This is a genomic window from Vibrio sp. V04_P4A5T148, from assembly GCF_963875605.1.
GTDB classification, from domain to species: domain Bacteria; phylum Pseudomonadota; class Gammaproteobacteria; order Enterobacterales; family Vibrionaceae; genus Vibrio; species Vibrio anguillarum.
The window spans coordinates 1-45,534 of record NZ_CAWNMS010000038.1 but is presented as its reverse complement, the minus strand read 5'-3'; the positions used below and the strand labels follow the sequence as shown (position 1 = coordinate 45,534).

Annotated in this window: 62 protein-coding genes; 37 read left to right on the top strand and 25 right to left on the bottom strand. The window is 39.4% G+C overall.

Annotation, left to right across the window (positions count from 1 at the left end; genetic code table 11):
* Positions 1 to 45 precede the first annotated feature (45 nt).
* Both AACT18_RS08240 and AACT18_RS08235 read right to left on the bottom strand, forming a co-directional pair.
* Positions 46 to 195: a hypothetical protein gene (locus AACT18_RS08240; RefSeq protein ID WP_161439656.1), complete on the bottom strand. Its 150-nt coding sequence runs from the start codon at positions 193 to 195 to the stop codon at positions 46 to 48.
* 69 nt (positions 196 to 264) lie between these two features.
* Positions 265 to 456, bottom strand: a complete 192-nt coding sequence (locus AACT18_RS08235) for a hypothetical protein (protein ID WP_094125950.1) — start codon at positions 454 to 456, stop codon at positions 265 to 267.
* Positions 457 to 673: 217 nt separating this feature from the next.
* Here AACT18_RS08235 and AACT18_RS08230 point away from each other — a divergent pair, with 217 nt between their 5' ends.
* From AACT18_RS08230 to AACT18_RS08220, 3 genes are all read left to right on the top strand, one after another.
* Positions 674 to 1,816: a GIY-YIG nuclease family protein gene (locus AACT18_RS08230; protein WP_094125951.1), complete on the top strand. Its 1,143-nt coding sequence runs from the start codon at positions 674 to 676 to the stop codon at positions 1,814 to 1,816.
* A gap of 506 nt (positions 1,817 to 2,322) precedes the next feature.
* Entirely contained in the window at positions 2,323 to 2,592 is a 270-nt protein-coding gene (locus tag AACT18_RS08225) for a hypothetical protein (protein ID WP_094125952.1), read from the top strand.
* 79 nt (positions 2,593 to 2,671) lie between these two features.
* Entirely contained in the window at positions 2,672 to 3,151 is a 480-nt protein-coding gene (locus AACT18_RS08220) for an antirestriction protein (protein ID WP_094125953.1), read from the top strand.
* A 403-nt stretch (positions 3,152 to 3,554) separates the two neighbouring features.
* Here the strand turns inward: AACT18_RS08220 and AACT18_RS08215 are convergent, their stop codons facing one another.
* From AACT18_RS08215 to AACT18_RS08165, 11 genes are all read right to left on the bottom strand, one after another.
* The gene (locus tag AACT18_RS08215) at positions 3,555 to 3,830 is read right to left on the bottom strand and encodes a hypothetical protein (RefSeq protein ID WP_094125955.1); all 276 of its coding nucleotides are present in this window, start codon (positions 3,828 to 3,830) and stop codon (positions 3,555 to 3,557) included.
* 9 nt (positions 3,831 to 3,839) lie between these two features.
* Positions 3,840 to 4,424 carry a ParA family protein gene (locus AACT18_RS08210; RefSeq protein WP_094125956.1) on the bottom strand — a complete coding sequence of 195 codons (585 nt, stop codon included), beginning with the start codon at positions 4,422 to 4,424 and terminating at the stop codon, positions 3,840 to 3,842.
* A gap of 124 nt (positions 4,425 to 4,548) precedes the next feature.
* The gene (locus AACT18_RS08205) at positions 4,549 to 5,436 is read right to left on the bottom strand and encodes an ArdC family protein (protein WP_094125957.1); all 888 of its coding nucleotides are present in this window, start codon (positions 5,434 to 5,436) and stop codon (positions 4,549 to 4,551) included.
* Positions 5,437 to 5,529: 93 nt separating this feature from the next.
* On the bottom strand, positions 5,530 to 5,784 hold the full coding sequence (locus AACT18_RS08200) for a hypothetical protein (RefSeq protein WP_094125958.1): 255 nt from the start codon (positions 5,782 to 5,784) through the stop codon (positions 5,530 to 5,532).
* Between the two features lie 385 nt (positions 5,785 to 6,169).
* Positions 6,170 to 6,439: a hypothetical protein gene (locus tag AACT18_RS08195; protein WP_042990195.1), complete on the bottom strand. Its 270-nt coding sequence runs from the start codon at positions 6,437 to 6,439 to the stop codon at positions 6,170 to 6,172.
* Complete coding sequence (locus AACT18_RS08190) at positions 6,439 to 6,774, bottom strand: hypothetical protein (protein ID WP_094125959.1); 336 nt, start codon at positions 6,772 to 6,774, stop codon at positions 6,439 to 6,441. Before AACT18_RS08190 ends, AACT18_RS08195 begins: the two co-directional genes overlap by 1 nt.
* Before the next feature lie 138 nt (positions 6,775 to 6,912).
* The gene (locus tag AACT18_RS08185) at positions 6,913 to 7,350 is read right to left on the bottom strand and encodes a hypothetical protein (RefSeq protein WP_094143522.1); all 438 of its coding nucleotides are present in this window, start codon (positions 7,348 to 7,350) and stop codon (positions 6,913 to 6,915) included.
* Entirely contained in the window at positions 7,341 to 7,535 is a 195-nt protein-coding gene (locus AACT18_RS08180) for a hypothetical protein (protein WP_094143520.1), read from the bottom strand. The genes AACT18_RS08185 and AACT18_RS08180 overlap by 10 nt, the downstream gene beginning before the upstream one ends.
* A gap of 165 nt (positions 7,536 to 7,700) precedes the next feature.
* Positions 7,701 to 8,459 (bottom strand): tyrosine-type recombinase/integrase, encoded by a 759-nt coding sequence (locus AACT18_RS08175; RefSeq protein ID WP_161439655.1) that lies wholly within the window; start codon positions 8,457 to 8,459, stop codon positions 7,701 to 7,703.
* A gap of 262 nt (positions 8,460 to 8,721) precedes the next feature.
* Complete coding sequence (locus AACT18_RS08170) at positions 8,722 to 9,162, bottom strand: hypothetical protein (RefSeq protein ID WP_094150448.1); 441 nt, start codon at positions 9,160 to 9,162, stop codon at positions 8,722 to 8,724.
* Positions 9,163 to 9,702: 540 nt separating this feature from the next.
* Complete coding sequence (locus tag AACT18_RS08165) at positions 9,703 to 10,281, bottom strand: hypothetical protein (protein ID WP_141138083.1); 579 nt, start codon at positions 10,279 to 10,281, stop codon at positions 9,703 to 9,705.
* Positions 10,282 to 10,845: 564 nt separating this feature from the next.
* Here AACT18_RS08165 and AACT18_RS08160 point away from each other — a divergent pair.
* The 34 genes from AACT18_RS08160 (at position 10,846) to topB (ending at position 40,983) form a co-directional block, all read left to right on the top strand.
* Positions 10,846 to 11,121 carry a helix-turn-helix transcriptional regulator gene (locus tag AACT18_RS08160; RefSeq protein WP_042990188.1) on the top strand — a complete coding sequence of 92 codons (276 nt, stop codon included), beginning with the start codon at positions 10,846 to 10,848 and terminating at the stop codon, positions 11,119 to 11,121.
* A gap of 79 nt (positions 11,122 to 11,200) precedes the next feature.
* On the top strand, positions 11,201 to 11,410 hold the full coding sequence (locus tag AACT18_RS08155) for a TraY domain-containing protein (RefSeq protein ID WP_094125908.1): 210 nt from the start codon (positions 11,201 to 11,203) through the stop codon (positions 11,408 to 11,410).
* Positions 11,411 to 11,581: 171 nt separating this feature from the next.
* The gene (locus tag AACT18_RS08150; RefSeq protein ID WP_094125909.1) at positions 11,582 to 12,091 is read left to right on the top strand and encodes a hypothetical protein; all 510 of its coding nucleotides are present in this window, start codon (positions 11,582 to 11,584) and stop codon (positions 12,089 to 12,091) included.
* Positions 12,092 to 12,100: 9 nt separating this feature from the next.
* A complete protein-coding gene (locus AACT18_RS08145) occupies positions 12,101 to 12,451 on the top strand; it encodes a hypothetical protein (RefSeq protein ID WP_141138084.1) in 351 nt (116 codons plus the stop codon).
* On the top strand, positions 12,448 to 12,753 hold the full coding sequence (locus tag AACT18_RS08140) for a hypothetical protein (RefSeq protein WP_094125960.1): 306 nt from the start codon (positions 12,448 to 12,450) through the stop codon (positions 12,751 to 12,753). The genes AACT18_RS08145 and AACT18_RS08140 overlap by 4 nt, the downstream gene beginning before the upstream one ends.
* Before the next feature lies 1 nt (position 12,754).
* Entirely contained in the window at positions 12,755 to 15,253 is a 2,499-nt protein-coding gene (locus AACT18_RS08135; RefSeq protein WP_094125910.1) for a VirB4 family type IV secretion system protein, read from the top strand.
* A gap of 10 nt (positions 15,254 to 15,263) precedes the next feature.
* Complete coding sequence (locus tag AACT18_RS08130) at positions 15,264 to 16,052, top strand: hypothetical protein (RefSeq protein WP_094125911.1); 789 nt, start codon at positions 15,264 to 15,266, stop codon at positions 16,050 to 16,052.
* Positions 16,049 to 16,984, top strand: coding sequence for a type IV secretion system protein (locus AACT18_RS08125; protein WP_094125912.1), 936 nt, complete (start codon positions 16,049 to 16,051; stop codon positions 16,982 to 16,984). Before AACT18_RS08130 ends, AACT18_RS08125 begins: the two co-directional genes overlap by 4 nt.
* Before the next feature lie 9 nt (positions 16,985 to 16,993).
* Positions 16,994 to 17,722 carry a VirB8/TrbF family protein gene (locus AACT18_RS08120; RefSeq protein ID WP_094125913.1) on the top strand — a complete coding sequence of 243 codons (729 nt, stop codon included), beginning with the start codon at positions 16,994 to 16,996 and terminating at the stop codon, positions 17,720 to 17,722.
* Positions 17,719 to 18,561, top strand: a complete 843-nt coding sequence (locus AACT18_RS08115) for a TrbG/VirB9 family P-type conjugative transfer protein (RefSeq protein ID WP_094125914.1) — start codon at positions 17,719 to 17,721, stop codon at positions 18,559 to 18,561. The genes AACT18_RS08120 and AACT18_RS08115 overlap by 4 nt, the downstream gene beginning before the upstream one ends.
* Complete coding sequence (locus tag AACT18_RS08110; RefSeq protein WP_094125915.1) at positions 18,561 to 19,892, top strand: TrbI/VirB10 family protein; 1,332 nt, start codon at positions 18,561 to 18,563, stop codon at positions 19,890 to 19,892. The genes AACT18_RS08115 and AACT18_RS08110 overlap by 1 nt, the downstream gene beginning before the upstream one ends.
* Positions 19,889 to 20,245, top strand: coding sequence for a hypothetical protein (locus tag AACT18_RS08105; protein ID WP_094125916.1), 357 nt, complete (start codon positions 19,889 to 19,891; stop codon positions 20,243 to 20,245). Before AACT18_RS08110 ends, AACT18_RS08105 begins: the two co-directional genes overlap by 4 nt.
* Entirely contained in the window at positions 20,242 to 20,994 is a 753-nt protein-coding gene (locus tag AACT18_RS08100; RefSeq protein WP_237666720.1) for a hypothetical protein, read from the top strand. The genes AACT18_RS08105 and AACT18_RS08100 overlap by 4 nt, the downstream gene beginning before the upstream one ends.
* Entirely contained in the window at positions 20,994 to 22,433 is a 1,440-nt protein-coding gene (locus AACT18_RS08095) for a type II secretion system protein GspD (RefSeq protein WP_094125917.1), read from the top strand. The genes AACT18_RS08100 and AACT18_RS08095 overlap by 1 nt, the downstream gene beginning before the upstream one ends.
* Before the next feature lie 7 nt (positions 22,434 to 22,440).
* The gene (locus tag AACT18_RS08090; RefSeq protein WP_094125918.1) at positions 22,441 to 23,556 is read left to right on the top strand and encodes a hypothetical protein; all 1,116 of its coding nucleotides are present in this window, start codon (positions 22,441 to 22,443) and stop codon (positions 23,554 to 23,556) included.
* Positions 23,546 to 24,292, top strand: coding sequence for a hypothetical protein (locus tag AACT18_RS08085; protein ID WP_094125919.1), 747 nt, complete (start codon positions 23,546 to 23,548; stop codon positions 24,290 to 24,292). Before AACT18_RS08090 ends, AACT18_RS08085 begins: the two co-directional genes overlap by 11 nt.
* On the top strand, positions 24,285 to 24,479 hold the full coding sequence (locus tag AACT18_RS08080) for a hypothetical protein (RefSeq protein WP_094125920.1): 195 nt from the start codon (positions 24,285 to 24,287) through the stop codon (positions 24,477 to 24,479). Before AACT18_RS08085 ends, AACT18_RS08080 begins: the two co-directional genes overlap by 8 nt.
* Positions 24,472 to 26,004, top strand: a complete 1,533-nt coding sequence (locus AACT18_RS08075; RefSeq protein ID WP_094125921.1) for a GspE/PulE family protein — start codon at positions 24,472 to 24,474, stop codon at positions 26,002 to 26,004. Before AACT18_RS08080 ends, AACT18_RS08075 begins: the two co-directional genes overlap by 8 nt.
* A gap of 8 nt (positions 26,005 to 26,012) precedes the next feature.
* Positions 26,013 to 27,035: a hypothetical protein gene (locus AACT18_RS08070; RefSeq protein WP_094125922.1), complete on the top strand. Its 1,023-nt coding sequence runs from the start codon at positions 26,013 to 26,015 to the stop codon at positions 27,033 to 27,035.
* A gap of 1 nt (position 27,036) precedes the next feature.
* Entirely contained in the window at positions 27,037 to 27,519 is a 483-nt protein-coding gene (locus AACT18_RS08065) for a hypothetical protein (protein WP_094125923.1), read from the top strand.
* The gene (locus tag AACT18_RS08060) at positions 27,519 to 28,001 is read left to right on the top strand and encodes a hypothetical protein (RefSeq protein ID WP_094125924.1); all 483 of its coding nucleotides are present in this window, start codon (positions 27,519 to 27,521) and stop codon (positions 27,999 to 28,001) included. The genes AACT18_RS08065 and AACT18_RS08060 overlap by 1 nt, the downstream gene beginning before the upstream one ends.
* Before the next feature lie 10 nt (positions 28,002 to 28,011).
* On the top strand, positions 28,012 to 28,980 hold the full coding sequence (locus tag AACT18_RS08055; RefSeq protein WP_094125925.1) for a hypothetical protein: 969 nt from the start codon (positions 28,012 to 28,014) through the stop codon (positions 28,978 to 28,980).
* A gap of 14 nt (positions 28,981 to 28,994) precedes the next feature.
* Positions 28,995 to 29,387 carry a hypothetical protein gene (locus AACT18_RS08050; protein WP_094125926.1) on the top strand — a complete coding sequence of 131 codons (393 nt, stop codon included), beginning with the start codon at positions 28,995 to 28,997 and terminating at the stop codon, positions 29,385 to 29,387.
* A gap of 72 nt (positions 29,388 to 29,459) precedes the next feature.
* Positions 29,460 to 29,645: a hypothetical protein gene (locus AACT18_RS08045; protein WP_141138085.1), complete on the top strand. Its 186-nt coding sequence runs from the start codon at positions 29,460 to 29,462 to the stop codon at positions 29,643 to 29,645.
* Between the two features lie 80 nt (positions 29,646 to 29,725).
* On the top strand, positions 29,726 to 30,697 hold the full coding sequence (locus AACT18_RS08040) for a trypsin-like peptidase domain-containing protein (protein ID WP_094125927.1): 972 nt from the start codon (positions 29,726 to 29,728) through the stop codon (positions 30,695 to 30,697).
* A gap of 757 nt (positions 30,698 to 31,454) precedes the next feature.
* Entirely contained in the window at positions 31,455 to 31,976 is a 522-nt protein-coding gene (locus AACT18_RS08035; protein WP_094125929.1) for a lytic transglycosylase domain-containing protein, read from the top strand.
* Positions 31,963 to 32,472: a hypothetical protein gene (locus AACT18_RS08030; protein WP_094125930.1), complete on the top strand. Its 510-nt coding sequence runs from the start codon at positions 31,963 to 31,965 to the stop codon at positions 32,470 to 32,472. Before AACT18_RS08035 ends, AACT18_RS08030 begins: the two co-directional genes overlap by 14 nt.
* Positions 32,473 to 32,544: 72 nt before the next feature.
* Positions 32,545 to 33,567: a CpaF family protein gene (locus tag AACT18_RS08025; protein WP_094125931.1), complete on the top strand. Its 1,023-nt coding sequence runs from the start codon at positions 32,545 to 32,547 to the stop codon at positions 33,565 to 33,567.
* A gap of 76 nt (positions 33,568 to 33,643) precedes the next feature.
* Positions 33,644 to 34,363 (top strand): SprT-like domain-containing protein, encoded by a 720-nt coding sequence (locus tag AACT18_RS08020; RefSeq protein WP_094125932.1) that lies wholly within the window; start codon positions 33,644 to 33,646, stop codon positions 34,361 to 34,363.
* 17 nt (positions 34,364 to 34,380) lie between these two features.
* Entirely contained in the window at positions 34,381 to 34,719 is a 339-nt protein-coding gene (locus tag AACT18_RS08015) for an H-NS family histone-like protein (RefSeq protein ID WP_094125933.1), read from the top strand.
* An 837-nt stretch (positions 34,720 to 35,556) separates the two neighbouring features.
* Positions 35,557 to 37,491, top strand: a complete 1,935-nt coding sequence (locus AACT18_RS08010) for a type IV secretory system conjugative DNA transfer family protein (protein ID WP_094125934.1) — start codon at positions 35,557 to 35,559, stop codon at positions 37,489 to 37,491.
* Positions 37,488 to 38,027: a hypothetical protein gene (locus AACT18_RS08005; RefSeq protein WP_094125935.1), complete on the top strand. Its 540-nt coding sequence runs from the start codon at positions 37,488 to 37,490 to the stop codon at positions 38,025 to 38,027. The genes AACT18_RS08010 and AACT18_RS08005 overlap by 4 nt, the downstream gene beginning before the upstream one ends.
* Positions 38,024 to 38,764 (top strand): MobC family replication-relaxation protein, encoded by a 741-nt coding sequence (gene mobC, locus AACT18_RS08000; protein WP_094125936.1) that lies wholly within the window; start codon positions 38,024 to 38,026, stop codon positions 38,762 to 38,764. Before AACT18_RS08005 ends, mobC begins: the two co-directional genes overlap by 4 nt.
* Before the next feature lie 2 nt (positions 38,765 to 38,766).
* Positions 38,767 to 40,983 carry a DNA topoisomerase III gene (topB, locus tag AACT18_RS07995; protein ID WP_094125937.1) on the top strand — a complete coding sequence of 739 codons (2,217 nt, stop codon included), beginning with the start codon at positions 38,767 to 38,769 and terminating at the stop codon, positions 40,981 to 40,983.
* Positions 40,984 to 41,296: 313 nt separating this feature from the next.
* Here topB and AACT18_RS07990 read toward each other — a convergent pair whose 3' ends face one another.
* The 12 genes from AACT18_RS07990 to AACT18_RS07935 form a co-directional block, all read right to left on the bottom strand.
* On the bottom strand, positions 41,297 to 41,527 hold the full coding sequence (locus AACT18_RS07990; protein WP_094125939.1) for a hypothetical protein: 231 nt from the start codon (positions 41,525 to 41,527) through the stop codon (positions 41,297 to 41,299).
* Between the two features lie 135 nt (positions 41,528 to 41,662).
* The gene (locus tag AACT18_RS07985) at positions 41,663 to 41,923 is read right to left on the bottom strand and encodes a hypothetical protein (RefSeq protein WP_094125940.1); all 261 of its coding nucleotides are present in this window, start codon (positions 41,921 to 41,923) and stop codon (positions 41,663 to 41,665) included.
* An 11-nt stretch (positions 41,924 to 41,934) separates the two neighbouring features.
* The gene (locus tag AACT18_RS07980) at positions 41,935 to 42,171 is read right to left on the bottom strand and encodes a hypothetical protein (protein ID WP_094125941.1); all 237 of its coding nucleotides are present in this window, start codon (positions 42,169 to 42,171) and stop codon (positions 41,935 to 41,937) included.
* A 13-nt stretch (positions 42,172 to 42,184) separates the two neighbouring features.
* Positions 42,185 to 42,538: a hypothetical protein gene (locus tag AACT18_RS07975; protein WP_094125942.1), complete on the bottom strand. Its 354-nt coding sequence runs from the start codon at positions 42,536 to 42,538 to the stop codon at positions 42,185 to 42,187.
* 262 nt (positions 42,539 to 42,800) lie between these two features.
* Positions 42,801 to 43,277, bottom strand: a complete 477-nt coding sequence (locus AACT18_RS07970) for a hypothetical protein (protein WP_094150450.1) — start codon at positions 43,275 to 43,277, stop codon at positions 42,801 to 42,803.
* Positions 43,278 to 43,287: 10 nt separating this feature from the next.
* On the bottom strand, positions 43,288 to 43,566 hold the full coding sequence (locus tag AACT18_RS07965; RefSeq protein WP_094125944.1) for a hypothetical protein: 279 nt from the start codon (positions 43,564 to 43,566) through the stop codon (positions 43,288 to 43,290).
* 20 nt (positions 43,567 to 43,586) lie between these two features.
* Positions 43,587 to 44,042 carry a hypothetical protein gene (locus tag AACT18_RS07960; RefSeq protein ID WP_094125945.1) on the bottom strand — a complete coding sequence of 152 codons (456 nt, stop codon included), beginning with the start codon at positions 44,040 to 44,042 and terminating at the stop codon, positions 43,587 to 43,589.
* A gap of 15 nt (positions 44,043 to 44,057) precedes the next feature.
* Positions 44,058 to 44,336: a hypothetical protein gene (locus tag AACT18_RS07955; protein ID WP_094125946.1), complete on the bottom strand. Its 279-nt coding sequence runs from the start codon at positions 44,334 to 44,336 to the stop codon at positions 44,058 to 44,060.
* A gap of 12 nt (positions 44,337 to 44,348) precedes the next feature.
* Positions 44,349 to 44,795, bottom strand: coding sequence for a hypothetical protein (locus tag AACT18_RS07950; protein ID WP_094125947.1), 447 nt, complete (start codon positions 44,793 to 44,795; stop codon positions 44,349 to 44,351).
* Positions 44,796 to 44,804: 9 nt separating this feature from the next.
* Positions 44,805 to 45,089 carry a hypothetical protein gene (locus AACT18_RS07945; protein ID WP_094125948.1) on the bottom strand — a complete coding sequence of 95 codons (285 nt, stop codon included), beginning with the start codon at positions 45,087 to 45,089 and terminating at the stop codon, positions 44,805 to 44,807.
* A 14-nt stretch (positions 45,090 to 45,103) separates the two neighbouring features.
* The gene (locus AACT18_RS07940) at positions 45,104 to 45,322 is read right to left on the bottom strand and encodes a hypothetical protein (RefSeq protein WP_094125949.1); all 219 of its coding nucleotides are present in this window, start codon (positions 45,320 to 45,322) and stop codon (positions 45,104 to 45,106) included.
* 11 nt (positions 45,323 to 45,333) lie between these two features.
* Positions 45,334 to 45,483 carry a hypothetical protein gene (locus AACT18_RS07935; protein ID WP_161439656.1) on the bottom strand — a complete coding sequence of 50 codons (150 nt, stop codon included), beginning with the start codon at positions 45,481 to 45,483 and terminating at the stop codon, positions 45,334 to 45,336.
* Positions 45,484 to 45,534: the final 51 nt, after the last annotated feature.

Below are 45,534 nucleotides of genomic sequence, written 5' to 3'. Positions count from 1 at the left end.
CGAAAATTTTGTGAATTGGTTGTGATTCCGTCATTTTTTTGCCCCTTAAATGTACTGATTAAGCTCTGTTTCTAGTTGTTTAACCGAAACGTTATTTTCACTAGCCACTAGAGCCACAAACTCTGCATAACGTTCTTGACCATCTTCGCATGAGTCCATGAGTTGAAGAACGCGAGTAACACTGTCTGATTTCATCACTACTATCTCGTTGTTTGCTTAACTTGAGACAACTATAACACTTGGGTTATATAACACAAGTGTTATTTAAGGCTTTTTAAATATTTTCGTTTTGCTTGTAAGCATCACCCAATCACCATTATCAAGCCTAGCCACCTCGTAACCTTTAGATACTAAGTTGTTTAGCTGCTGAACGGTTTTAATTCCTGCCGCTTTCGCTGCTACCTCTCGATTACCGCCATAGTAATCATTGACCATTTGGACAATAGAAATTCGCATATTAAACCCTTAGTTAATAACACTTGGATTATATAACAGTTGCATTATATATCAAACTAAAATGCCATATCTGCGATTGCTAACATACTCACTGTATCTGACTGGTGTTATTAGGTTTGGGGAAAACGCGACTGCTAGAAATAAGGCTAAAATTTGCACACTTAATTGAACCCATATAAACTACAATCAAACTAGGTTCAAAAAAGTATGGTGATATATGTCTGTATATTTAAGCCTTGGCAAAGATACACAAGGCAACTTTCATCACATTAACTCGCAGAAGTCAGGCAAGGGTGATTTAGCTTGCCCTTTCTGCCAGTGTTCATTAATCGCGGTGAAAGGTAAAACGAAAGCGGCTCACTTTAGACATGACGGCGAGACTTGTAACGAGTCTATGAATGAGATCCCGCAGATCCCCGCATGGCATCACTTTCACCTCAACTATCCATTAGAGATCATCGACGCTTTAAAGGACGGCTATCAAGCGGATAGCAAGTCGCCAAACGTGTTTCAACATTGGAAGTCTGGATTACATAGCTTTACACGTACAGCCCAACAAGAACTGTTTAGCCGTGACGACTGGACAGATAACCTTATCTTTACCGATACCGCTAGAACCATCCTTGGCAGCTTACCCCTACTAGGGTTTAGCCAGTGGATGCGTAATACCTTACAAATGCGTGTCCACACGTTGCGCGAAGCAATAGAACAAGGGACACAACATCGAGCTTGGCTCGAAATTGAGGCGCACCGCCAGCAAGCAATTCTTAAAGCATCACTGTATCTGTTTGAGTACCAACTAGAGGATAACAGCGTTATTCACAAGGTTGGGAGAACATCGAGAGAGCCAGAGGAACGCTTGAAAGAAACGGTACTCGATTTAGAAAAAGCCACTGGTAAGGCCGTAATAAAAAGCACTGTTTTGCGCAAAGTTGCGAATTGTGGTCACGTTGAAAAGTATGTTTTTCATCGTTACAACAATCAGTTAGTTAACATTGGGTCACACACAGAATACCTGGTACTTGATGACAAATCATTGAAGCGATTGAAAGCGGAATTTACCAAGCTGACCAACAATCTAGAACCCTTCAACAAAGCGGAGCGATTCGTTGTTACAGGCCGTTGGAAGTATGAAGAAAAACGCCTCGCAGCCTCTAAACGTGGCATCGAGCTAACCCAACGCGAAAGCGGTAAGTTTGGTCGGCCTAAAGGAACGACGGTCGGCACTGACGACTTTCTGTTAAAGCACTCAGATATCGTAACCAGTTTAGAGCGTGGCCGCTCTATCAACCAAACAGCAGAATTTACAGGTAAAGGACGTTCAACCGTCAAGCGCGTAAAAGCAGCCATGAACAAATGAGGGAAAGCGTCCAACCCGACTTTTACACAACTACACAATCGCTCTCTAGATAATCCCTAGGGGTCTAGAGAACTCATGTGCATTTGTGCAAAAGTCTAAGAGTCAATTATTCTGCCCGTCTTTCATTTCAGATCACAAAACAGGTCTTGGCCACTCGAACCGGTGATTATTTTCTACTGTATTATTCGCACTAGGTACACTTTAATCAGAACAATCTAAAATCTGTTTTAAATTTAACCCAAGGCGCTCGATGCCTGAAAACTATGTTTTTAGGGATTGAGGGTCTAGCGGGTAAGCAAAGCTGTAGGGCGGCATTGAGCCCTATTTGTGCAGAACTGCACAAATGAGTGCACTAAATTGTTTCTTTGAACAAGACAGTATATGATTGAAAAACAACGCATCGAGCGTTGTAGTCTTGGGTCGTCAACTCTCATAATCGAGTGGTTGCCACCCAAGATTATGATTGATGAGACCTGTCAATCCACAAAGCCTTAAAGGTGGTCAAAATGGTTACTTTGCTAACTAGATTCTGTGACTTAGAACTCCAATTAATGATTGAAGCTGCGAAAGTAAAATTCAATCTGCCAACACAAGATCTTGAATTAGATATTGAGGCATTGGATCTAGGCTTTTCATTAGCTATATCAGGCTTTTCTTCTAAAAATGGTTGGCTTGGAGAAGTAATAGACAATATCAAAGCCCTTGATATGTCTGTATATCGATCCTTTCAACAAGGTTTTAGATTCGGGTCAGATTATTTAGAAAATGAATGTTAATTAGTTAGTTATATGACGCAATAGCTTAGGCTGTTAAGTCTTGGGTTGTTACCTCTCATTGTCGAGGGGTTGCCCCAAGATGATGATTGATAACAAACAAATCAATCCTTCATATAAGGTGATCATAATGATTACTTCATCAATCGTACCTACCGAAGAACGTACAAACTTCTTTCTTTCAATAACAGAGCAATACTTCTGGTTTCAGGATGCAATCTTTCATTTCTGTAAGGTGCATTGTGTTGATTTTTACGGTGCTTTTTGGCAATACATCGAGTTAGATAACGGGGGGAAGTATCTTTACCCTGTTGATTGTCCAGAGATCTTAACTGTTACTAGTAAAAATCACCAAGTGAGCTTGAAGCTATCTAGTGAAGCAACGGGAATTTACATCACCCTCGTTACTCTTAGTTACTATGCTTTTGCTGCTTGGAGACAAAACGATGCTCAAGAAATGGATCGAATTGCATTACTTGAGAAAAAGTTGATGGATTTTGCAGAGCAACATCCAGAATTTCACAAAATCAGTGAGTTATTGAATGACGAGGTGAGTGAATGAGTACACTCAACATGGAACAAGCCATTTTTCAATGTGCTTATACGTTCTCTAAATAAACATTAGTACCAATAAATTAAGCCCTCCAATCGAGGGCTTTTTCATTGACAGGTTATTCAGTAAGAGATAGATTCATTGACGGCAACCACTCGATTACGAGTATAAAGCTAACCATTAGTGGTTAGCTTTTTTTTCGCCCAACGATAACTGAAAGTTAATCGTTGTACCCCCACAATTTTCGTGACGCTCGATGTTGGCCAAAGCGGATCGGTAGCGAGGGCAGCTCTCCCCTTTCGATAAATCCAACAAATCACTGATATACTCTGTAACGCTACTGTAAACCACACTATAAAATGGACTCTCAGAACGAGAGTCGTACACGGTACTTGAACGAACACGTTTAATATCAACCATTCTTGCCACTACCATATTTATCAATGATATATTGTAGAGCTTCTTCAGCAAGATCAGGGGCTGATTTAACGCCTTTCATTTTGTAGACCGTTAGATCATATTTTTTCCAGATCTTGTCTTGGACATAAATCCCTCTGGTTTTCCGCTGTGGTTTTTTTACTCGCTTACTCTTAACCAAAACCATTCTAGGGGCTTCAGAATTTTCAGTTTGTCCCGTTTCAACATTCGCTTGAGCTCGCTGATTCTCTTCTTCTAACCAATCTGCCATACATCCCCCTTACTTAGCCTTAGCATTCTCTAATAGAATATGTGTCATTATCTGTAAAAATTCTCTTCTGCGATCCGCAACCTTATACGCTCGATTGAGCTTAGAATCAAAGATAGAAACATAATCGTCTGATGCGCGACTAAACACGCCAGAGGACGGAATTACGAACGCTCCACACTTTTTCAAAGCCTCTGTTATATCGACTTCCGATTGTCTGTGCTGATTACCGTCAGTAACAATGGTAATGATTCGTTTACCCTGCTTCTCTGCTCGTAAACTTGCGTCTTTATAGGTCGCGTATTGGTCACGCGCAGGTTTGAGTGGCATAACTAATAGCTCACCTTTGGGTACTTCCCAATCGGAGGCCTGATGATCAAAGAAAATCACATCAACGTTTGGTCGTTCCGTTGGAATCGTTGAAACGACTTCGAATGGAAGCGAGCCGTATTTGGCATAGAGAGAAGTTGTGCCTTGGGGGTCTTGGCAAATCACTAAAACTTTCTTACCAAGCTCGATTGTTGCTGCTGCCAAGTTAATAGTACACATTGACTTACCTTGACCACCTTTCGGATTCCATACGTGTATAATTTTCATGCTCTCAACCCTATAACAAAATAGTTATATAACTATAAAACTATATATTTATATAGTCAATATTGATAAGCAAAAAAAACCCTGTGAAATTCACAGGGCAATTTGATGTATAGAAAGGTTATTGTTACGCAACATTTTTAGATTTAGCATCTTCTGATACTAACTCCATCAAGAACTGATGCGACTTACTGGCCAGTGATGCAGCTTTGAAAATGTAACGTTTATCATCTTTCAAAGCCTTCAACCAACTAGCGATATAAGATTCGTGTTGAACTTCACCGACAATCCCCAATCCCGCCATTAAGAATGAACAACCCAACTCAGCAACAAGCTCTTCGAAAGCGTAGTCTTTACTGCCAAACTTACCTTTTAAATCACGATTTAATCGTGATTTATGCCCCGTCCAGTGAGTGATTTCATGCAGCACAGTTGCGTAGAGATCACTTGTTTCGTTGAAGCGGTTCAGTTCCGGTATAACAATTTCATCGGTAGATGGGCTGAAATACGCCCGCTGACCTTTGTATGTAATTGCAGCACCAGTACGGCTTATAAAGTTTTCTACGTGCTCTAAGCGCTCAACATCTGTTTTAGTTACTTCTTCAGAAGCAACCTCAAACTGAACGTTTTCAATCTGTTCTGTATTGAAAACATAAAATGTTTTAAGCATTGGGTACATTTCATTTTCATCTTCGCTACCAGTTTTTTGCACCATCTTATAAAAGAAAATGCGAGTACCTTTCTCGCCTTTACGAACCCAACCGCCTAGATCACTTGCTTGTTTTGCTGTAACCCAAGATGAAGACGTAAAGCCTTGCTTTGTAGCACTCATCCACAGCAGCATGATATTCAAGCCGTTGTAGAAATTACCTGTTGTAGCGTTAGATGGAAGACCATTAACAACGGTGCGATCCCAAGGGCATACCCAAGGTTTTACACCCGCTTCGAGTGCTTCAATGATTTGATTGGTAATTTCTTGGTAGAAATCAAATGAAGGTTTTTTGTTAGCAACCATGATAAAACTCCAAATAACATAAACTGAAATTTTAACTGGCGGTTGCCAGTTAAAAACTGGCAACACCTAAAGGGTGCTATAAAAAATTATTGGTTAGATTTGAACATTTAACGTTTTAACGACTTTTAAAAGTCCAACAGATGAATCTAAAACTATTCCATCATCATATAAAGATGGAAGCGAAGTATTAACCGCCCGTTGGATTTTCATTGGAACATTACCAACAAAGCCCGTTTTACGTCTAATGTCTGAATCAGAACTAACAAGAACAATTCTATTCAAAGAATAAGATTGCCCTTCAAATTCAACCAAAATTTCTTGTAGATAAAGATTGTTGTTAGCAGCCATGACGCTACTCCTTTCGTTAAGTTAGCAAAATATTTCAAATTACTAATTTAACTGGCATTTGCCAGTTAAACTGGCAAAGCCTGAGTATGTGAATACTCGCGGATTTTATATCACGTTGTCACTCTTGAGTCAAAGAGTCCTCCGGCGTATCAAAGTACACATCAAAGAACGCATTGCAGTAGATACAGTGAATCTCGAAACGCCCGATCAGCTCTGCTTTGCTACTGATTTTCAATCCGCGGTTTTTTAATATCCTTTGGCAAAAAGGGCATTCAACGTTAACCGTTAGATTTTCATTGATTGATTCAACCATCGTAACTTACTCAAATGAAATTAACATATAGCTATAAAACACTATAAATATATAGCTATATAGTAATATCATTTACCAACTTTTTATTGAGTTGCCTCTATTGGCTTTCTGATCTTCATCGAGTGCCACCAATAAACCGTCAGGAATTGGAATACCGAATCGGTGCAGAACTGCAACAAATGGATCAAATGATGTTGGGTGCGAAACCTTTTCATAGAGATTGGAGTATGCAACATCTTCATCGTTCCGATCATCTTCTATGACTAGAAAAAAACCCTGCATTGGTCTATCAAATCCACATAGCACTGAATAGTGGCCATGTTCGAATGTGTGCTGTGACATTATAAGTCCTTCTGTTTTGTACTGGTGTTTTTAAGATGTGTCAGCGCAAGCAGTCCGAACGCCAACGCAAAAGTAAACATCACGTAAGGCAGTGTCAGTTGCGAAACGTTGAGAAAGATATACGCACCAGACACCACTGAGATAATTATGATTTTACGCATTTTAAACTTGTGTAGCTTCAACTTGTAGCAAACGACAAAGAGAGCAGCACAAAGCATCACAGTTGAAGCTGCGAGCATGTAATGGTGATCAAAGTATCGACCTAATGCATGTGTCACAAGGCCAACAACCCCCGTTAAAATGTAGAGGTTTTGGAGCACTTTCGAAGCTAACATAAATCACCTATATCCCTATACCTATATAGGTATAGAACAATTTAATTATAAAAGCCTATAGAGCTATAAGTTTAGATAAATATAACCCTATAGATATACATAAACCATTTAAATGAATAACAGTTAAGTTACTATTATTTATAAGCTTTTAATAAAACAGCGATTCCAAAAAAACAAATTACTCCCATGAACTTCAAACAGATAATCTTTGAATCCATTTTGAGTCATTGAAGCAGAAGTTAGCTTGTTGTACAAATCAAAATCACCACCCACATAGCTACACTTTAAGCTGTAAATAGGCATGATGGATATAAATTCATCTCTGATTATTCCGATCTGCTCAACACGGCCAACTATGCCGCGCCACTCAATATAGTGGCCAATTTCAAATGAAGAGGTGGGAACATAGTCCACATAATCGTAAACAGGAATATCCCTTGGTGATTTAGGCCGAAGAAGTTCCGCTTCATCACGATAGAGCAGCTTCAGCTCCTCTTCATTTTCATAGGAAAAACCGTCAATTTGCTTTATACGATTACGGATCTTTGTCAGCTTATCTTGATTACTTAGAAGCATAAATCCACCTTCACACGCTGAATTTCAAGCTTAACATCCGTCAAATCATCTTCACTTAGTGCGCAGCAACAATCCAATCCAACAGCCAACATTGCCTCTTTAACCGTTGAATAATTTACATCAGAAGGAAGCATTCCCCGTTCATTAAACCAAGCCACAACCATTGTTAAATCTGACTCTTTCATAAGAAACCCCAAAAAAGCATATAACTATAAAACTATATAGCTATAGACTACACTCAAACCAAGAGCAAGACAATACCCTATAACTATAAAACTATATAGTTTTATAGTTATAGCAATTTATATCTATATTTATCTATGATTCAATAATCCTATAGTTATAGAAATCTAGAATTTAATGTTTATTGAAAGGTCTGTATCGAGCAACAAGAGATCTGTATAGATACTCGTGTTCTTCAAATGGCAATGGCCAAGTTGCTTCTGGATGCGCTGCAATGGGAACCCATGCAGCAAGAGGTGAATAGCACACGAATGTCTCAACACTTTTGGTGTTAGAGGGATAAGTAAGTTGATACCGGCTTTTTTAGCCTCTTGGTCGATGATAGCTAGCCAGTTCCTCGCCGTTTGATCTGTAATAGACCGACTTCTAGTGTGACGATTTTGCTTGATCTCAGAGCGAAAGATAGGGTGCTTTTTATTTCGGCAGAATGTGACAATGTAACTATTCAACTCATCAGCAAATGCCTTGTCGTAGAGTACGACAACACGAAAAGCATCTTTTGGTGCTTTACCGCTGCCTTCGCGCCGTTGCTGTTTTAACGTTCTCAATGTGATGGTGGTAAATCGATTACCGGATTGATGGAATGTCTTAACTCGCTCAGGGGTAAGATCGAGCAATTCATTTATTCGGGCTCCGGTATTAAACAGTAACAGTAGCAACATTTTATGTTGAGCATGAATTGGAAGCTTGGCCAACTGCCTGATCTCAGGAGCAAGTAAATAACGTGGTAATACAATATCTGGGTGTTGTGCATACACCTCTTTTCTAAACGCGATGTGATAGTGCCAGTCAATACCGCTAGAAAGCTCACCAGAAAGCCGCTGAAGCGGGTTTACAGCACTTTGAAGTGGGTAGGGTAAATTCATAGTTACTATGCGCTGAAATAAACAATAGGAGCATTTTAGCGATTGAACGCTGTCAGGCATAAAATTCTTTTGCGAGAGGGGGAATTTTGGAAAAAGGTAAATCTTAGCGATTTACCTAAATCCTTGTTTGCGTGGCCAGAAAAACCAACGAGGCAAAAACACAATATATAGTAGTTTAGGTCAGCTGAGTGATAACTAAATGTAGTGTTTGAATGGGGTTTGGGGTTCTGGCTGTTTAGCCAAATAGCGAAGATGTGAACGATTAACGTTTTCTTTGGGTCTCAAACTCTGTTGCTGAGAGTTCTTCACCCAAATCATTCCAAACTGAGGCAATGAAGAACACAGGCGAAAGCACATTGTTTGCAGACTCTGTTTCAATCGTCAGAAAGCCATTATTTGCGATACCCTTAACATACAGACCGCCTTGTTTATTTTGGGAAGCTTGTTGGCTCGGATAATAAACCTTGTTGCTGTAATCCGGCTTAATTGCAGCGGCTTGATCAAAATTGGGCTCTATAAGGTTAACTTTTTTGTTTGACTCTTTGAATAAACTTCCAGTTGTAAGATCGACACGCCAATTTGCAGAGCACCACCGACTGACCTCAGAATTAACCATGTGCGGATTGTCTCCTAAAAAGTCCTTCTGTGCGCCGTGATGACTTCCATAACGAGTCGCTATGTACTCTTCCAGACTAATACTCATACAACCTCAATTGCTTAAATTTATAGCGATTTTGTTAATTTAATTATTAAATAAAATAGCAATTCAAAATAGATAACTCAAACACTAAATCATTAATTTTCCAAGAAAATAGATTAATGTCTTAAAAAAAAACAAAAAAAATTTATTGAGTGCGGAGCACATTTTCATAGCTAGCACGTCAGTTTTTCAGCGGCTGTGGGAAAGTTGGGTTCAGCTTGCTGTGCCTGACTTTTCCATAGTGAGCGTTAACGTATACCTTAAAGCGACATAACCTAAATGGATTAATGAAAGGTGATCTTTTCTTATGTTTAGATCTACTTATGTTAAAGGTTACATATAGATCGTAAGGGGAGGGATTAGGATAAATCGTAGGGGGGGGCTGAGTTATTCACAATTCTGTGTGTAAGCTTGTTGATAAACCATTTTCGGGGGGAATTTCTTCATTAGAAAACAATCGAATGTCTGTTTTATGAACGATTATTTTCTTCAGATGTGAGAAATCCTGGCGAGCTAACGCCATTGGGATAAAAAGGAGGAGGGTTATTTGTCTGGTTTCTTACCAAATAGACTAGATTTCATGTGCTTAAACACATTAAAGCCTGTACCTGTTGCTGTGGCCACCGATTCTTTTATTTGCTGTTGTCTCTGTTCTTCAGTTTCATTAGCTTGCTCGATGACACGCTTTTGATCTACGTGTTGCGGCTTTTTGAAAGTGTTCTTGCTCTCTTTGGTGCTGTAACCAAGTGAGCGTAGTCGTTTCTTCGTTGCGACCTTTGCTTTGTTATAGTACAAGCCGAAGAATGTTAGATTGAGACTGTATTTGTTGGTTGTTTGACGGTGATGAGCATCTTCAGAATCAGAAACGCGTTCGAATTGAGGTTTTGATTCTAAAACGCCTAACCTTACAGCCCACGCGACAAGATAGCTCACATGGTTCACTGAGACACCTAACATTGCAGCAATCTTTTTTCTGCTAGGTTCAGCAGATTGTCTCTGTACGTTGTAGAACGTAGATATTACAGACAATAGCGATTTCAGAGGTTTAGGTAATGGTGATTGCCAAACCTTTGGCGCGATCTGTTGATGGTGTTCTAGTAGAACGAGATCAGAATGATTCACAAGGCACCTTCCTACTCGTCAAAAGATGATGATCAGTCTTTCGAGGTGGAATAATGCCAAAAAATATAGGAATAGGTTTCATTTTAGTTTCTCTTGTGTTTATGGGGGGGTCGGGTCTCACTCCGAACCGTTGGGATCAATTTATAGCAAAAGTTTATAAAGATCAACTTGCTAGTTTTAGGATCATCAGAAAACAAAAAGGCCAACCCCACAAGAGATAGGTTGGCCTTTTTGCGAATGCTATTAGTCGGGTTGAGAGGCCGACACATTCTAGTCCGAGTGTAAATACACTACATAGAAAACCTATGTAGCAAGTGCTCTAGGTAATGCACTTTAATCACTTGGATTGCCTTAATTTTATGACCTTCCGGCTAAAACATCAAGCTTTATCAAATCAAAAATGGCAAAAAAAACGGTTCTTATTGATTCGTTTTGTTTCATTTCTTTGCAGTCAATTACTTGTCTTACATCACGATGTTAAACGATTGCTATATATATCATTATTGTTTTTTATGTAGCAAGTTTGCTATAGTTTGAAGGTAATTTTTAGCAGTCGGTGGTTATATGCTTGTGAATCAAAATCCAAAAGGTGGCTTTGGCTATTTGTTCCCTGAGTTAACAGAAAAGCAATATTTTGTACTAATGCATTTTTCAAATGGTACAGCAATTCAGCAAATAGCGAATATGTCGGGCGTTTCAGAGCCTGCCATTAGAAAACAAATGGATGCAATCCGCACGAAATACGATTGTGCATCTTCATCCGATTTGCGATCGATTTACATATCACGAACAAATACAGCCATTGGTGAAGCAATATTCCACTTGATGCCTATTAAATAATGGTAGTAACACCGATGGCTAGTACCGAATAAACTGACGCCAGTTACAAATCATTTTAGTTCAAAACGAAACAAAAAAAATGAGTGAAAACAAAACTGAAAACGATGATTTATCAATCACTGTGACTCTGGTTTTGACTGGTAAAGATGCCGAAGATTTTCAAACTTCGGCGTTTCGTTCAGGCCGCAGTCTTCGCAAAGAAGCGAAATTTCGAATGATGGATCACATCAGACGATATTCTTCTTTAAATCGAATAGGTGATTGTATCGCTCGCAAGGCGAGTAAATAGAATTTTGCTCTTTAACAATTAGTGCTCAGACTTAACGGAGTCTTATCCGTTAATTACGCCCTACCGCTACTAACGGGAGCAGGGTTATTGCTTTGCTTGGGTAATATTAAAGTAATACAAGCGTTAATTTCTAATATTTATTATTAGAAATTAACCAAGCAAGGACAACTTATGAAAGTTCATTTATGTTTACTAACAGTAATAGTATCAACTATTACACCAGTGTATGCTCAAACAAATATCACTGTATCGCCAAGTGATTTTGTTGCCTCTGAAAATCCCAATGCATATTTATTTGAATTAAAAGAAGGTTCAGAGGTGATTAAAAAATCTATTTTCTTAACTTATGGCAATGATCCTATTCATCTCAAAGATGTAAACCGTAAACATGTTGTTTTAGGTCTTTCAGAAAAGAACGAGCCAATAATTAAACAGATTGATTTAGGTTACACACTCTCATTGTACAAAGTGAAAGCCAATGAAAGCATTATTAATGTGTCGTTTTCCTATTCTGGTTATCCTCTAGAAAACTCCATTTCAATTAATGAGCCTTCTGATGCTAGTTATCAAACCTATTCTTTTAACTCAACCACCAAGCTTGTTGATGGCAATTCATTTTGTAATGAAATTAGTGGGTTTAAAGATAAAAGTTTCTGTCTTACTAAGTTAGATAAATATTAAGGGGGGGAGTTGGAAAGAAATCCAAAGTTAAGAAATAACACCAGTTCTAAAGATAAGGGAGGGATATTTGGTCTTCCTTTACCGCTTTTTGCATTTGGAGCGCTATTTTCTTGTTTTGGGATTGGTATTGCTATTTCTAAAATTGGTCTTTTTTACGGGGTGATATTTGGCTTTTTATATTCATCAGTGATATTTGTTCCTCTTAGGATGGTTCATAAAGATGATATAAACGCATGGCTTTTGTGGTTAAGCACTATAAAAGCTCCATTTTTTACATCCAATTCTATCGAAAAAAAGAAAATATTGGTTATTCAAAACGAAAGGGTAATACCTTTCAAACAATGGAGACAAACACTTTGAAAATCTATCGCTATATTCTTTTATTGGCTTGTTATTCTCAGCTTTCACACGCTTCTGTAAGTTTGGGAAGCAGTACGGGGTTTTTTGGGAAAATTACGAGCTTTTTCCAACAAATTGTAGATTTCTTGGGTGGTGCAGGGACGCTGTTTGTTGTTTTTATTGGCGCATCAGCGGCGATTGCTTTGTGGGTATTCGCACCAAAACAAGCTAGTGAGGCCATTGCATGGCTTTTCCGAATCTGTATCGGGGCAATTCTACTATTTAGTTTGGGTACATTTATCACTTGGTTAGGAAGTTTCTAATATGACAGCGCTCAACACCAAAATTAGGACGTATGCAGAAGCCAATTCATTTTCAGCATTAACTAATGTAGGAAGCATCCTTGGTGCATTGTCTTTAAGTGGTGTTGAGGCTGAATTACTCAGCACTGAAGACAAATTAAAGCTAACTCGCTTGTTACGAAATATCTTACAAAAAATGCCGTTTGAAGCAGATATTACTCAAATCTATTTTCACTATGATTGTGAAGAGATTAAGTTCAAAAAACGCAAACACAAACGTGCGGAGTTAGTATCAAGTCGCAGAGCAAAGTTTTTAAACGACAAAAGAGACTTGTATCAGTCTAAGCTCTTTTGGATTGTGACTGTCAATGGTTTGTCAAACTACAGCGATTTAGGCAAAGAGTTTGTCAGTACGATGTTCAAAGCTATCTTAGATAAAAATGAGCGATCTAAGCTAAAGCAAGCGATGTCATATCGTCAGTCAATGGTTCTTGAGCAAAAAGATTTACTCGAAAAAATCGATGTTCTTGATCAATGTCTTTCAAACTTGGATTTAGGTATTTCCTTTCGTTCGTTAGATAATCAGCGTTTATCGAGTGGTGATTTATTCCAATTACAAAAAACACTGATCACTTATAACACTGATAATCTTTCAGTAAGGCGTAAAGCACCGCTTGATAATTGGGATGTTTTACTTTCTGAAGCCGAAGTAAGTCCGGTGGTGATTGAGGGTGTTACATATCTCAAAATTCAAAGTTCTAAAACGATTTATCTGAGAATTGCTAGTGTTCGTGGTGTTGGGGATGAATACGTTCCTGATTCTGCATGGAGTAGCGATTTTCGACCTGTCCTTGAAAAAGGAAATTATTCATTCTTCACTCGATTTATCCCTTATTCTAAGCAAGATAAGCGTAAGTACGTTTCTGAAAAAGAAGACGAATTATACCGTTCTCAAATGAGTGTACTCGATCTTTTTAGTGGCGAAAGCAATCATGAACGTGTTAATTCACGCATACAAGCGAATCCAAAGCTAAAAGCTGTACAAGAAGAACTGCTCAAAATGTCGGCTGATGATGATAAGTATGGTGATTGGTACTCGTTTATTTGCGTATTTGATGAAGACGTTGAAGCTTTAAAAGCACGAGTCAAGCGTCTTAAATCGGTTTTAGAAAACTCTGAATTTTATTTGCTTTGGGAAAGTGTTGGGCTTTTACATGCTTACGAGTCGATGTTATTAGGCTATAAGGGCGACAGCATAAGAAAAATGACTGTGAACTCTTCACAGGCTGCCGCAATGTCATTGTTCTATAGAAGTAATGAAGGGCTAAAAACGTGGCATTTTGGAGAGTCTAAAGAAGAGGCACTGTTTGTTTTCGAAAGTAATGACGGTGTTCCGTTTCATTATACGCCGTTTGTGGGTGATAAATGTCTCATCATTGGCACTGGTGCAACCCGAAGTGGTAAAACTTTCTTAAAGCAATGTGTTGCCAACCATTTTTTGAAGTTAGGCGGCATGTACTGTGCTATGGATGTGGATAGTGGAAGCGAGCCTTTGGCCGCTTTTTTTCAATCTGATGCAAGCATTTTCCGGTTGGCTGATTCACAGACAACGAAAGGGTTTAACCCATTCAGTATGTCGCGTGGAAAAGGAGATGATGAATTTGTTCGCCACATGATGACGCTTATCAATCTTATGCTGAAGATGAATGATGCAGAAGATTTAAGATCGTTAAATTCTGACGAACAGATTGAATTAGAGCGCGCAATTCAAATCACGATGGAGGGAAGTAAGGAGTTACAATCATTTTCATCAATGCTTGGCCAGTGCAAACCGAATGTCCAGAAAAAGCTTGGTAAGTTTAGGCAAGGTGGGCTGTATGGGAATCTCTTCGATAACGTTGATGATGCAGTAGGGGTTCTTGATAAGCCGTATTCTGTTTATAACATCCAAGGCGTTAAAGATTCTCCTGAACTGGCTCAACTTGTAAACACAGAAATCTTTTTTAGGGCGGTTAGACTTTTTGAAGATCCCCAATACCGCACAAGAGCAAAGTTCCTTGAAGTAGACGAATGTCAATATACATTCACTAAAAAAGGGGCTGCTGAGTTTTTAATTGCTAAAGCAAGGACTTGGTTTAAGCATGGGGGCGGTATGGGTTTTTGGACTCAGAGCCCTAAACACTATTCATCACTAGATGAATGGTCAACGTTGAGAAGTGCGGCAACGACTTTTATTTTCATGGCAGATCCAGAAATGGAAACCGCCGAATATAAACACGCTTTTCCATTCTTAGGTGACAATGAGATTGATGTAATCATGAATCTCAAGCCTAAGCAGCAAGCATTTATTAAACAAATGGACGTTGGAATTTCGAAAGTAATTAATCTGTTTGTTGAGCCAGAGCAATATGTAATTGCTACATCAAGACCGCATGAAGCCGTAATTGCTAAAGAAATACTGGATTCTGAAGTCGATGTAGATATTGCCATTGAAAAAATAATTAAGCGATTGAATCTATGAGGTGATTGTTATGAAAAAGAAACTGATTAATTCAGTTCTTGTTCTATTAATTTCGTTTAAATCTTACTCAACTGGTTTCCCTGTAATAGACATTTCTGGTCTTTTGCAGAGTGTTATTCAATACACTCAAATTCTAAAAGAGTATGAGCAAATACTGAATCAAACTGGATTGAATACTCAACAACTCTTACAGCTTATAGAGCAGTATGAACAGACATTGAGAGAATATCAGGTTCTCTTGAATCAAGTCGAAGGGCTGAAGAATAAGATAGCTCGCCGAGACTTTCCTGCGTTAGAGCGCGATTTAAGACGCTTGAACGAGCAGTACAACGGTACTCAAGAAGTGCAAGTTAATAAGTCAGTGACTAATCGCTTTGGCTCTATCAGCAATCAAGCTGATTTAAACAAGCTTGCTGATGATGCGTTGGGGTATACACCACCTGACTTATCTCAAGCTTATACGTTGGCCAATGATGCCAACGTAAAAGCGAACCAGCGGCAGTATTTCAGCGAAAGAAACTTTAAAACTCGTAGTGATATAGAGAGAATCGATACGGAACGCTTAAATTTGGGCGACCAAAGCGAACTGGCAACGCTTCAGCTACTTGTTGAACAAAACCAGATTCTCATGGAGCAGATAGACCTTCAGAATGAAATGAGGCTTTCAGAAATGAGTTACTCAAACCAGAGTGATCAGCGTATTTCAAATGCGATTTTGAGAGCGAAGGAACGTAATCTAAAGCGACTCAAAGAAGCGAAAGAAAACGGAATTACAATTGATGAAGGATTAATTCGATGAGTGATGCCAGTTCGGTTTTTAGAAATACATTTGCAACCACGGTAAACGATTTTGTAAATCAGATAAATGCAAGCTCTGAATTGCATCAATTTATGCTGATTTTCATGCTCTTTTTGGCAGTGCTTGTTTACGTTCAAGAAGTTGGTCGATTTATGATTTTGGGTTTTGAACCTGAAAAAATTATCAATTCAACACTTATGGTTTTTTTTACTTTGTTTGTTTGGGGTAGTTACTCTGAAATTATTGATAGTCTGATTGAAGTAGCTGACGGAATTGGTCTTATATTTCTCAGGTTAGGAACGGGTAATAGTGATCCTTTCTTCTTGCATAAATGGATTAATCACTCACTCAAATTCATGTTGGGGTCGGAATTATCGTTTTGGGATATGACCGTTGGTGACGTTCTTTACGCGATACTCTGGCACGTAGCTGGATTTGTACTTGAGTTGTGTATGTATTTCATTGGCTCTTGGGCGATGTGGACTATCGCACTAGCAAAAATCCTCAGTATTTTGTTTGTTCCTATGTTGATGCATCCGGCGACTCGAAACATGTTCGATGCGTGGGTTAAGTTCACTCTCGGTTCCATCATGCTTTTGATCGTAGTGAGGGCTGCGGGTGTTTTAACTGCTTTGGGTATTCAAGCTCAATTTAAAGCGATGGGAATTTTGCAGTGTGGCCATCTGGCTGACTTTGCTTCATGCGATTGGACAAACAAAAACACTCACGGCGCTAGCTTCATCGATTTCACCGATACGCTAGTCACTATGATTGTAGGCATTCTGCTTATCTTATCGAGTATAGGTTTGTCGGCCAATCTCGTTAGTAATGTTGCTTCGCCAAGCGCCGCAGCAACTCGCGGTGCAGGTATCGCTGCAAGTAAAATTATGAAGATGCAAGGTGTTGCCTCACTCATAAATCGTTTTAAGTAAGGGTCATTGATGCAAGAAAGTGTAATTGCTGACGAAGTTAAGGACGTAAATATTCCGCAAGAAAACAGTGATAACGCAAAACTTAGGGCTGAACGAAATCGGTGGTTTTTCTTCTGTATTTCTTTAGTTGTTGCGGTAATTATTGGATATATTTTGCTCTTCTTCGCTTTTGTTCAGGCTCAGACTACGAAAGAAATTTTGTACGTTAAATTAGAGCGAAATGGCGGTTGGACTGTGGAGCAATACAAGCCACAAGATGAACAACTATATTTCAAAACAACAATAGATAGCGCCTTGCAATCATTTGCAATCAGCCGATATAAAGTTGCACCTGAAACTATAGATTCTGATTGGGGTGAAGCCAGTGTTTTTATGTCTGAGAGTTTAAAGCAAGAGTTTTTAGATCCTCGTGGATTTAATGCTATTGCTAAAAAAGAAGAACTCAAAAAATCCAAGTTACGTGTAGAAGTCAAAGTAAGAAATATTGACCATTTTGATAATGTCGATTGGAGCTTATCTCCTGAAAGCAAAATTAAAGTGGTCAAAAGTAATGTTTACTTTACTCGTACAGTCACTAATAACGGTAAAAAGAATGAACCTGAAGCACTCGTTTTAACTGTTCAGTGGCATTTAAAACCGAAGACTGAAGTAACTAAACAATCTAATGAAATTATACAAATCAATCCTGTTGGGGTTGAAATTGTAAGCTATGAATTAAATAAGGAGCGTATTCAGTGAGAGCTCTAGCCACGATTACGATTTTGTTGTTATCTCTCCCAACTCATGCGGCAGTATGCCAAAAAGTAAAATATGAGAAGGGTAATATTATTGAAATAAAAAGCGCTTTGCGTATGGGGGGACGCATTCAGCTTCCTGCTAATTTGATAACGGCTCCTGTTATTTCAAACAATCACTTGTGGGATGTAGAGGGGCTAGAAGGTACAAATCAAATCGTTTTAAAACCCAACTCAGAACTGCCGGAAGGTGCAGATACAATGATTTATGCATTTACTGATGACGGCAACACGATTGATATACATGCAAGACGTTCTGACTCAAAAGGCAATCAACCGTGTTTGATTGTTGATGCAACAAACGCCTTTTTTAACGATCAGCAAAAACGCAGTATTCAAGGTTTTGGGATACAACGAAATCAACCCGCTGTACCGTTCGTTGATGAAAGACGCATAAAAGAGCTCGAAAAAGAACTTGCTTCATTGCAAGAGAGTAGCGAGCTTGAGCGTAATAAAGCTGTAGTCGATGCTCTGAGAAAATACCGCTTTAGAATTTACACAAGATATTCTTGGGATGAAGGGAAAGAGTTTGTAGGAAACAATACTGTTTCTGATGTTTATGATGACGGCCAGTTTACTTACATTCGACTAGCGAATCCCAACCGTGGAATTTTAAGTGTTGAAACTGTGATTGGGGGCAAAGATGCCATAGCACCAACCAAATATGACGATGCCTACGGTGTTTACAAAGTCACTGGCATTTATCCAAAGTTCACGATGCGAATTGATAACGTAACAATTGAAGTCAAACGCAGAGACAACGCAACCAAGGGTAACATTTAATGGATAATGAGACTTCTCAAGTCGAAGAATCCAGAAATCAAACTCACTTAACACCTAATGAACAGTCTCCCGAATATAAAAAGAAGATGTCACTTTTTATTAAGATGTCATTTGGTGTTATATGCTTGATGTTTTTTTTATGGATTCTTGCTGACAAAATGAAGAGTTCGATAAGCCAAGAGAACACTTCAAATTCAAACCCTCCCTCTACAACACTCGAAGTAACTCAAGAAAGCGCGCCAACAGACGTTACCCAAGAAACATTTGAAACAATTGTTAAGGAACGTAGTAAGGCAGTTGACGTATCGGATGTTTCTGTAACACAGCAAGTTAAAGAGGATTTAAAAGGTGTTGTTACTGATGCAATAGCGGGTACGTCAGTGCAAAGTGAGAAAGAACGAAATGCTGCACTTGAATATAAACGTGCGGCACTTTCTTCCCGAGCTGCTTGGTCACTCAAGCCAGTACAAAGCCCTTCCGTGTCTTCAACAACGTTGGCCAAGACGAATACTGATGTTGTCACTTCAACATCTGATGAAATGTTGTCCACTGAAGATCAACGCAGAATGGTTGCTAAACGCCTGAAGAAGATGGAGCAATTAAAGCAAAACATTTTGGCGGGGAACTACTCACCACATGAGCAAAGTGTCGTACAGACAGATGTAGCTAGCCTAGAAAACAGTTTTTCTTTGCCGCCTAGCGATATTGTTGGATATACGTCCGAAAACACCTATCAGGCATCAACAGAGGGTATGTTGAAGTTGCCTATCGGCTCCATAATTCCCGCCATTTCTATTATGAAAGCCGATAGCGATAGAACGGGAACGTTTAAAGGCATGGTCACTCAAGATATTTTTGATGTTGATTATGAATATGTTCTCATTCCCAAAGGTTCTGAGTTGATTTTCAAAAGCTACAAATTAAGTACAGCTAATGAAGTCATAAATAGTTACGTGGGTTATTCGGTTCCGTGGCTCATATTACCCAATGGAAACAAGATCGATATGACTAAATCAAGCGGTTTAGATAGGCAGGGTTTAACAGGTTTAAGTGATCAAGTTGACCGTCATTTAATGGCGCAATTTCTCGGTGTTGCGGCATATGCCCTAGTTGCAAACAACAGTAGCTATGATGGTTCGGGAGCTAATTCTGATAATTCATATGCGGGGGAGGTCTCCGAAGGACTTCGAGATCAGATAGCTCCAGAGGTGCAGAAATATTTGCAGTTACGGCCAACTAACACTATCCGAACCGGACAGAGTATGAACGTCATTATTGAAGACGAAATTTATCTTAAACCTTGGAAAAGCATTTATGAGGATTATTTGTGAAAAAGCTAATTTTACCCCTTTTACTCTTATCAAGTTTTGGTGCGAGTTCTGCGCGATTACTGCCAGAAGTTGACACAATCAATGTTGCGGTAAGAACGATTTACCCGCCAGAAATCAGAACCGTGAATGAAGCCGCAAAGTGGATATTAGAACCACTAGAGTATGAAATCATAACTGAATATCCCGCACCTTCAACAGCAAGTTTGATACTTAGTCAACCAATCCCTGCTGTAGCAAAAATGCATAGAACAATGCCTGTTCTTCATGCTCTACAGCTTCTTATTGGTGAAGATAACACCATCATATTAGACAAGAAGCATCGTCTGATTACATTCGGAAAGGGTAATAAATGATGAAAAAGCATGTGTTATTAATTCTGACGTTTGGTGTGTTATTTGGTTGTTCATCTCAGCAGAACTATGCTGGAAAAGGGGAGTACTTCGAGTTAATGAATCTAAACTTACTCGAAGCTGACTTATCCGTGTTTAAACCGACTCAGATTGCAAAGACTCCTGAAGTTCTCGAACCACAACGGCCAATTGTATCGGTAACTATAGCCCCTGAAAATGAGCTCTCTTTTGTAGTGAGAAAGGGTGAGCGTTATCAAGCAGCAATCAAACGTTGGCTAAGAGAAGAGGGTTATCCAAGCGTTGCTTGGTCAATGAACACTATGCACAGTCAGGCGATTGATAGCGTTAGTGAAAAAATACTCACCTTTAAATCAAACAACTTCAAGAAAGCTATCAAGCAACTCTCGGACGAATTGAAATTTACAATCAACGTCATTGTCGATGATCAGAACAGTGTCGCGGGTATCTACGATTTTGAAGGAGAAGCACGTATTACTCACGTAAGCGGAAACTCTTTAAAAACGGTGGTACAACGAGTTGCCGAAAACTACGGGCTTGTGTGGGTAGATGATTCAAGCAACAAACGTTCTTGGCGACTGGCCGGAAAAGATTACGAGTTTAGCGCTGATTATTACCTTCTGACTCGCTTTGATGATTACTCAACAGCGTTGGCCACTGTGTTAGAAGAATATCCGGTTTATTCGGGAGTTGTTGAATCAACGCGACAAGTATTTATCCAAGAGGAACAATAATGAAAAATATCTTTACTACAATATTTGTTGCGCTTTTGTTGGCAGGCTGTGCTTCGGAACAATATAAACAAAATCTAGAGCATAACGATAAAGTACATCAGCAAATCGGCGAATACACAAACTATGTTAAGCCTGAAAAAGTTCAGCGCTTTGATAAGCCACCTGTTGAGATTGTACCAATCAGCAAGACAAAAAGTGATACTTCTTGGATGAATGAGAAGTTAACGACCAACTATAAGTCAAAGCCACTTTCTTTAGTGCTTGATGAAATTATGTATCCGCTCGATGTACCGATTTACTTCTCTGAGAATGTTGATCCAAATAAGCGAATCAGCTTCAACTATTCACACACAAGGAAAAACATTTTAAACCTTATTTCTCGGGTTTCTGGTTATGGCATCGAATATATAAATGATCGCCTCGAAGTGACCAAATTTGTTACAAGAGTCTTTCCACTTAATATTCCGTCAGGAATGGTATCTGGTCAGCTCGGTTCGCAAGGTACTTCTAAAGATTCTGGTGTTCGAGTTGAAGGGCAATTTATCAATGTTGCTTATAAAGACCTCAATTTCACACAAGAAATTGCAGACAGTATAAAGGCTGTACTCGGCGGTAGTGAGGCGGCAAACAACGCAGTTGCTGTACTGCCATCGATGACAAGTATTTCTGTCACGGCTACGCCAGATCAAATGCAAACAATTGAAGAGGTGATTAACGCCTATCAAGCTGAAATCTCTAAGCAAGTTTATCTCGAAATCCAAGTGTTAGAGTTTAAATCGAACCTCGATACAGAAAGAGGCATAAACTGGAACATTGTTAAAGATATGTCGAATGGTACGCTTCAGTTCTTTATGCCTGGTACTAACACTGTGTCTCAGGATGCGGGTTATGGACTTGGCTTTATTGGTGCCGATAAATGGACGGGTACAGAAGCGCTGATTAAGGTTCTTGAGAAACAAGGGACAGTTTCAACCCAAACGCCAATCACGGCTTTAATACTTAATAATCAACCGGCAAAGCTCACACAGCAGCGAGAGGAGCCTTACCTATACGAAACATCGAGTGATAATAGTGATGGGGTTGTGACTGCCAGTGTTACGCGAGATAAGGAGCGTGAAGGCGTTGATATGATGATTAACGCTAAAGTCAGTGATGAATACGCATTTCTTAGAATTTCTGGCCAGTTACGAAAAATTGAGTCAAGAGATACTAAAAAGGTACAGCAAATCGATTTGGGTATGATCTCGACTCAAAGTAGTGAGATTACTTTTGCGAACAAAGCTCGTTACGGTCAAACCTACGTGATTGCATCTGTTAAACAAAGCTCTAAAACCGCAGAAAGCAGCAAGAACTTTTGGTCTACTTTGTTCGGAGGGACTGGATCAAGTAACCGAACTACTGAAACCTTGGTGTTGTTGACACCACGAAAAGCAATGTAGGTGGTTTATGATAGTTAGTAATCAAGCGAAGCTGATTGATAGAAAGCAATTAGCCAAGCATCAAAGAAAACATCCTTCAAACTATGAATTAGTTTTGGAATCGAATGGTGAATTGGTTCGCTACTATCAAGATGAATTTACTTACGCAAAAGCAGAGGCAATAAAGGCTGTTTTGCAAAGACAAGGGGATATTCAATCCCCTTTTGTTTATCTTGAAAAGTTAGAAAGTGAAATATGGTATGCGTGTTCATTCGATAATGAAGGTGTTCATGCAGAAGCGGTTGCTGATTTAGAAACACTGCTTCATGACCTTAGTTATGATATTCACATTGCATCAAAAATTCTCGTTGCAAATGGAGAATTAAACTTTCAAAAAGACAAGCAATACCCAATCAATCCAATATCTCAAGATGATTTGAAGCCGTTTGCTTTAAAGCAAGTAAAAAAGTCGATTAAATCGGTCACTCTTCCAGTTGTTTTGGTGCTTATTATCGCTATTTCTTCTGTATGGTTTTTTTCTGAAAATGAAACTCAGACAGTCGCAGTCGCTGAGAAGCCCAAAACTGAAAAAGAGCTCTTTCTTGAAGGTTTTGATACAAATGTGCTTGCTTCAGATGTGATTGATAATGCGTTGAACATCTTTATAGAAGCAAAGCTTGCTCCTGCCCCTATTGAAATCGACAAGGTTGATTTGGATGGTGACAGGTTGGTTTCATCACTCAAGCTAAATGACGTTCGCCAGAAAGTCATTCGAGATTGGTTAGAGAGTAATGAGGGATTTAAAAATCATTACAATCTTAGCAACAACCAGTTGTCTGTTTCACTTTCTCATGTAAGTGGATTTAATCCGGCTTTTATCTCTAGTTATAAAAGCGATCTGATTGATGCTTTAGAGTGGCTAGGTGCGAAAGTAACTAAGAAGTCAGAAAGCCTTTTTGAAGATATTTCCGTTGTATATTTTGAGTTGGAACTGGACGCTCATTTGGGAAATGTTCGAATACTTTCATCCATTCTAAAGACTCCATCAGTAACAATGAAATCATTCAGCATGACTAAACAAGACAGTGAAAATGTCAAATTAGTCATGTCCTTTAATTTGCAAGGGTTAGTAAATGAACTTTAAGAAACTTCCAAAGAAGACCATTTATATTTTAGTTTTTGCTTCGTTTTTGGTTATCTATTCGGTTTACGATTTTATATCTTCGGATAGCCCGAAAGCTCAAGTAGTGGTTGATGCTGCTGAGTTAGATGTATATAAGCAGATAGATTTGGCAGAGCAAGATCAATCTCCATCCACTTCGATTGATGTGGCCAGTGCAACAACAGAGCTTCCAAAACAAAGTGTGGACGATGTACGAAGTCAGCCTTCGTCTTATTACGAAGCCAAAAAATCGACAAGTGTTACAAAAGCTAGTCATGAAGTGAAACAGCCAACCTTCAAGCTCACAAAAGACGGTGAGAAAGTGCTTCGAAATCTTGAGAGCAAATACTCAAACACTGTTCAAATCGACTACGTTAATTCACAGATAGCATTGAAAGAAGCTCAAAAGAAACTTGAAGAACTGAATGCACCGTCTATTGATGAAGTACAGCAAAAAGCTCTTGATAAAGTTACTTTAACTATTCCGTTTAAAGACCGGATCGTTGTTTCTAGCATTATCACGTCAACAAAAAGCAAACGCGCTTGGGTGAGCGTGGACGGTGAGGATTTACCAATTGCGGAAGGGGCGGCGTTCTATGGTGTTAAAGTTGTCTCTATATCGAGTAATTCGGTCATTTTCAGAGACCTTGGCACTAATGAAACATTCCAAAAATTCTTTAATCATCAGATGGTTCCTGAAGGTGGTGTAAGTGAGTGATGATATTACTGAATCATTAAAAGGTGTTCGTCTGATTTCGGGGCGAACGGGTAGTGGTATTTCATCACCTCTAGCTGCGGAATGGAACTCGATACAGTACAAGTACAAAGGTCGAGTCATTAGTTTCATGGAGGAACCTGTATCGGTTGATATTAGTACCAATGAGAAAGGTGGTTTAAATGAGTGATGTGTTACAAACGGAGGGGCTAAAGAATGTTTACCTTCGGCATCAAGATGCCGTATTACTGGATAACGGAGAGATCCATACCAGTGATTTAGATAGTCAATCAATACCGGAAATTATGAAGGAATACAAAGAGCATCGAAATTTGATTCCTGAGTTAAACGGTCGGCGACCTAAAGTTGTTAAGAAATCTGTGAGTGAGGTTGCAGCGTATATTGACAAAACAATATCAAACAAAAACAACTTTGCTTTTGTGGATAAAGCGAAAATATCCAAGATTGCTGAAGCCGCGAGGGATATTCTACAAAAATCGGCCATGCTTGGTGTGTCTGATATACATTTCGAGATATATCGAGATAGAACCGAAATCAACGTTCGGGTAGATGGACGTATTACACCGCTACAGAAACAGATCCCCGAAAAAGAATTCGGTATGCTGCTCTGCGGTTACATGTTCAACGAAGCAACTCAGAAGAAGCATGACTTTTCTGAAAATAAAGCTAACGATGGACGACTAGAAATCGAACTTGATACGCCAGATGGTAAGCGTTTGTGTAAATGGCGGCTCGCATACATTTATGCAGATGGAGGGGGTCAGCTAACGCTTCGTTGGTTAAATAAAGATCCTAACATTCCTGAGATCACCGATTTGGGATGGGAACAAGGCCACTACGATACATTTATTGATTTTACTGACTCATCAAATGGCGTTTGTTTGATTTCGGGGCAAACGGGGAGTGGTAAGTCAACAACTCTAGCTGCGGCTTTGAACTCGATGAAGGGCAAAGGTCGAGCTATCAATACCATTGAAGAACCAGTGGAGTTTGATATTGGTGTGATTCAAACATCGATTTCAAATACTGCTGACAGCGATACTTTTGTAGATGTGGCCAAGTATTTATTGCGTCACGATCCAGACGTCGAAATGCATGGTGAAGTCCGCGAAGAAAAAGGGGCTATGAGTGTGTGCCGCAAAGGTGAAACAGGGCAGTTGATGTTTGCTACTTTACATACATCTTCATGCATCGGTATCGCACATACTCTGTCTGAACAAATGGGTGTCCCTGTCTCTTTGATTTCTGCACCAAACTTGATGAGGCTTTGGATCTATCAGGCTTTAGTCAGAAAGGTTTGTCCTAAGTGTTCGTTAACCAAAGAAGAAGCTTTGAACGTCCTATCACAAAGAGATAAAGGTCGTTTAGAGATCTGGATTGAGACACAAAAGGATAAGAGCCTCGATAACGTCAGGTTTAAAAATCCCGAAGGTTGTTCACATTGTATCAAAGGCGAAAAGGGGCGAACGAGCGTTATTGAAATGCTTGTTTTAGACGATGAAGACCGCCGTTACATTCTCAATAAAGATTATCTCGGATGGGCTCAGGCACTAAAAGCGAAAGGCTTTAAAGATATTATTAGTCATGCAAATTTAAAAATTTTGCGAGGTGAAATAGACGTCTTTACAGCAAGCGAGCGAGTCCTAGGGCTGATGCCGCAAGAGACAAGAGATATTTACAATTCTTTCTTTTAAGGTGTTGTATGGCAATCAGAATGAATGTACAGAGTCAAATTGAGCTATTACAAAAAATAAAGCGTCTCTCGGATGCGGGCGTTTTACAAAAAGGAATAGCAGACCAAATATCAAAATACGGTAATAAGAAGGAGAAGTTAGCGGCTGAAAGTTGCAAAATCTCATTAGGAAGCGGTTTTTCAATGGCTCACGGCTTGAAAGATTACCTTTCTAAAAATGCCTACCTTAGCTTATTAAGCAATGAAAAACTTGGTGAGTTTAACGCAGGTCTACAAGATGCGATTGATTCACTAAAAATAGAAAATGCTAGTACAACTCAGTTAGTTAAGGTTTTTAGGAAACCGATTCTGAGTTTAATCATTGTTTTTTTGGCGAGCGCACTAACTTCCAAGTTCGCTTTCCCAAGTTTGGCTGAATTGGTTAGCCGGAGGCGATGGGGGACAGTCAGTGTATTAGCAAATGAGTTTGGCTTGTTCTGGCTTAACTATGGTTTAGTAATATCAGTCATATTTTTTATCGTTTTCATATCAATGTTTATCAGTTTAAAATATTGGTGTGGTGATAGTAGAAAGTATGTAGATAACTTGCCTGTTTATAAGCAGTATCGTTATATTCAGTGCGCAAACTTATTAACGTCTATTGCTCATCAAGTCTCTATTGGAACAAATATCAAACAAGCTTTACTTCAATATCAAGAAGAGTGTGGAAAGTATGTGTCACTCCACATAGATAAAATGTTTGATATTATGGGGACTGGTAAAACAAACCTCGGTGACATCTTCGATACAGGTCTTTTAGTAGATGAAGAAGTCGATACATTAAAATTACTTGGCGATATAGGAGATTTTTCTAAGACATTAAAAAGAAGTTCGATTATTCATCAGGAAAAATTAACTGATGAAATTAATAAACTAAAAACTTGGGGCGTTAGAATAACCAATGTTGTGACATATTCATTTGGTTGCCTCGTCCTGTCTGGTGTAATGCTTCTAGCATTCGATTCAATCACTAAAGTAAAATTCGGGTATTAAAATGAGTTTAAAAAAACAACGTGGTGCGCTAAGTGCAGAGTTTATCGGTTATTTAGTGGGTATTGTTGCAATGCTAATCTTTGTCGCGTCTCAGTCTCCCAAAATTTGGGATAAGGCTAGAGAGATCCACTTTACATGGCAAGCTAACCAAATCGCACAGGCTGTTCCAAACTGGAAAAAAGGTCGAACTGGTTTCACTGGTGTATCGATAGCAAAAGTATGTGCTTCTGGTGAATTAGGTAAATCTGTTTGTGGTGACTCTGACGATGGTAAAGGCACAAACATCTATGGCGGTGACTGGGATATTAGAGTAAATTCAGGTTCATCTGGTCTTTTTGATGTCGTGGCCACGATTCCACAAGATACTAATAAGATTGCTTCTTTGGCTGATTCAGTAGCTTCCTCAACGCGAGGTGACTGTACAGAGGCTAGTGGTTGTTCGTCCATTTCAACGGGATCCAATAGCATTACAATGACCTACTAATGAATAAGCAGAGAGGAATCTTAACTGGTGAGTTAGCCGTAAAACTTAGCATCCTCGTTTTTTTATTAATAACGTTAGTTCCTCCTGTCGCTCAATTGGGATATTCATATGCTTCAGCTAAATCAGTTGAAGCATATGTGAATAAAATAATCCAATTGAGTAATGTAAATTATTCAGAGGATGTGTTGAGCTCTCGGTGTCTAAGTCAAACTGAGCTGTCTATGAGTCATTTAAATCTAGATAGCTCTTTCAATTCAATTGATTTCACAGTCGAGTATGTTCAACATTCAACAATGACGAATGTTAAGCCAGTGGCTATTAAAATAACTGCTCACTTCAATGATAGTTCTATGCTTTCAAGTGTTTCAAGATTTCTAGAAAGCAATGAATATAGTGCCAATTCAATGATATTTTATGCTCCTTTAAGTTTTAGTCTTCCAGATTGGCAGCAATTGGATGTAATTACAGGGTGCATTAAATAAGTGAGGTTTTTTGTACAAGTCTTTAAACCGCGAAAAAGGTTTATCTAGTCTTGCTGCATTATTAATTGCGTTAACGATTACATCAGCATTTGTAATTTATTATTCGCAGTATGTTCAGCATCAAAGAATGAACCAAACCGCTGAGAAATTTTATGAACGTTTACTCTATTACAGAGATTCAATTCATGCTTATGCAGCGGATCGTTATCAGGCGGGTTGGGGTGTAAATACCCAATCCATTTTTCCAACAGGATTTAGTGACTTGGAAGGAGTGTATATCCCAACTTGTTCGGTGAGTGACAACGAGAAAGGCTTTTGTGAGCGTTATAATCAAACATCACTAGGCTTGATACCTGACAGTAACTACTCAGTTGTTCCCGTTCCTAATGCTGCAAGTCCTACCCATTACAGAGCTGAAATTGTTATCAACTTGCCGGATAAAACAGACAATAATTTCAAGTTCGAACGTGCAGCAGTTCTTCAATACGCATCACAGATGCCAAATGTCGTTTACAACGATGCAAGCAACACGCTCACATTGCGAGTAGACAGACCAGACAAGGCTTTTGCTTACGATTCTCTAGTTAAGCGTAGTGGTGACGATTCAACGCTGCTAGGCGATTGGGATGTGGGCGGCAACTTTGCAATTACCAATGTTAAAGACGTAACGATAAGGAATTCTGACGGAACACAAAGAGGGGTATCAGGTCGATTAACGGATATTTACACCGTTGGACATGGTGCCTGGATTCAAAAACCTAAATGTCCAACAGGAAAAAGTGTTGTACCAAGTTTTTCAATTACGGAGGTGTTAACAGACAGATATCACACATTAACCGGAATGCAGCGTGCGTATAAGCTTAACGAGACAGCTACTCATATCCAAGTAGGGCTTGATGCCAGCGCAAAACGAAATTCAAACAGCGATAATGTAGCTCTACATTTAGGGCTTGTTACCGTCAATCTACAATGTAAATAAATAGGAGATGGACAATGAAGAAACGGCTTATCGCCGCTCTCTTAGTGGTTCTTGGTAGTGGTAGTGTTGCTGCCAAGATAACATATGACGAAGCGATTAAAACAGATGATCAACTCAATGCATACAATCCACACACAACTAGAACTAACGGCTTTACAACTAGTGAGCTATCGCTACAAACAAGTGGTGGAAGTGCTAAACATTACTCTACATCAGCAATAAATACTGTTCGCACTGTGACTATGGAGCCAACATCTACTTATAATTGCGCTTTGGCTGGCGTTGAAGGTGATTACAGAGGCTTTATGGAACAAGGAAAAGTCTATGAAAACAGTGGCCGTTGGATCCTTCATGCAAGTGCGGGAGATACAACTGTGACTGCAAGAGCAGTTTGCTTTCCTAAATAAATAATAAATATAGTTGTTAACGGTTAAACCCTCAGTTAGTATTAAATATATTTAACTTTCTGAGGGTTTTTTATGACAAGAACCGAGTTTAAAGACCACTATGAGTCAAAGGGCTGGACAGCTCCTGAACTTGCAAATCGGTGGGGATACACAGCGCCCACACGCATTCACCAAATAGCAGCAGACGTAGAAAACGGGCATAAGCGCGCGCAGTCATATATCGATATGTTACATGGCTTACCTAATAAAAATAGTTAAACATATTTAATTTTTACATTGACAGTTAAATATTTTTAACTGTAAAATGTACTCAGTTAATCAAGAAATGGACACTTAAAATGAAAAAATCGCTTGTATTCATCACCTTGGCTATGGCATCTCAGGCAACAATGGCGATCGAGAATGGAACGTCTCTAGACTGGTCTCAATATTCAGATATGGCTACATTCAACTGTACCGGTACAGTCATTGGTGGCAAGTATCTGCTTACAGCTGGCCACTGTGAACTACAAAATAATAACATTCTTTTCTCTGATGGTAGCTTTAAAAGTGCGACAGTCAGCAATAACCCTCTAGGTCTTGGTGATCCGAATGGTCCCGATATTTCGGTTTGGACTTTAGACACTCCTTACCAAACAAAAGACATTCGTTTCGTTGCGAACTTGAATAGTGAGCCCGTTAACAATGGCGATACCATCAATATTTATGGTTTTGCTGGAACCCAACAGTTAAAGGTTGCACAGACACAAATTAACTCTGCTGGCACAGCTAACCCATATTGGTACGCTTCAATTGATACTGGTAACGGTACTACACAAGCTGGCGACAGCGGCGGTGCTTGGACAAACCAAGTCGGTGATATTGTTGCTATCCATAACTCTGGTGCAGCCGGTACGATGTTAGCGACTCGATTAAGCACAGTGAAAGATTGGTTACTCGATGAAGTAGATGCTTGGCACTATCCAACTCTAGCTACGACGACCGCTAATAGTGCAACAATTACCGTTCAATCACTGCATCGTAACGTAACGGCTGATTCAGCGTATACAGATGGAGCAATTACCCTTGTAGGTGGCTCATGCTTAGGAAATAACGCAATTGCTGCTTTTGATAAATGTACCTATATCGTTGAAGGTTCCGGAGAGGGCAAGCTTTATCTCTCAGCAAATGAATATGTGCACGTAAACAAACCTAAACCAAGCATTCCTGACGGTGGTAATACAGGTTCTAGTGGTGATTCAGGCGGCGGCTCAGTTGGATTTGGTTTACTTTTACTTGGTGCTTTAGGGTTGCTGAGAAAGAAAAAATAAAATCACGAACTTTGAAAAAGGCAGTTTAATTAACTGCCTTTTTTATTGGGGTTTATATGGAATTAATCAAATATTTGTTAGCGTTTTTATGTTTTATCCTGTTTTTTAAATTAATCAGAAAGCAATTCGGTTTGGACTGTCATTTTGTAAGAGACAGAAATATCAGAACACTTCAAATGACTCTGTGCGCGATAGTTTGTTTATCTGTTTCAGACTCAGAACCAATTTTTTATCTACTGGCCGCTTTTCTTCTGGTTGTCATTCATTGTTATACATTCGTGATCAAAGAGTGTGAAGGCTCAAAGTTAGCGATCGTTCCCGACCTACTTAACAGGCGCTCAGTATCAGTGCATCTAGCGCGGCCAACACAGGCATTTGATAAAGCAACGTACTTGGAACTCAAGCTGTTGATCAGCAGACTGAAGAAAGCCAATGTATCGAAAGTAACACTATGCTCCCCAATGCTCTATAAGTCAGACAAGGCGCGGAATCAAAGTAGGCTGAACAAATTATTAGTGTCCGAAATAAAGCATATTGAAAGTAAGGAGGTGAATTGCATCTGTAAACCATTATCAGTGGCAACACTTTCTTATTACAAATATATAAGAAGGGAGAAAAGCTTGCAGAATTTAAATGTCTTAAAGTGGTATCAAATCGAAATTCATTTAACCTAGCATGCAAATAAAAAATTCGCTATCTGCTAATTTTTTATTTGTATGGAACAACGCGAAGCGGCGTTAGTAATAGCGGATAATCTATGAAATATATATTACTTTTATTATTGATGTGCTCATTTTCAGTTACTGCACATGCACAAGTAAAAAAAGGCGAAAGAAATTACCTTGCTTGGTCGTCAACCTATAACAGACCTGCGCCGAAAGCTGCACATTGTGTGAAATATTGCGATGTAATCAAAACTTATAGCCAGATTTACGGTGTACCAGAGAACCTTGTTATATCAGTAATTAAAAATGAAAGTGGTTTTGATGCATCTGCGGTATCACCGAAAGGGGCTAAAGGCTTGATGCAGATAATGGACTCAAATTCTAAACACTATGGTATTGATCCATTTAATCCGAATGAAAACATTAATACGGGTGTTCAAATGCTTTCTAAGTTGATCACTAAATATGAAAGCATTCCTTTGGCTTTGGCGGCTTACAACGCTGGGGAGAGCAATGTAAAAAAATACAAAGGAATTCCGCCATTTCCAGAAACAGAGCAATACATAGCTCGTGTGTTAAATCATTATGAGGAACTTAACGATGTTAAAAGATAAATTTTTACTATTCATATTTCTGACCACGCCATTTTTCTATTCAATATTTTCACCAGACGCAAAGGCTGACTCTGATGCTGAATGTGCCATTTGGATGTGCTTACCTATGGGATTTCCATCTGGATGTGGAGAAGCTAAAAGTGAGTTTAAAAAACGAATCAAAAAACATAAATCTCCATTGCCTAGTTTTAGTTCCTGCTTAGTCGGTGCGTCTGTCAACGAAGATAATTCAGATAGATTTGATGCAAAATCAGGCATTGCCGCGTTAATTCCCCCTTATAAATATTGCGTGAGAGAAGAAAGGTATCAGCATGGAAAAGATTCGGAAACTCGGTGTGTCGAGTGGGGCATGACTCAACAAGAAATTGTTAAAGGCACTTATTGTCAGTATTCGAGCAAAAATGGTTATCGATCGCCACGTCATTGCTCAAAAACGTTGAGGTTTACCGAAGTTTACAGAAATGGTCAACTCTACGGTGAAACACACTACTACTAACTAATAGACCGTTACACTTATCATGAACGTTATCCACAACAAAGGTGGGTAAGCTTGCAATGAGTTAATTATATGAGTGATTTTATAGAAACGATTTTTGGCTTAGTTCCGAAAGATAAAGAGTTCGAATGGACGTGGGTTGAGCAACATTTTGGAGGGTTACGAGAACTTTATGAGACCGCAGGAGTAACAGAAATCTTCGTTGACCGATTTGATCGAGTGTCAATTGAAAAGAACGGTCGAATTGAATTTACAGACGTAAAGTTTGAATCTGAAGCTAAGTTTGTAAATCTCATAAATCAAGTATCAGTTGCATTAAATCAAGAATTTAATGCAGAGAATCCCATTTTAGATGCACGTTTACCCGATTGTTCTCGCCTTTGTTGCACGTTGCCACAGGTAACACCGCAAGGTGCAACCATGACATTACGTATCGCACCCAAGGAGCATATAAAGCTTGAAAAACTTGTTGAGTATGATGCTCTAACTGATGAAATGTATGCATACCTTGTTGATGTAATTAAACAAGGCAAGAACATTTTAGTGTCAGGGAATACAGGCAGCGGGAAAACAACGCTGTTGAGAGCACTCTCTAGATACATACCCATAAATGAACGGATTGCCATTTGCGAAGATACGCAAGAGCTCTATATCGATTGGCTGCCTTTCAAAATCGCAATGGAAGCACCACACCGAAAAGATTCATTTATTGATATGGCCAAGTTGATCGAAACGTCTCTTCGTGTACGACCGGATCGAATCTGGGTTGGAGAAATACGGAAACCAAGCGCTGCTGATGCATTTTTGCAAGCAATCAATACTGGTCACAGCGGCTGCGCTACCACTCTCCATGCGAACAGTTGTGATGATGCTGTTTCGCGCTTGCAATACTTGATTGCAAGCCAAGGTAATATCAGCTTTGAGTTGGCTAAAAAACAGATTGTCGATAATGTAGATGTGTTTATACAAGCATCTAGACACTTCAGCTATGGCCGGAAGATTATCGAAATTAAAGAAGTTCGGCAGGGTGAGTTGGTTAACATGTTTCATTTTGACAAAGTAAAAATGAAACATGTGTCAAACAAATTGGCTTAAAAAACAAGATCAGCAGATAGGATTGACATCTAACGTTTGGTAAAATGTTTTGTATTGTACAATACAAAACATAATTATGATGAAGCCGACCGTTGATACTTATAATGAACTTCAAATCGCTTATGATTTTTTCAATGAGCGACTTTTCGCTAATGAACTGCCTCACTGTTTGATCACGTTACAGCGTGAAAAAAGCACTTACGGCTATTTTAGCGCAAGCCGTTTCGTTAGTAAGTCGGGAAAAACGACTGATGAAATTGCATTAAATCCGGCATATTTCGCCATTTGTCCACCCGAAGAAGTTCTCCAAACCTTAGCTCATGAGATGGTACATTTATGGCAGCACCATTTTGGAAACAAGGGGAGAGGTGGTTATCACAACAAAGAATGGGCTGATAAAATGGAGTCCATCGGTTTGATGCCATCGCACAACGGTAAGGAAGGTGGAAAGAAAACAGGTGACAAAATGGCTGATTATATAATCAAAGGTGGCATTTTTGAAGCCTTATGTAATGAGCTATACAGCGGAAATTTCAAAATCTCTTGGGCGGATAAGTATCCGGCCAGAGAGATTGTCAAGAACGCGATTGCAACTAACACTCTACATGAAATTGTCGATATACTTGAAGAGTGGGGAGTTCAAGCCAATGAACAAGGTGAACTACAAATTATAAGCGAGGTGAAACCTACGCGAGTAAAATTTGTGTGTGAACGGTGTTTTAATGCGGCTTGGGGAAAACCATCATTAAACATTATGTGCGGTGATTGCAATGTAAAAATGACCGCAGAAGATTAACAATCAATAGGTGCAAAATGGACATAAACGAACTGAATAATTTAAGAAAGCTAAGAAAGCATCTTAAAACCGAACCATCCAGCTTAATCAGTGAGATTATCGAAAAGCTGACAATTGTTCACGATGAAGTTTACGAACGTGAACAAAGAGAAGTAGAAGAAAAAGCACTTCAAGAAGAAATCTTAGCAGCACAACGGAAGGCCATTATTGAATCTGGTGTTGATATAGCATCATTAATGGAAGCCTTGGCACAAGATGTTCAGCAAAGAAAAGGAAGAAAAATAAGAACCAAACCAAGTCAAACACCAGTAGAACAACCAAGCCAAACTCCAAACGAAAACGCCAAACAGGAGTAAATTCAATCCCCAAGGATTGCTAATTTACTCTTTCCTTCAAAAAGCCTTTACCCCAATAAATGTTAAAAATCCCCTAGGATTTTTAAAGACATTTAGACCAACGGGGAAAGGCTTTTTTCATAAAAAAACTAAGCGAGAAAGCCACTCTCCCCCCCCAATTTTGTCTCACCCTCCATCTAAAAATTGGGGGAAAAGCGGAGTGGGTCGAGCGTGTTTTTTTCAAACAAGCGGATTTTTCGTCAACGAAAAAGAGGCTTAGTTTGCCTAGCTTAAAATCATTCAATCGCAACAAGCGCCCCCTTGCGGGGTTCAATTGAATGGTTTTAAGTGCGTTGAACTCCGTTCATAAGCATCTAAGGCAACTTTTCAGCCCACTGAAAATTGACTTAGACGGGGGAGCCGAAACAAACGATTCGCCCCAGCGAAAATCGAGACTGCCCCAGCAGTCGGTTTGTTTTGGGGGCTTGCCCCAAAAACCGTCGAAGTGGGCGAGACCAAGCTCGTCTTCGTAGTCGAACGCGATATTTTCTAGCATGTGAGGAACGAACGCAGAAAATGAGCTGTGAGCACTTGAAGAGGGGCTTGGTCTCGCGCAGCGGGACGGTTTTTGCCATAGGTTGGAATGGATTATTTTCAATCGTCCAGATTGGAAATGATTCATTCCAACCCATTGAAAAAAGAGCCTTTTTTCAATGATTCCCCATTCATGGGGAACAGATAGATATGGTCGTCCAGAACATATCTATCCTAATCCTTCGGTGTTTCCTGTCGGTGTTACCAAGACACCGAGCAATAACACCGAAGAACGACACCGAAATAACTCAAGGAGTGCAACGAATGTTTCTAGAAGTTATTGAGTTCGGAATCTTCAAGCTATGCTTGATTCTCGCATCCAAATTGTATGTATTTACATACTATTTTGGATGGATTCTTAGCTTAATCTCTGGTTTTCTTCTACCAATAATCTACTTTGACAAACCGGATAAAGTAGAAGATGACAGCGTACTAAGAAGAGCGTTGATCGCTTTGGCCTTCGTGCTAATACCTATCGGCGTATTCAGCAACTTAACGATCCCGCACTTGATCAAGTTCATTCAAGAGTACAAGATCTCTGTAGATAAAATGGTTCAGTATCCATTTTACTCAATCTTTAACTTTCCAATTTTCTTGGGCGGCATTGGCCTTCATATCTTCTTTCGAAGACGCCTCACACCACTCATCAATAAATTGAAAATAGCTTCAACTAAAAAAACAAAGTTAATGCGTGATGAACGTACAGACGTTCGCACGATCAAAGAGTTTTTGCCGAAGAGTATCGACTATGATCCACTGGATTATATCGATCTAAAAAAAGGGGTCTTTGTTGGTTTGGATGTAAACAGCAAACCGCAATACATCCCTCTTGAAACTCTACAGAAGCAGCATTTAGACGCTATAGGCACAACGGGTGCGGGTAAAGGTGTTGCGGTTGGTTTGGTGCTTTATCAGTTGATTGGTGCAGATGAAGGTGTATTTGTGCAAGATCCAAAAAATGACGAATGGGCTCCGCACTTGATGAAAGCTGCGTGTGACCATTACGGAAAACCTTTTTATCTAATTGATTTAAACAAACACGATCCTCAGCTTGATTTGTTAGCAGGTGCAACACCTGAACAAATAGAAGAATTACTTGTTGCAGGGTTCAGTTTGGCAGAAAAAGGAGACCTTGCCGACTTCTACCGTATTGATGACCGAAAAGCAGCAAGGAAAGCCCCACAGTTGGCTATGGAAGAAGAGTTAAAAACCCTCGCATCACTTTTCAACACTCCCTATGTTCAGGGTCTTCAAGAGACTGTAAAAGCGTTTTACGGGAAGCTTGAAGAAATGTCTTTAGTCGGGTCAATCAATGCAGAAGGAGGATTAAACCTGAAAGATGTGTTCGACAACGGAGGGTGTTGTTACATCATTGGTTCAATCCGAAATGCAAAAGTTCTGATTGCTCAGAAAATGATTCTGCTTCGAATTTATCAACTTGCTGAAAGTCGAGATAGGGTTAACGGAAAACCTCGACCGATTGCGATTTTCTTAGACGAGTTGAAATACCATATTTCACGAGCTGTTTTGGAGGGGTTGGGCGCGATACGTGATAAAGGTGTACATATTCTCATGGCACATCAATCAGTAGCCGACTTGCGGGACTGTCCCGCAGATCTAAATGGTGATGCTGTTGTTGGGTCGGTTGTCGAAAACTCAAAAAACAAAATTGTGTATAAAATTCAAGATCCGGAAACGGCAAAGTGGGTTGCTGATATGTCGGGGACAATCCTTGTTGATGATGAAACAAGGAGAGTTGAGACAAGCAAATCTCTAACTGAAAATGTGGATGGTACAAGAAGTATAAAGTTAGCGGAGAGAAACTTTGTAGATTCAAATATGTTAATGAACCTGCCTGAAAAAGTTAGTTTCATTTTCACGGCCAGTGAGATTGCCAAATCTTCCGTTATCCAACCTGTGAAAGTGAAAAAGAAAGAATTGTCTATCTATTCACCTTTCACTCAAGAAAGCATTTCATCACCTCTCACTGAGAGTGATGAAGATGAAGTGAGCGAATCAATCGAAACTGAAAGTTTGATTGATGATAACAGCGATTTAGATTTAGACATGTTCGTTGTCAACAACTCAAGCGATGACGATGATGAAAGCATTGAACTCGATAACTCAGAAGAGAATTTTACAGCAGAAGAGGAAGCCGACCTGTTGGCTGAACTCGAAAAACAAATTGAGGGCTTATGATGGAACTGAAACACAAAAGACTCGCCGCGCTGTGGGATCATATTAAGTTTAGTGACAGAGCTAAAAAGATAAAAAACCCAATAGACGGCGCGTTTATTCTATCTTCTATTTTTTCAATTTCTGCTTACGCAAGTAAGAAAAGTGAATCAATTGAAACCAAGTTTTCTAAAAAAACCGCACATAAGCTAATGGTTAAGCTTAAAGGGGTTCGGGATCAGTTCAGTCAGTTAGATTTAGAGTTTACATCCAAGTACAAGAACTTGGATGTTTGCTATATGAACACTAAGAAATTTCAGATTGATGTTGACCGAAAATTTATAACGCCTGAGACGGCAATGTTCATAAAGATTTTTTTGACCATTGATGACTACTTCACTCACCTCTACATGGCCAGAACTGGCGGTGAGCTAACAGAAAATGAAACTCTAGAACTAAGAAAGGCTTGTCTCGATCAACTGATTCGACTTCTAAACGAAGTGAATCAAATTTGTTTGTCGTTTCATAAAGCACGAAAAAGTATAGGTAAGAATCTATGAGCAATTTGATTTCATCAAAGGTTGATAGAGAAAACCGAAACTTAGAAAAAATGGCTATCGTTATCCGCTTCCTCAAACAAGAAATTTATACAGATTTAAAAACGTTAATGCTTTTGATGGGTTATAAAAGTCGTCAACCACTTGACCGACTGCTGACGAAGTTGATCAACATGGGGTACATTCAAAAACACGTTTTTGAATTTTCAACGGGGAGTATCTCAATTTGGGGCATTACTGATTTAGGTCTTGCTCAGTACATAGATGAAACCGACAGTGACTTTCAAGCTTTTGAACCATATAGAATCCGGTTCCCAACACTTAATCATAAGCTTCTCAATCAGCAAGTACGCATAAATTTAGAAAAAGCGGGTTGGACAAATTGGCGGAACGGAGACCGCCAATCTTTCAAAAAAGATTTTGCTGTTGAGCATCGACCTGATGCGATCATAACAACCCCAAGCGGAAAGAAAATCGCTATAGAAACAGAAAGAACGGTAAAAGCCATTTCTCGTTATCGTTCGATTTTCAAAAGTCACGTTATTGCTCGGCAAAAAAAATATTGGGACGCTGTTTTTTATATTGTCCCTGACGACAAGCTTCAAGCTGTTTTAGATAAGCGCTTCGATATGATCGAGTACATTCAATTTGATGAATCGAAGCATCCATTTACCAGTTATAAAAAAAATCTTGTTCGGATCTTTACGATTGAACAACTCCTGCATCTTAAAGAGGGCTAGAAATGAAAGTATACATAGCAGAAAAACCATCGTTGGCAGCCGCTATTTTTAGCGGCTTAGGTGGTGACGTAAAAACGCAGCGAAAAGATGGTTATTATCAAAATGGTAATAACGTTGTGACTTGGTGTGTTGGCCACTTATTAAGTATTTGTGAACCTCAAGACTACAACATCGATCATAAGCAATGGAACATCGAGCATTTACCCTTTCCAAGCGTCTATCCTCCTAAATTCAAACCAAGAAAAGGAGCAGAAAAACAACTAAAAACAGTGCTCAGTTTAATGAGTCAATCAACTAGCCTAGTCCATGCTGGAGATCCAGATAGTGAAGGTAATTTGATTGTCGATGAAATTATTACTTACGCTAATTACAAAAAGCCTGTTGAACGTTTATTAATCGCTGACCTTAACGATGCGCCAGTTAAAAAAGCATTGGCCAATATGAAGCCAAACTCAAATTATAAATATCTAACTTTAAAAGCATTGAGCCGCACTATTGCTGATAGTTCGGTCGGCATTAACTTGACTCGCGCTTATACATTAAAAGCGCGTGAAAAGGGCTTTACATCCGTTTTAAACGTGGGTCGTGTAATATCCACGCTGATAGGTATTGTTAACTCTGTGACACTGGCTAACCAAAATCACGTCAAAGCCAAATATTACGAATTATTTGGTTATTTTGCGGTTGGTTCAAACACAGTCAAAGCAAAGCTAGTGATTGATGATAGTTTTGAACGTGACGAGAAAGGGCGCTTGACCTCTTCACTGGAAGCGGCAGCCACTCAGAAAGCAGATTCCGGTGCCAGTGCAAGAGTTGAGAAAGTTGAAACTAAGCAAGAATCTTCAGCAGCTCCTGTACCTTTCAATTTGTCTTCACTGCAAATTGAAGCATCTAAGCGGTTCGGCTACTCAGCTAGTAAAACATTAGAGTACGCTCAAAGTTTATATGAGAAACACAAGCTTTTGACGTACCCACGTAGTGATAACCAATTTTTAGGTGAATCACACTATGCTAGTGCTGATGAAATTTTAACGGCAATCGCTGGGACGGTTGAAGGACTTGCATCGGCCACTCAATCGGCAGATACATCCATTAAGCATCGTTGCTTCAACGATGAACGTATTGAAGCGCACCATGCTGTAATACCAACATCTAAAAGTGGCCAAGGCGTCAGCCTCTCAGAAGGTGAACGAAACATCTATGAGATGGTTGCAAAGCGTTTTATCGCCCTGTTTTATCCCAACTCTTCGAGAGAGAAAACAACTGTGGAGTTTAGCTGCACAGAAAGAACATACGTGACTAACCAAACTACGCTTATCAAGCAGGGTTGGGAGGTGCTTTTTAAAGATCAAATCGAGGCAATTAAGAATGACAACACTTTTGATATTGGCTCACTAAAAAGCCCTACTGAATGCACATGTGAAAAAGTTGACATTGCAGAGAAAGAGACCACACCACCTAAATACTTCGATGAAGCGTCATTGCTATCAGCGATGACCAGAGCCGCAGATTGGATCAAAGATCCAGACTTAAAAGCTCAGTTGAAAGCAAAAGATAAAGGCAAAAAGGGGGAAAACGGCTCAATCGGTACAGAAGCAACGCGAGCTGGCCACATTGAAAAACTCAAATCGTTATCTGAGCTTATAAGCTTCAGCAAAGAAAAAGGCTATAAGAACCCTGTTTTTAAGACAACCAAAGCAGGACAACAATATTGCGAAATATTGCCTGACCGAATCGTAATGCCAGACACCTCAGCAATATGGGAGGGATACTTCAACCGCATCGAGAAGGGTAAGACAGAAGTTATTGAATTTATAAATGAAATTGATAGTTTCGTCCGTGATTTGGTTAAGAACGTTAAAGAGCAGGGAGTATCAATACAATCAGAAGGTGGCCATAAATGCCCTACTTGTCAGCAAGGCACGCTAATTCGTAGAAAAAATGCCGCAAAAGGTACATTCTTTCATGCGTGTAACCGCTATCCCGACTGTAAAACGGTTTACCCTGATGACAATGGAAACCCCCGCATAACGACTAAAGTGGCAGATAAACCCAAAGCAAGCGAAACTGAGTTTTGCAAATCCTGTGGTTCTGCACTGATTAGACGGGAAGGAAAGAATCCAAACTCATTTTGGTGGGGTTGTTCTGGGTTTCCTAAATGTAAGGTTAGATTTTTTGATAATAATGGAAAACCGGATAGAGACAAGGGTGAGTTATAATGCCAGCCCCTCACTTAATTACCACGAGAAACCCAATTGCTAGAGAAGTATTAAAAGATGAGTCAAATCTATTTATAGCTTCAAGCATTCAATCATTAGATGATTTTTTAAAAACTAAACTATCTGAAAATAAACATATATACTGTGGATTTAAAAAGAAGAGCATTGATTATTACTTAAAAAACAAATTAGATAAGTGTCACGTGTTATCTATAAGTTTTTCGGATGGTCATACGCTTTACCCCCCATTTTTCAAGTAAAAAAAGCTCACTTCTTCTGGGGTGAGCTTTTTATTTTCTAGCATTGTTTTAAATTAAGCATTTTTCCTATACCATTTTCCTGTTGAGCCGTCTTTAATTAAAAATACTCCTACACCAATAAAGATCAGACCTCCTATGAACATAGTTTTAATGGAAAATAAACCTATAACTATGCTAATAACTCCCCCCAACATTTCCGACAAGTCAACTCTATAGTTAGCTCCACAGGCTGAACATACTGTAAATCCATTATTAACCTGCGTCCCACAAAAACCACAATTCATAATAACTCCCTAGTATTTAATTTTTATTTTAGAGGTATGAAGCCCAATTAAACGAAAACATACGCTAAGCCTCTTACCCCGTACACCACCTGTTCACAGGCTTCCCCGTCACTTAAATACTTATAACAATAAGCGTTAACCTCCAAACGGTAGATTCTGTATCAATGCTCTAGCTTTGTGAGCTATTGCCCTAGCTTCCTCACCGTCTTGGCAATTATGCAAGACAACTGCACCTGCGTGCTCACCATTAATGCTTTCTTCCCACGCACAAACACGCCAATTTGTGCGTTTATCTTCTTCATCAAAAGGGTTCCCGTCACAAGAAGCAAACACCTCGGTGTGAATGGAAAGGTCTAGGGCTATACTGTTCCATACAAAGCATTCTTCAGGAAACACAAATTTTTTCCTCACTGTTTTGATTTGTCGGTTTTTGATGTATTGCGGCACATGTTCAGGATTGCTTTATCAGCAACAAAACAAGCATAAGAAGTAGACGAATCTGGGTAATCCTCTGCAAATGGATCTACTGTGTCAGCAACACAATGAACACCATCAATAGTAAAAAACTCTTCGCCGTCCTTTGACAAAAGAACCTTACCAATCTTTGCAGGTGTTCTATTGGAATCTTTCTTTTGATTAGTCACGGTTTCACTCCATCTACGAGTCAGAACGTTTATTACGAAAGTCCCATTCTTCAATAAGTCCCTCGACAAACTCACTTCCATAAATTTCATGAGACTCAATAAGTCCACAGATTTCAATTAGTGCATACATTCCATCACGCAAGGTATTGCAGGTTTCACCACGCAAATAAGCTGATAGCTTATTCATATCTGCACCTACAATATTATTGTTATAGAGATTAACGATCAGGCTTGCAGCGAATTTTTTCTCTTGAGCCATTCGACCAAAATATGCTAATGGTTTTCTAAATTTTTCATCAAGTGGGTGTATCTCATTTGGTCGAGGATTTAAGTTCACTTGGATATGGTCAAACTGTACATCTTGCATTTCATTATTTCCTATATGTTGTGTACCGGTATCAGCGACCGCATACTAGATATTGTGGTTTTGTAAGAGGGCGAAATTCCCCCCTTTTTTACAAAAGAATCCAACCATTGTTAGTTCGCTGCCATTTGCGTCCTAACTTACGTCCTACACGAAGATAGTGAGCAGCACCTTCTCGCGTAACGTTTTCTGTGTGGCCGTCTGCCTCTATAACACGCCAATTTGTTCTTGAGCTAATATCTGTAAATGTACGCATACAGATTCCCTATTTATCTGAATAAATTTTGTTGTGGTGTAGCTTTCGCTCAAAGAGTTTGAAGCTACTTCTAAGCTGCGCCTTTATTACTCGGCAAGGCACTATACCTAACTTAGCCATTCGCCAATTTGCCAGTCCCAAGAACACATCAATAAGATCGTTGTTATTTACTCTTCTCGAAGTAGACTTTTGCTTTCCATTCACAGTAACTTGCATTTTTACTAACTGGCCTCGTACTGGATGACAAGTAAAGCTAGTACCCTTTAGATTTTCATCTTTATCAAAGATCATGTTGTAGGGAATCTCAGAGCGAAGCCTCTTGGCCTTTAAGCGTTTAGATAACTCTTCTTCACGCTTGATAAGTGCGAGTAGAGCAGCTTCTTTAGTGCCGTATTTTGAAAAGCTAAAATATTCTTGCACTCCTAACGACTTATGCTGCAATCTCCAACATGTCGGGCTTTCTTTATTCGGGTGCAAACAATGCATAATTTCCCCGTTAAGCCAATAAAACTTCTTCTTGATTCAGCTCTGGCAAATGAGCCATAGATAAAATGGATTGCGCGGCGTCTTGCGCCATTTCTGCATCACTACCGTTAAGAGCATCTTCTATCATTTCCAGACGCTGAATTTCATTGCTTGAAGATGCAGCACAGATACCAACCGCCGGACGATTGTTTACATCGAACTCAGACATTTGCTTTTGAATGTCTTGCATAATTGGCTTGAACGCTTCTTCATTCTCAATGGCATACACCACTGTCACATACTTGGTCATATTTACCCCTATAAAATCTTTTAACGACTGCAACTTAAGTCGATTTCCATCATCAAATCAGTGACGCCATGCTGACCAAGCCCGAAACGTTTACCGTACACCTGACAATGAGTGCAGCGCATCCAGTCAAAGACTTGCTCTTTGTACTTGTCAAACTCACCAACGTTTGACCACTTTTCAAATTCATGATCACAAGTTTTAACGTGTTCAGGGAGTATGTCTCGTTCGTGTGTGTGAGCATTCTTATACTCCTGCGAGTATTTGTAATATTCCACGTTAGCACCGACATTATGTACCATATCCGCGCAATAAGAACAGACTAGCCACCATCCATGATTTTCACTTTCATCAGGATGGACATAGTATTTACCTACTGCCTTTTCACCCTCACAAAGTTCACAGAGGCGCTTTGGCTGCTTAGTCTTTGTTTGTCCAGTGAGAACATCAATTGCCGCTTCAAATGCTTCTCTGCTCAATGTAATTTCCCCTCCTTAACTGATTACTGGCAGAACGCTAGTCTTCTTGAATGTTTCCAGCTCTGACGCGAGCACGTGAAAACTAACTTCTGGCGGGTTGTTTTTCGAACCATTCATTTTGAACATTACTACGTGGTAATCGGAAACGTCATCAGCAGGAAAAATATGAAACTCTCCTGTCGATGGTAATTCAATGCTAAGACACGCCGTTCCATCAATCTTCAAGATCATTGGTGACTCTGCGCAGTTAGGAATAAGCTCAAACTTAAAACCTGTAAAATTATGTATATTCACGTTTTTTCCTAGTTAAGCTAAATCAATACTTCCATTGGTTTCACCCTCTTTGAGAGGAGCAGCCAATAGTGACTCATTAATCTCATTGTCATGCCGCCCGACAAAAACATGAGTATTCAACGCAGAAATTAGCAGACCAGACAAATGAATAGCTTCTGTCATATCAACTACAATCGGTTCGTCCCAAACTTCAAAATCTGCTTCATCTGCGATAGATATGGTAATTGGCATTGTTAACTTGAGATTGTCTGGTACAAAGAAGTCACAAGATAAGTATTCATCCTCACTACGTCTGTAAGCCCATAAATGAGCACTCACTGGCGTAGAACCAAAAAATTCTCTAGCTTTACCGATGATGACTTTAGCCGCCTTGTGCAGTTCAGAATTTGTAAATGTAAAGCCGCTAGGCGGTAGCTCTGACAAGCTTGATTCGTTTTCACTTTCGTAAAAGTCGCCCATACTTTCCCTCTACGCTTCACTGTCTTGCTTTAGCATGACGTTAAACGATGTGTTTGCGGCAATTGATTCACCAATAGGGACGTCTTTCAATTGTGAAATATCAGACTTAACAAACACGGCTTTAAGGTCAGATAGTAGCTGTGATTCGTTAACGATCATTGTTTCGTTACCCCCCTCTAGTTGAACCTCATAAACCACACCATAGTCACGCTCGATACGCTCTAAAACTTCCGCGTTCTTAGTTGGTTCGCCATCAATGCAAACCTGTACTTTTTGACCATTTTTAATAGACATATACAATTCCCCCTCTAAAACATTTCATCAGCGCAAGGCATATCAAAATCAGATGTTAAAACGCAATGCTCGCCTTTAATTGCGATCAAAGGGCTTTCATCCCCACGCACTGGACACTCATAAAAACGGATATCGGCTACAGTTCCAACGTAAGTCGGATTGGAAGCCAAAAAGTCTTTTTTGTTTAGAATTTTCTGCGCGAAAATTTTGTGAATTGGTTGTGATTCCGTCATTTTTTTGCCCCTTAAATGTACTGATTAAGCTCTGTTTCTAGTTGTTTAACCGAAACGTTATTTTCACTAGCCACTAGAGCCACAAACTCTGCATAACGTTCTTGACCATCTTCGCATGAGTCCATGAGTTGAAGAACGCGAGTAACACTGTCTGATTTCATCACTACTATCTCGTTGTTTGCTTAACTTGAGACAACTATAACACTTGGGTT

Coding starts and splice junctions, on each gene's coding strand:
- AACT18_RS08100 (WP_237666720.1), top strand. CDS start 20,242: ATGATGAAAAAGCATGTGTTATTAATTCTGACGTTTGGTGTGTTATTT.
- AACT18_RS08175 (WP_161439655.1), bottom strand. CDS start 8,459: ATGAATTTACCCTACCCACTTCAAAGTGCTGTAAACCCGCTTCAGCGG.
- AACT18_RS08240 (WP_161439656.1), bottom strand. CDS start 195: ATGAAATCAGACAGTGTTACTCGCGTTCTTCAACTCATGGACTCATGC.
- AACT18_RS08185 (WP_094143522.1), bottom strand. CDS start 7,350: ATGCTTCTAAGTAATCAAGATAAGCTGACAAAGATCCGTAATCGTATA.
- AACT18_RS08095 (WP_094125917.1), top strand. CDS start 20,994: ATGAAAAATATCTTTACTACAATATTTGTTGCGCTTTTGTTGGCAGGC.
- AACT18_RS08130 (WP_094125911.1), top strand. CDS start 15,264: ATGAAAAAGAAACTGATTAATTCAGTTCTTGTTCTATTAATTTCGTTT.
- AACT18_RS08015 (WP_094125933.1), top strand. CDS start 34,381: ATGGACATAAACGAACTGAATAATTTAAGAAAGCTAAGAAAGCATCTT.
- AACT18_RS08170 (WP_094150448.1), bottom strand. CDS start 9,162: ATGAGTATTAGTCTGGAAGAGTACATAGCGACTCGTTATGGAAGTCAT.
- AACT18_RS08040 (WP_094125927.1), top strand. CDS start 29,726: ATGAAAAAATCGCTTGTATTCATCACCTTGGCTATGGCATCTCAGGCA.
- AACT18_RS08235 (WP_094125950.1), bottom strand. CDS start 456: ATGCGAATTTCTATTGTCCAAATGGTCAATGATTACTATGGCGGTAAT.
- AACT18_RS08150 (WP_094125909.1), top strand. CDS start 11,582: ATGAAAGTTCATTTATGTTTACTAACAGTAATAGTATCAACTATTACA.
- AACT18_RS08065 (WP_094125923.1), top strand. CDS start 27,037: ATGAGTTTAAAAAAACAACGTGGTGCGCTAAGTGCAGAGTTTATCGGT.
- AACT18_RS08090 (WP_094125918.1), top strand. CDS start 22,441: ATGATAGTTAGTAATCAAGCGAAGCTGATTGATAGAAAGCAATTAGCC.
- AACT18_RS08230 (WP_094125951.1), top strand. CDS start 674: ATGTCTGTATATTTAAGCCTTGGCAAAGATACACAAGGCAACTTTCAT.
- AACT18_RS08225 (WP_094125952.1), top strand. CDS start 2,323: ATGGTTACTTTGCTAACTAGATTCTGTGACTTAGAACTCCAATTAATG.
- AACT18_RS08045 (WP_141138085.1), top strand. CDS start 29,460: ATGACAAGAACCGAGTTTAAAGACCACTATGAGTCAAAGGGCTGGACA.
- AACT18_RS08125 (WP_094125912.1), top strand. CDS start 16,049: ATGAGTGATGCCAGTTCGGTTTTTAGAAATACATTTGCAACCACGGTA.
- AACT18_RS08160 (WP_042990188.1), top strand. CDS start 10,846: ATGCTTGTGAATCAAAATCCAAAAGGTGGCTTTGGCTATTTGTTCCCT.
- AACT18_RS07965 (WP_094125944.1), bottom strand. CDS start 43,566: ATGACCAAGTATGTGACAGTGGTGTATGCCATTGAGAATGAAGAAGCG.
- AACT18_RS08200 (WP_094125958.1), bottom strand. CDS start 5,784: ATGGCTGCTAACAACAATCTTTATCTACAAGAAATTTTGGTTGAATTT.
- AACT18_RS08210 (WP_094125956.1), bottom strand. CDS start 4,424: ATGAAAATTATACACGTATGGAATCCGAAAGGTGGTCAAGGTAAGTCA.
- AACT18_RS08180 (WP_094143520.1), bottom strand. CDS start 7,535: ATGAAAGAGTCAGATTTAACAATGGTTGTGGCTTGGTTTAATGAACGG.
- AACT18_RS08020 (WP_094125932.1), top strand. CDS start 33,644: ATGATGAAGCCGACCGTTGATACTTATAATGAACTTCAAATCGCTTAT.
- AACT18_RS08085 (WP_094125919.1), top strand. CDS start 23,546: ATGAACTTTAAGAAACTTCCAAAGAAGACCATTTATATTTTAGTTTTT.
- AACT18_RS08035 (WP_094125929.1), top strand. CDS start 31,455: ATGAAATATATATTACTTTTATTATTGATGTGCTCATTTTCAGTTACT.
- mobC (WP_094125936.1), top strand. CDS start 38,024: ATGAGCAATTTGATTTCATCAAAGGTTGATAGAGAAAACCGAAACTTA.
- AACT18_RS08155 (WP_094125908.1), top strand. CDS start 11,201: ATGAGTGAAAACAAAACTGAAAACGATGATTTATCAATCACTGTGACT.
- AACT18_RS08010 (WP_094125934.1), top strand. CDS start 35,557: ATGTTTCTAGAAGTTATTGAGTTCGGAATCTTCAAGCTATGCTTGATT.
- AACT18_RS08110 (WP_094125915.1), top strand. CDS start 18,561: ATGGATAATGAGACTTCTCAAGTCGAAGAATCCAGAAATCAAACTCAC.
- AACT18_RS08205 (WP_094125957.1), bottom strand. CDS start 5,436: ATGGTTGCTAACAAAAAACCTTCATTTGATTTCTACCAAGAAATTACC.
- AACT18_RS08215 (WP_094125955.1), bottom strand. CDS start 3,830: ATGGCAGATTGGTTAGAAGAAGAGAATCAGCGAGCTCAAGCGAATGTT.
- AACT18_RS08195 (WP_042990195.1), bottom strand. CDS start 6,439: ATGTCACAGCACACATTCGAACATGGCCACTATTCAGTGCTATGTGGA.
- AACT18_RS08075 (WP_094125921.1), top strand. CDS start 24,472: ATGAGTGATGTGTTACAAACGGAGGGGCTAAAGAATGTTTACCTTCGG.
- AACT18_RS07970 (WP_094150450.1), bottom strand. CDS start 43,277: ATGCATTGTTTGCACCCGAATAAAGAAAGCCCGACATGTTGGAGATTG.
- AACT18_RS07950 (WP_094125947.1), bottom strand. CDS start 44,795: ATGGGCGACTTTTACGAAAGTGAAAACGAATCAAGCTTGTCAGAGCTA.
- AACT18_RS08050 (WP_094125926.1), top strand. CDS start 28,995: ATGAAGAAACGGCTTATCGCCGCTCTCTTAGTGGTTCTTGGTAGTGGT.
- AACT18_RS08120 (WP_094125913.1), top strand. CDS start 16,994: ATGCAAGAAAGTGTAATTGCTGACGAAGTTAAGGACGTAAATATTCCG.
- AACT18_RS07935 (WP_161439656.1), bottom strand. CDS start 45,483: ATGAAATCAGACAGTGTTACTCGCGTTCTTCAACTCATGGACTCATGC.
- AACT18_RS07940 (WP_094125949.1), bottom strand. CDS start 45,322: ATGACGGAATCACAACCAATTCACAAAATTTTCGCGCAGAAAATTCTA.
- AACT18_RS07990 (WP_094125939.1), bottom strand. CDS start 41,527: ATGAATTGTGGTTTTTGTGGGACGCAGGTTAATAATGGATTTACAGTA.
- AACT18_RS08005 (WP_094125935.1), top strand. CDS start 37,488: ATGATGGAACTGAAACACAAAAGACTCGCCGCGCTGTGGGATCATATT.
- AACT18_RS08030 (WP_094125930.1), top strand. CDS start 31,963: ATGTTAAAAGATAAATTTTTACTATTCATATTTCTGACCACGCCATTT.
- topB (WP_094125937.1), top strand. CDS start 38,767: ATGAAAGTATACATAGCAGAAAAACCATCGTTGGCAGCCGCTATTTTT.
- AACT18_RS08135 (WP_094125910.1), top strand. CDS start 12,755: ATGACAGCGCTCAACACCAAAATTAGGACGTATGCAGAAGCCAATTCA.
- AACT18_RS08070 (WP_094125922.1), top strand. CDS start 26,013: ATGGCAATCAGAATGAATGTACAGAGTCAAATTGAGCTATTACAAAAA.
- AACT18_RS08190 (WP_094125959.1), bottom strand. CDS start 6,774: ATGTTAGCTTCGAAAGTGCTCCAAAACCTCTACATTTTAACGGGGGTT.
- AACT18_RS08220 (WP_094125953.1), top strand. CDS start 2,672: ATGATGATTGATAACAAACAAATCAATCCTTCATATAAGGTGATCATA.
- AACT18_RS07945 (WP_094125948.1), bottom strand. CDS start 45,089: ATGTCTATTAAAAATGGTCAAAAAGTACAGGTTTGCATTGATGGCGAA.
- AACT18_RS08060 (WP_094125924.1), top strand. CDS start 27,519: ATGAATAAGCAGAGAGGAATCTTAACTGGTGAGTTAGCCGTAAAACTT.
- AACT18_RS08025 (WP_094125931.1), top strand. CDS start 32,545: ATGAGTGATTTTATAGAAACGATTTTTGGCTTAGTTCCGAAAGATAAA.
- AACT18_RS07975 (WP_094125942.1), bottom strand. CDS start 42,538: ATGCAAGATGTACAGTTTGACCATATCCAAGTGAACTTAAATCCTCGA.